Annotated in this window: 41 protein-coding genes and 1 pseudogene; 9 read left to right on the forward strand and 33 right to left on the reverse strand. The window is 69.6% G+C overall.

Annotated elements, in window-relative coordinates; translation table 11 throughout:
* Window positions 1–119 precede the first annotated feature (119 nt).
* The 9 genes from V7E05_RS03915 to mftA all read right to left on the reverse strand — a co-directional run bounded on the left by V7E05_RS03915 (window position 120) and on the right by mftA (window position 8,886).
* Complete coding sequence (locus tag V7E05_RS03915) at window positions 120–1,034, reverse strand: alpha/beta fold hydrolase (RefSeq protein ID WP_333618368.1); 915 nt, start codon at window positions 1,032–1,034, stop codon at window positions 120–122.
* Between the two features lie 84 nt (window positions 1,035–1,118).
* Window positions 1,119–2,618 carry a GMC family oxidoreductase N-terminal domain-containing protein gene (locus V7E05_RS03920; protein ID WP_333618369.1) on the reverse strand — a complete coding sequence of 500 codons (1,500 nt, stop codon included), beginning with the start codon at window positions 2,616–2,618 and terminating at the stop codon, window positions 1,119–1,121.
* 26 nt (window positions 2,619–2,644) lie between these two features.
* Window positions 2,645–4,195, reverse strand: coding sequence for a mycofactocin biosynthesis glycosyltransferase MftF (gene mftF, locus V7E05_RS03925; RefSeq protein ID WP_333618370.1), 1,551 nt, complete (start codon window positions 4,193–4,195; stop codon window positions 2,645–2,647).
* A 70-nt stretch (window positions 4,196–4,265) separates the two neighbouring features.
* On the reverse strand, window positions 4,266–5,018 hold the full coding sequence (mftE, locus tag V7E05_RS03930; protein ID WP_333618371.1) for a mycofactocin biosynthesis peptidyl-dipeptidase MftE: 753 nt from the start codon (window positions 5,016–5,018) through the stop codon (window positions 4,266–4,268).
* Window positions 5,019–5,020: 2 nt separating this feature from the next.
* The gene (locus V7E05_RS03935; protein WP_333618372.1) at window positions 5,021–5,848 is read right to left on the reverse strand and encodes a mycofactocin-coupled SDR family oxidoreductase; all 828 of its coding nucleotides are present in this window, start codon (window positions 5,846–5,848) and stop codon (window positions 5,021–5,023) included.
* A gap of 48 nt (window positions 5,849–5,896) precedes the next feature.
* Window positions 5,897–7,120: a pre-mycofactocin synthase MftD gene (gene mftD, locus V7E05_RS03940; protein WP_333618373.1), complete on the reverse strand. Its 1,224-nt coding sequence runs from the start codon at window positions 7,118–7,120 to the stop codon at window positions 5,897–5,899.
* A 41-nt stretch (window positions 7,121–7,161) separates the two neighbouring features.
* A complete protein-coding gene (gene mftC / locus V7E05_RS03945) occupies window positions 7,162–8,388 on the reverse strand; it encodes a mycofactocin radical SAM maturase (RefSeq protein ID WP_333618374.1) in 1,227 nt (408 codons plus the stop codon).
* 70 nt (window positions 8,389–8,458) lie between these two features.
* The gene (mftB, locus tag V7E05_RS03950) at window positions 8,459–8,797 is read right to left on the reverse strand and encodes a mycofactocin biosynthesis chaperone MftB (RefSeq protein WP_333618375.1); all 339 of its coding nucleotides are present in this window, start codon (window positions 8,795–8,797) and stop codon (window positions 8,459–8,461) included.
* 2 nt (window positions 8,798–8,799) lie between these two features.
* Window positions 8,800–8,886: a mycofactocin precursor MftA gene (gene mftA, locus V7E05_RS03955; protein ID WP_333618407.1), complete on the reverse strand. Its 87-nt coding sequence runs from the start codon at window positions 8,884–8,886 to the stop codon at window positions 8,800–8,802.
* Window positions 8,887–9,137: 251 nt separating this feature from the next.
* Here mftA and mftR point away from each other — a divergent pair, with 251 nt between their 5' ends.
* Both mftR and V7E05_RS03965 read left to right on the forward strand, forming a co-directional pair.
* A complete protein-coding gene (mftR, locus tag V7E05_RS03960) occupies window positions 9,138–9,803 on the forward strand; it encodes a mycofactocin system transcriptional regulator (RefSeq protein ID WP_333618376.1) in 666 nt (221 codons plus the stop codon).
* A gap of 62 nt (window positions 9,804–9,865) precedes the next feature.
* On the forward strand, window positions 9,866–10,426 hold the full coding sequence (locus V7E05_RS03965) for a dihydrofolate reductase family protein (RefSeq protein WP_333618377.1): 561 nt from the start codon (window positions 9,866–9,868) through the stop codon (window positions 10,424–10,426).
* Here V7E05_RS03965 and V7E05_RS03970 read toward each other — a convergent pair.
* The 5 genes from V7E05_RS03970 to cobF all read right to left on the reverse strand — a co-directional run bounded on the left by V7E05_RS03970 (window position 10,408) and on the right by cobF (window position 14,254).
* Complete coding sequence (locus V7E05_RS03970; protein ID WP_333618378.1) at window positions 10,408–10,929, reverse strand: VOC family protein; 522 nt, start codon at window positions 10,927–10,929, stop codon at window positions 10,408–10,410. The two genes, V7E05_RS03965 and V7E05_RS03970, sit on opposite strands and share 19 nt — an antisense overlap.
* A gap of 8 nt (window positions 10,930–10,937) precedes the next feature.
* Window positions 10,938–11,417, reverse strand: a complete 480-nt coding sequence (locus V7E05_RS03975; RefSeq protein WP_333618379.1) for a DUF1992 domain-containing protein — start codon at window positions 11,415–11,417, stop codon at window positions 10,938–10,940.
* Between the two features lie 10 nt (window positions 11,418–11,427).
* Entirely contained in the window at window positions 11,428–12,273 is an 846-nt protein-coding gene (locus V7E05_RS03980; protein WP_333618380.1) for an ABC transporter permease, read from the reverse strand.
* Window positions 12,270–13,295 carry an ATP-binding cassette domain-containing protein gene (locus V7E05_RS03985; protein ID WP_333618381.1) on the reverse strand — a complete coding sequence of 342 codons (1,026 nt, stop codon included), beginning with the start codon at window positions 13,293–13,295 and terminating at the stop codon, window positions 12,270–12,272. The genes V7E05_RS03980 and V7E05_RS03985 overlap by 4 nt, the downstream gene beginning before the upstream one ends.
* Window positions 13,296–13,450: 155 nt before the next feature.
* Window positions 13,451–14,254, reverse strand: a complete 804-nt coding sequence (gene cobF, locus V7E05_RS03990) for a precorrin-6A synthase (deacetylating) (RefSeq protein ID WP_333618382.1) — start codon at window positions 14,252–14,254, stop codon at window positions 13,451–13,453.
* A gap of 236 nt (window positions 14,255–14,490) precedes the next feature.
* Here cobF and V7E05_RS03995 point away from each other — a divergent pair, with 236 nt between their 5' ends.
* Together V7E05_RS03995 and V7E05_RS04000 are read left to right on the forward strand one after the other, a co-directional pair.
* Entirely contained in the window at window positions 14,491–15,321 is an 831-nt protein-coding gene (locus V7E05_RS03995; protein WP_333618383.1) for an HpcH/HpaI aldolase/citrate lyase family protein, read from the forward strand.
* A 40-nt stretch (window positions 15,322–15,361) separates the two neighbouring features.
* Window positions 15,362–15,847, forward strand: a complete 486-nt coding sequence (locus tag V7E05_RS04000; RefSeq protein ID WP_333618384.1) for a hypothetical protein — start codon at window positions 15,362–15,364, stop codon at window positions 15,845–15,847.
* Between the two features lie 20 nt (window positions 15,848–15,867).
* Here V7E05_RS04000 and V7E05_RS04005 read toward each other — a convergent pair whose 3' ends face one another.
* The 4 genes from V7E05_RS04005 to eccCa all read right to left on the reverse strand — a co-directional run bounded on the left by V7E05_RS04005 (window position 15,868) and on the right by eccCa (window position 21,689).
* Window positions 15,868–16,158 (reverse strand): WXG100 family type VII secretion target, encoded by a 291-nt coding sequence (locus V7E05_RS04005; RefSeq protein ID WP_333618385.1) that lies wholly within the window; start codon window positions 16,156–16,158, stop codon window positions 15,868–15,870.
* A gap of 68 nt (window positions 16,159–16,226) precedes the next feature.
* On the reverse strand, window positions 16,227–16,583 hold the full coding sequence (locus V7E05_RS04010; RefSeq protein ID WP_333618386.1) for a WXG100 family type VII secretion target: 357 nt from the start codon (window positions 16,581–16,583) through the stop codon (window positions 16,227–16,229).
* Between the two features lie 133 nt (window positions 16,584–16,716).
* Window positions 16,717–17,625, reverse strand: coding sequence for a hypothetical protein (locus V7E05_RS04015; protein WP_333618387.1), 909 nt, complete (start codon window positions 17,623–17,625; stop codon window positions 16,717–16,719).
* An 8-nt stretch (window positions 17,626–17,633) separates the two neighbouring features.
* On the reverse strand, window positions 17,634–21,689 hold the full coding sequence (eccCa, locus tag V7E05_RS04020; RefSeq protein ID WP_333618388.1) for a type VII secretion protein EccCa: 4,056 nt from the start codon (window positions 21,687–21,689) through the stop codon (window positions 17,634–17,636).
* A gap of 268 nt (window positions 21,690–21,957) precedes the next feature.
* On the opposite strand from eccCa, the gene eccD reads away from it, so the two are divergent.
* Both eccD and mycP read left to right on the forward strand, forming a co-directional pair.
* Window positions 21,958–23,445 (forward strand): type VII secretion integral membrane protein EccD, encoded by a 1,488-nt coding sequence (gene eccD / locus V7E05_RS04025; RefSeq protein ID WP_333618389.1) that lies wholly within the window; start codon window positions 21,958–21,960, stop codon window positions 23,443–23,445.
* Window positions 23,445–24,857: a type VII secretion-associated serine protease mycosin gene (gene mycP / locus V7E05_RS04030; protein WP_333618390.1), complete on the forward strand. Its 1,413-nt coding sequence runs from the start codon at window positions 23,445–23,447 to the stop codon at window positions 24,855–24,857. The genes eccD and mycP overlap by 1 nt, the downstream gene beginning before the upstream one ends.
* Window positions 24,858–24,930: 73 nt before the next feature.
* Here the strand turns inward: mycP and eccB are convergent, their stop codons facing one another.
* Window positions 24,931–26,361, reverse strand: a complete 1,431-nt coding sequence (gene eccB / locus V7E05_RS04035; RefSeq protein WP_333618391.1) for a type VII secretion protein EccB — start codon at window positions 26,359–26,361, stop codon at window positions 24,931–24,933.
* A 56-nt stretch (window positions 26,362–26,417) separates the two neighbouring features.
* Between eccB and V7E05_RS04040 the strand changes: the two genes are divergently transcribed.
* Window positions 26,418–27,887, forward strand: a complete 1,470-nt coding sequence (locus V7E05_RS04040) for a hypothetical protein (protein ID WP_333618392.1) — start codon at window positions 26,418–26,420, stop codon at window positions 27,885–27,887.
* A 22-nt stretch (window positions 27,888–27,909) separates the two neighbouring features.
* Here the strand turns inward: V7E05_RS04040 and V7E05_RS04045 are convergent, their stop codons facing one another.
* The 5 genes and pseudogenes from V7E05_RS04045 to asnB form a co-directional block, all read right to left on the reverse strand.
* Window positions 27,910–28,995, reverse strand: coding sequence for a DUF695 domain-containing protein (locus tag V7E05_RS04045; protein ID WP_333618393.1), 1,086 nt, complete (start codon window positions 28,993–28,995; stop codon window positions 27,910–27,912).
* 240 nt (window positions 28,996–29,235) lie between these two features.
* Window positions 29,236–30,159, reverse strand: coding sequence for a tRNA pseudouridine(38-40) synthase TruA (gene truA / locus V7E05_RS04050; RefSeq protein ID WP_333618394.1), 924 nt, complete (start codon window positions 30,157–30,159; stop codon window positions 29,236–29,238).
* Between the two features lie 127 nt (window positions 30,160–30,286).
* Window positions 30,287–30,880: a hypothetical protein gene (locus tag V7E05_RS04055; RefSeq protein ID WP_333618395.1), complete on the reverse strand. Its 594-nt coding sequence runs from the start codon at window positions 30,878–30,880 to the stop codon at window positions 30,287–30,289.
* A gap of 166 nt (window positions 30,881–31,046) precedes the next feature.
* Window positions 31,047–31,862: a dienelactone hydrolase family protein gene (locus V7E05_RS04060; protein ID WP_333618396.1), complete on the reverse strand. Its 816-nt coding sequence runs from the start codon at window positions 31,860–31,862 to the stop codon at window positions 31,047–31,049.
* Window positions 31,863–31,913: 51 nt separating this feature from the next.
* Window positions 31,914–33,578 (reverse strand): annotated as a pseudogene (gene asnB, locus V7E05_RS04065) (asparagine synthase (glutamine-hydrolyzing)).
* Between the two features lie 618 nt (window positions 33,579–34,196).
* On the opposite strand from asnB, the gene V7E05_RS04070 reads away from it, so the two are divergent.
* On the forward strand, window positions 34,197–35,537 hold the full coding sequence (locus V7E05_RS04070) for a sodium:proton exchanger (protein WP_442891589.1): 1,341 nt from the start codon (window positions 34,197–34,199) through the stop codon (window positions 35,535–35,537).
* Window positions 35,538–35,542: 5 nt separating this feature from the next.
* Complete coding sequence (locus V7E05_RS04075) at window positions 35,543–36,235, forward strand: metal-dependent transcriptional regulator (protein WP_333618398.1); 693 nt, start codon at window positions 35,543–35,545, stop codon at window positions 36,233–36,235.
* Window positions 36,236–36,457: 222 nt separating this feature from the next.
* On the opposite strand, the gene rplQ is transcribed toward V7E05_RS04075, so the two are convergent.
* The 9 genes from rplQ to secY all read right to left on the reverse strand — a co-directional run.
* The gene (gene rplQ, locus V7E05_RS04080; RefSeq protein WP_333618399.1) at window positions 36,458–36,985 is read right to left on the reverse strand and encodes a 50S ribosomal protein L17; all 528 of its coding nucleotides are present in this window, start codon (window positions 36,983–36,985) and stop codon (window positions 36,458–36,460) included.
* Between the two features lie 88 nt (window positions 36,986–37,073).
* On the reverse strand, window positions 37,074–38,108 hold the full coding sequence (locus tag V7E05_RS04085) for a DNA-directed RNA polymerase subunit alpha (protein ID WP_333618400.1): 1,035 nt from the start codon (window positions 38,106–38,108) through the stop codon (window positions 37,074–37,076).
* Between the two features lie 111 nt (window positions 38,109–38,219).
* Entirely contained in the window at window positions 38,220–38,825 is a 606-nt protein-coding gene (rpsD, locus tag V7E05_RS04090; RefSeq protein ID WP_333618401.1) for a 30S ribosomal protein S4, read from the reverse strand.
* 23 nt (window positions 38,826–38,848) lie between these two features.
* Window positions 38,849–39,256 (reverse strand): 30S ribosomal protein S11, encoded by a 408-nt coding sequence (gene rpsK, locus V7E05_RS04095; protein WP_333618402.1) that lies wholly within the window; start codon window positions 39,254–39,256, stop codon window positions 38,849–38,851.
* Window positions 39,256–39,624: a 30S ribosomal protein S13 gene (gene rpsM / locus V7E05_RS04100; protein WP_333618403.1), complete on the reverse strand. Its 369-nt coding sequence runs from the start codon at window positions 39,622–39,624 to the stop codon at window positions 39,256–39,258. Before rpsM ends, rpsK begins: the two co-directional genes overlap by 1 nt.
* Window positions 39,625–39,798: 174 nt before the next feature.
* A complete protein-coding gene (infA, locus tag V7E05_RS04105; protein ID WP_003886926.1) occupies window positions 39,799–40,020 on the reverse strand; it encodes a translation initiation factor IF-1 in 222 nt (73 codons plus the stop codon).
* A gap of 202 nt (window positions 40,021–40,222) precedes the next feature.
* The gene (gene map / locus V7E05_RS04110) at window positions 40,223–41,020 is read right to left on the reverse strand and encodes a type I methionyl aminopeptidase (protein WP_333618404.1); all 798 of its coding nucleotides are present in this window, start codon (window positions 41,018–41,020) and stop codon (window positions 40,223–40,225) included.
* Window positions 41,021–41,042: 22 nt separating this feature from the next.
* Complete coding sequence (locus V7E05_RS04115; protein WP_333618405.1) at window positions 41,043–41,588, reverse strand: adenylate kinase; 546 nt, start codon at window positions 41,586–41,588, stop codon at window positions 41,043–41,045.
* A 100-nt stretch (window positions 41,589–41,688) separates the two neighbouring features.
* Window positions 41,689–42,997: preprotein translocase subunit SecY (gene secY, locus V7E05_RS04120; protein ID WP_333618406.1), on the reverse strand; the 1,309-nt coding region annotated here is incomplete at its 5' end.

Consider the following 42,997-nt stretch of genomic DNA (forward strand, 5'->3'; position numbering starts at 1 on the left):
TGCCCCATGATTTCACAAACCCAACCGTAAAACTACTTCACACGCGCGACACTAGGGTGAAGCGAGCGGCTATGGGGAGCATAGAAAGTCGCACCAACCTGCGGTTACTCCCTCGGCCACTATTCTTCCGCCGCGTCCGGGCCCGGCGAGATCTCGTCGAGGAACCACCGTAGGTTGCCGAGAAACACCGCATTGTCGTCTCCGACGATCATGTGCCCCGCCCGCTCCACTTCGTGCGTGTAGACGTGCGGGATCTGCTTGCGCAGCGCATCTCCGGCATCGGCGGCGATGACGTCGGAGTTCTGCCCGCGCAGGAGCATCGTCGGTACCTCGACCCGCCGTGCATAGCCGGACAGGACCTCTTCGCCGATAGCGGCGTTCTCGCCGTTGGCGGTGTCCGCGAATCGCGGGTCCCAGTGCCAGTACCAGCGTCCGTCGTCACGCTGCCGGAGGTTTTTCTTCAGGCCCTCGACGCTCTGCGGCTTCTTCCGGTGGGGCTGGTACGCGGAGACGAGCTCAGCGACCTGTTCGAGCGAGTCGAAGCCCTCGATGCCCGAGCGCATGAAGTCGCCGACGCGCTGCACACCCTCGACCTCGAGTTTCGGCGCGACGTCGACGAGGACGAGCGCGCATGCCACTGCGTCGCCGCGGCCGAGCGCGATGAGGCCCGTGATCCCGCCGAGGGAGGCACCGACGAGCACGGGAAGCCTGCCGGAGGGGAAAAGCTGGGCGGCGGCGCCGGCGAGGTCGTCGGCGAGCGCGAAGATGTCGTAGTCGCCGTCCGGGGCCCAGTCGCTGTCGCCGTGACCGCGGGCGTCGAGGGTGAGCACCTCGATCCCGGACTCCGCGAGCGCTCGCGCGGCGCGGTCCCAGGAGTGCCGTGTCTGCGCGCCACCGTGGAGCATGAGCACGGGCGGGTGGGCGGCGGCCGAGGCTTCGACGCCTACCGGCGTCCATCGGTCGCCTACGAGCGTGCCAACCCGGCCGCGGATCTCGAACTCCTCGGCCTGCGCCGAATTCCCTGCGTGTGCCATAACTCCTGCGTCCCCTGTGGCTTCTCCCATGGGCGCATTGTGCCCCCGCAACGGCGACCGCACGGGCGCTTTCGCCTCGAATCCCTAGCCGGCGAGCTCCCCGGCGAGCTGCGTCGAGAGCTCCTCCGCGACGGCCAGGACGCTTGCGTATGGACCCGCGCCGATGCCCAGTCCGGGGCCGGTGGGGATCACTGAGGCGTCGACGATCCGCAGCCCTTCGAGCCCCGGCACCCGACCCTCGACATCTGTAGTGATGCCCATGGGCGCCGTCCCGTAGAGGTGTTGGGAGTACCCCCTATGACGGCGGAGTTCCCCTCCCCCGGGCCCGCGCCTTTCCATCCCACGGAGTCCGGCGATCTCGACGAGCGCAGCCCCTATGGCCTCGGCCCCGGCCCCGAGGGCCACGGCGTCGGACGCGTCGGGGCGGTCCGAGAGCCGCACGGCGCGCTCGTCGACGACGCTCGCCGAACGCGGGTCGAGGAGCGCGACCCCGACCTGCAGGGGAACGCCCGAATCGGCCAGCGGACCTGCGGGCACGCCAGCCGACAGTCCGGAAGACGCGCCCACCGTCGGGCCGGCAACAGCGACGTCGAAGGGCACCTCGTACGGGCGCACCTCGAGGCGGCGGCCGGCGATGTCCAGCGGGATGCGGCCACAGAGGATCCCCGGCGGGTCCGGCCGGCGCAGTTCGGCGGCTAGCGCGGCCGGCACGTCGACGAGGATCTCGGGGTGCTCGCGCGCATTCGTGCCCGCAGCGGCGAGGAGCTCCGCCGGGCCACCGAGCCGGCGGTCCTCGAGTTCGGCGGCCGCGGCGCGAAGGAGGCGCGCGGTATCGATCGCGCCGGCGGCGAGGACGACCGACTGGGCGATGAGCCGGGAGCCGTCATCCAGCAGGACACCCCCGACCCGGGGCCGCCCGCCACCGGAAAGGAGAAGCGAGCGGACGCGCGCTCCGCAGCGCAGCCGGGCGCCGGCGCTCTCGGGAGCATAGGCGGTCCACGGGTTGCGGCGAGAGCCCTCCGGGCTGGTCCCGAGGCTGGCCTGCGAGCCGCTTTGCTGGCCGGCCTCCGAGGCGATCGTCAGGCGGCCGGGCTCGAGTGGGCGACCGAGTGCGTCGGCCAGAGCGCCGGCGAGCGTCGATGCGGGGACCGCGACGGGCCGCATCGTCGCCTCGGCACGCTCGAGGCCGCGGGCATAGCGCTCAGGCCAACCCTCGCCTTCGGAGCCCGGCCAGCGCTCGAGCGCCCGGGGGTCGGCGGGAGTCCAGGCGGCACCGTTGATCGCCGCGGACCCGCCCGGCCCGCGCCCGCGCCAGACCTGCGCGACCCCCGCGCCTGCGGCACCGTCGTCCGCCGGGATCCTTCGCGCGGGCGACACTGCCCCTCCGTTCTCTTCCTCCCACAGCGGGAGCCGCCAAGCGGGAAGCGGGGCGGCGGGGTGCGCCCGCAGGTCCGGCCCGGCCTCAAGGGCGAGCACATCGAGGCCGGCTTCGGCGAGGCGGCGGGCGGCCACCGCGCCGGCGGGCCCGGCACCGACGACGATGGCGTCGGCGGCGATGGCGTCCCAGGCGGCGGAATCGCCCACGACGCGAGCGGTCCGCCGGCCATGGGTCATCGGCGGATTTCGGGGATCAGCGCGCGCGGGCTGCGAGCGGTGAGCGCAGATTTCCACACACCGATCCCGTATGCGAGGTCGTCGGCGCGATGGAGCGCGATGTGCCCGAGCGGCCCGTCGACGGGGAGCCGCTGGGTGGGCCGCTTGCGCCACCAGTGCCGTAGACCCTCGGCGACCCCGGCGACCGCCAGGATCCGCGCGGCCCGCCGCCCTGTGCGCGTGGGCAGACCAGCGGCGATGACGGCGATCGTCGCCGGCGCATAGGGCCGCAGGAGAGCGGAGGCGAGCTGCCAGAATGCGCCGTCGAGACTCTTCGCGGCGACCCGTGCCACGAGCGCGGTGTCCCCACCGAGCGACCGGCGAAGTGTGCGCACCGACCATGCGGTCGCCGCCGCGGCACCCGCCACGGACCACGGCCGCCACCACCACAGTCCGGCGGCCGCGACAAGTGTAGAGACGCTGAAGATCGCCGGGACGATCTCGTCCTCGTGCGACGCGGCGAGCCGGGCCGCGCCCTCGCCGTAGAAGGAGCGGCGGCGCAGCATGGGCAGCAATTCGAGACGATGCCGGTGAGCCACCCGCGACAGAGGCTCGTAGCGGATCTCCCCTCCGGCGGTGACGATTCGCCAGCACAGGTCGACATCCTCGGCGACGTTCATGTCCTCGGCGAAGAACTCGACCGAATCGCCGAGGAGCGCGCGCAGGCGCGGCAGATGGAGGAGGAGCGCAGCGCTCGGCACGTACGGGACCGAGGTCCGCGATGCGACGCGCGCGGGGCGGTCGCCCATGTCGAGCGCCGATCCGGCCGTCTCGAAACCGCGGATGCCGAGGTGTCCGGGATCGGCGGCGACGATCCGCGGCGCGACGGCGACGACTGATTCCCTCTCGAAGTGGAGTCGCAGCAGCGGGAGCCAATCCCACCCGTCGGCGGACGTATCGGCGTCGAGGAGCAGGACCTCCGTGGCGCCTGACTCCTCGGCGGCTCGGATCCCCGCATTTCGCGCGGCCGCGGGACCACGCGACCCGTCGTGGCGCAGCACGGTGACCCTCGGCGTGCCTCGCCCCGGCACCTCCCCCCCATTACCCGACTCTCCCTGCTCCCCCAGTCCCCCGGCCGAGAGCGTCTCCGCGGACACCGGCACGGCACTGCCGTCGTCGACGATGACGATCCGCGCCCCGCGCGAGGTCACCGGGTCGAGGGAAGCCAGCAGCGCCGCGAGCCCCTCGGGGTCGTCGCGCACGGGAATGACGACGGACAGCGCGTCGATCGGCGCCGGCGGCTCCAGCGCGCCCGGGTCGTTGAACGCGATGGGAGTGGGGTGGGCCAGGCCGCGGCGGTAGAGGTGTTCGGCGACATCGGGCCGCACGTAGAGCGGGCTGACGCCGAAAGGGATTCCCCGGAATGCGTCGCCAGAGAGGCGGAGCATCGCGAGCGGTTCGCCGCCGACGAACCGGTAGCTCCCATCGTCCATCCACGTGACCGAAGTGCATAGGTCGAGGAACGGCGCGAGGGCGGGCACCGACGGTGCCCGTACCGGTGCGGACAAGGTCTACTCCCCTCTTCGTGTGGAGTGTCGCCTCGAGTGCGATCGGCCGTTGCCCCACCTCTGCGGCGGGCTAATCGCGGCCGGCGCCCCGATTCGCCGCCCAGGCTACGCGCGGTGCTGCGAGGCGCCCGTCCGGCGCGGGTTCCCACTGCAGGACCGCCTCTTCGGCGGCAGCGATATTGCGATCGAGGAGCGCGCGGCCCTCCTCGGCATCCGCGCCGCGCGGGTCGCCGAGCACGCCGTTCGGGGACACCGCGGCCACGCCGCCGGCACGGAGCTCCGGCAGTATCTCGCCGATCGGGCGGGTGCAGCCGGCCTCAGCGCGCTCGGGACGCACTCGTCCCGGATCGAGGGCGACCATGATCGACGTCTCGCCCCGACCCGCATGGGTGTCTCCGGCCCCGGCGGCCGTCGCGCAGCCGAACCACGCGACGTCGCGGCCCTCGGCACGCAGCCGAGGGACCGCAGCGGCGAGGGCCTCGAGATTCCCGCCGTGCGCGTTGACGATGAGTAGCCGCTCGGCCCACTCGCACACCGAGCGCCCCAGCTCGAGTAGCACAGCGACGAGGGCCTCGGTGCCGATCGAGGCCAGCCCGGCGAATCCCGCGTGTTCGCCGGAGGCACCGAAGGGCTGGGCGGGCAGGACCTCCGCCGTCATGGGCGGGTGCCCTCCCGGTCCCCCGGCGCGCGAAAGACGCTCGCCGAGCCCCGCCGCCACCGCCGCGGCGATCACCGCATCGGTGTCGGTCGGCAGGTGCGCGCCGTGCTGCTCGGTCGCGCCGAGCGGGAGGACGGCGAGCCGCGGGGGTTGGTCGCGCGGCACCGCTAGACCTTGGTGGCGCCCATGTCGACGGTGAATGTCGTCGCGGTGATGGTCCGCGCCTGCTCCGAGGAGAGGAACAGGACGGTATCGGCGATGTCGTCCGTCTTGGCCATCCCCATGCCGAGGATCGGCTCGAAGTGCGGGAGGAACTCGGGCATGTCGTTGAAGACCTCGTGAGCGCCCTCGTCCTGGCCGCCCATCGGGGTGAGCACGCCGTAGGGGTGGACGGTGTTGACCCGGATGCCGTGGGAACCGAGCTCCTTCGCCGCGGTCTGCGCCAAGCCGACCACGCCGTGCTTCGACGCCGAATACGGCGACTGAACGGGCATCGCCTTGAGCCCGGCCACCGAGCTGAGGAGCGTGATCGAGCCGCCGTTACCGGCCTCGATCATCGCCGGAATGGTGGCCTTGAGGGTCTTCCAGTAGCCCGTGAGATTCACCTCGATCGTGTCGTTCCACTGCTGCTCGTCGATCTCCCACACCTTGCCCCAGTTACAGATGCCGGCGTTGGCGACGACGATGTCGAGCCGCCCGCCGAAATGTGCGACGCCATCGGCGACGAGCTGCTGCTGGAACGCGAGGTCTCGGACGTCACCGACGCGGGCGAAGAGCTCACCGCCGGATTCGCGCCCGGCCTCCGCGACGAGACGCTCGGTCTCGGCCAAGTCGTCCGGGGTGGACGGCGGGTAGCGCGTGTACTCGGAGGCGCGGTCGGCGATATCGCAGCCGATGACCTTGGCACCCTCCGCGGCGAAGCGGATCGCGTACTTCCGCCCCTGTCCACGGGCGATGCCGGTGATGTAGACGACCTTGCCGTCGAACTGCCCCATGGGTGTCCTTCTTGTCGGTGCGGAAGCTGGTGGCCGGTTGCCCGCCGGCTATTCGCCGAGTCGGCGCATGAAGTTCTCTGGGATCACGAGGTCGTCGGGCCCAAGCTCGGCGATCGAGGACTTGCTCAGGCCGATCAGCGCGGAGTCGAGGCCCATGCGCAGCAGGTCGAGGACGTTTTCCACGCCGGCCTGGCCGTTGGCGCCGAGGCCCCAGAGGTAGGCACGGCCGATCATCACGGCGCGGGCGCCGAGCGCTAGGGCCTTCGCGACGTCGCCGCCGCGGCGCACGCCACCGTCGAGGAGGACCTCGACGTCGCCGCCGACCGCCTCCGCGATGGGCGCGAGGCAGCGGATCGACGCAGGCGTGCCGTCGAGGTTGTTGCCGCCGTGGTTGGAGACCGAGATCGCCGTGACCCCGGCGTCGACCGCCCGGCGCGCATCGTCGACGCGGGTGATGCCCTTGAGCATCACCGGGCCGTCGAACTTCTCCACGATCCAAGCGATGTCCTCCCACGTGGCCGGCGGGGTGCCCTGCCACTGCCCGTAGGCGCCGAAGAACGAGGGCCCGGTCTCGCCTGGGGCCACGAGGTTCGGGGTCGACAGGTCGGGCATCGCCTTGTTCTCGATGACAGACTTCGCCCACTGCGTCGCCCAGCGCGGGCGTGCGGCGATCTCCGGCGCGAGCTTGAGCATCGCGCGCGCGTCGAGGTTCTCGGGGATCTCCGGGCTGCCCCAGTCGCGGCCGATGGAGAACGACCAGTCGGTGGTGATGATCACGCCCTTGGCGCCCGCCGCCTTCGCCCGCTCGAGGCGCTCGAGCACCTGCTCCTTCCCTCCCAGCCAGTAGACCTGGAAGAACGTCTGCGGGTTCGCGGCGGCGACCTCCTCGATGGGCTTGGAGGCGAACGAGGAGAGCCCCATCGCGGTGCCGCGCGCCGCGGCGGCGCGGGCAACGTCGACCTCGCCGTCCGGCGTCACGGCCTGGACTCCCGTCGGGGAGATCATCACCGGCATGCTGATGGGCTGCCCCATGACGGAGGTCTCCATCGCGCGCTCGGCCTTCGCGCCCACGACGTGCGGCTCGAATCCGAGCTCGCCGAACGCTGCCGTGTTGTCATCGCGCGTGGTGCCGCGCTCGGAGCCGGCCACGAGTGCCGAGTAGACGCTCTTCGGCAGGCGCTTCTGTGCACGCCGCTGCGCCTCGGCTACGGACTCGAACCACGGGTTCTTGCGCCACGGGTTGAGCTCGGAGAGTTCGGAGAGAGAAGCCACGGGGGTCCTTCGGTCGATGGTGTGCGGTGGGTGTTCGGCGACTAGATCGGGGATTCGTCGCAGAGGTGCGAGGGTTTGCGCGGCGGGGTGGTGAGCAGCGTGAGCGGCACCGGCCCCTGGGGCTGCTTGCGCGCGGCCAGGCCCTTGATCCGGGAATGGTCTTGTGACGCCGCAGGCACGTTTCGCTCGGCCTCGAGGAGACCCTCGCCGAATCCCTGGACACACTCCGGATCCGGGCCGTCCATGGGGAGCCCGGTAAAGAACTTCGCGGCCATGCAGCCGCCGCGGCAGGAGTCGTAGTGCCCACAGGAGCCGCAGGCGCCGGCGGACTGCGGCTCGCGCAGCTCCCGGAACAGCTCGCTCTCCTGCCACACCGTCTCGAAGCCGCCGTCCGTGACGACGTTCCCCGCGAGGAACTGCTCGTGGATCGCGAACGGGCAGGCGTAGACGTCGCCGATGGGGTCGATGAGGCACACCACTCGGCCGGCGCCGCAGAGGTTGAGCCCCGGCAGGGAGCCCTGGCCCTCCTCGAAGGCGGAGAGGTGGAAGAAGGAGTCGCCGGTGAGCACGTTTTCCCCGTGCGCGACGAGCCAGTTGTAGAGCTCGCGCTGCTGCTCGGGCAGCGGGTGGAGATCGTCCCAGACGTCGGCGCCGCGGCCGGAGGGGCGAAGGCGGGTGATCCGGAGGGTCGCGTTGTAGCGGTCGGCGAGGGCCTTGAACTCGTCGAGCTGGCCGACGTTCTCGCGGGTCACCACCACCGAGATCTTCGCGTCGCGGAATCCCGCGTTGTCGAGGTTCTCGAGCGCGCGGCACGCCATGTCGAAGGAGCCGGGGCCGCGGACGGCGTCGTTGACCTCGGCCGTCGCCCCGTCGATACTGATCTGCACGTCGACGTAGTCACTCGCCGCGAGGCGCTCCGCGACCTTCTCGTCGATCCGCACGCCATTGGTGGAGAACTTGACCCCGACCTGGTTGGCCGTCGCGTAGTCGACGAGCTCCCAGAAGTCCGAGCGCACCGTCGGCTCGCCGCCGCCGATGTTGACGTAGAAGACCTGCATCTTGTGCAGCTCGTCGATGATCGCCTTGCATTGTTCGGTCGACAGCTCGCGCGGATCACGCTTGCCGGACGAAGAGAGGCAGTGCACGCACGCGAGGTTGCACGCGTACGTGAGCTCCCACGTGAGGCAGATCGGGGCATCGAGTCCGCTCTCGAACTGGTCGACTAGGCGGCCGACCTTCGCGGGCGGCGCCGTGGGTGTGGCGGTCATGGGCAGGACCTCCGGGGTTGCGGGGCTGGTGGCTGTGTGTGCTTTGGGGCTCGGTGTCGCGCTACGGGGCTCAGCGCGGGACGATCATCTTCGTCTCGGCGAGCCGACCGAGTGCGTGGACGTAGAGGCGCGCGACCTGCGGTTCGTTGATATCGACCCCGGCCTCGAGGCACGCCGCGCGGGCGGTGGGCTGGGTGTCGAGCGCCTTGATGACGGCGACCATCGCGGGACTCTTGAGGAACGAGAGCTTCCGCGTGTGGAAGTGATAGAGGAGCGCGCCGAACGGCTCGGGACGGACTGCGACCTGCGGGTGCAGGCGCCAGCCGGTGTCCAGCGAGAAGGCCGCGGCGGAATCGTTCGCTTCTGCCGGTGCTTCCTCGCCGACACCGGCCGGTGCTGCTGCGGGCATGCTCAGTACACCCCGCACATGCCGTCGATCGAGACCTCTTCGATGAGGGCCTCGTCGAGCATGGCCTCGTCGTTCCGGGTGTTCTCCATTTCGGACCTCCTCCTTGCCGGCCACTGATGCGACCGTGTCGGATACCTCACACCACGAAGGGCCCGCGGTGTGGTCCACATCATATTGACACCCAGTGCCAAATGCAATGGTGTCTTTCGATGACGCCCCTCCCCGGCTCCGCGCTGCGAGAATGAGGCGATCCGCATGCACGGCGGACAAGAGACCGCGGGCAGCCCAAGAGCGGTGTGCGGGAGACAGATGCGGGATCGACGACACGAAGGGGGCGCCGGTGGCGAAGCGCGAGGACCGCGGAGACCCGGGCAGCGCACCCGATGCGGCAAAGAACCCCACTCCGAGCAGGGAGAATCCAGACTCCGCCACCGCGCCGGGCCGCCGCCCCGCGACCAGTCGGCAGCGAATCTTCGTCGCCGCGATGGGCCTGTTCGCCGAGCACGGCTACGCCTATACGAGCGTCGAGGACATCGCCTCCGCCGCGGGCATCTCGCGCCGCACACTCTTCCGCTATTACCCCAACAAGGCGGCAATCCCGTGGGGAGAATTCGCCGATCAGATCGCGGTGATGCGTAAACATCTGGAAGCCATCGGCGACTCCGTCCCGCTCCGGGAGGCGATCGGCGAGGCCCTCGTCTTCTTCAATACCTTCCCCGATTCCGAGTCCGGGGTGCACCGGCGTCGAATGCGGCTCCTCCTCACCGAGCCAGAGCTCCAGGCGCACTCGATGCTCATGTACTCCGACTGGCGCGGGGCGATCGCCGAATTCGTCGCCCGCCGCCGCGGCGAGGAGCTCGGCGATTTGATCCCGTCGGCCGTGGCGCTCACGGCGCAGGGCATCGCCATCTCGGCATACACCGCGTGGCTCGATCTCCCTTCGGAGCGGGGAGTCCCGGCGGAATTACACCGCTACCTGCGGGAAGCGTCGTCGATTCTGGCCTAGCACCTGCGCCGTCAACGCCGGTTTCCCGACACGACCGCGAGCTTGGTGGAACAATCGCCACTATGGGCAAAGTCACATTTTCTGTCGCCTGCTCGCTCGACGGATACCAGACGGACTTCGACGGCAGCTACGCGTGGGCCAAGCCCACGGAAGAGGTGATCGCGGCGATCAACGACGACGCGCGAAACGTGAGCACCTACCTCTACGGTCGGCACGCCTACGCGGAGATGGCGTCGTGGGAGACGGACCCCTCGCTCGCGGAGAAATCGGCGGAGTCCGCCCGTTTCGCCGAGGCGTGGAAGGCGGCGGACAAGATCGTGTTCTCTCGCTCGCTCGGCGAGGTGTGGACCGAGCGGACACGGCTCGAGAAGGAGCTCACCCCCGAGGCCCTCGACGCCGCGAAGACAGAGGCCAGCGGGGACCTCACCCTCGAGGGCCCGCTGCTCGCGCGCTCGGCGCTCAGCCGCGGGCTCATCGACGAGGTCGCGATCCTGCTGTGCCCCGTGGTGGTCGGCGGCGGCGGGCCCGTGTTCCCCACCGGCATGGAGGCGCAGCTCTCGTTGGTCGATGAGAAGCGCTTCGAGAACGGCATGCTGCGACTGCGCTACGCGCTGAAGAAATAGCGGGGCCGGCGGGGCCGGCAGCCCTTATTGCCCCATCTCGGCGAGCGCGGCGGGGCCATCCACATGAGTTCCCAGCCGTGTCCGTCGAGGTCGTCGAAGGCGGCGCAGTACATCGGCCCCTGGGCCTCGGCCTCCCGCGTGACCTTCGCTCCGGCGACGCGCACCCGCGAGAGAAGCTCGTCGACATTCTCCTTCGAAGTGCACTGAAGGCAGTTGAGCACCTCGCGCGGACCGCCCGGGCGGTAGCTGTCGCGGTCCTTGAACTGCGCGAATTTTGACTCTTCGAGGAGCAAAACGATGATCGCGTCGCTCACCTCCATCGAGGACGTGGTCTCGTCGCGGAAGACCTGGTTCTCCTTCCACCCGAGCGCGCGGTAGACGGCGGTCGCCGCCTTGACGTCGGAGACGACGAGATTGGCGAAGATCATCGGGTGCCCGAGCCGGGCGGGCTGCTGTGCTGCGGGCGAATCCGTGGACTCGCGCGAGGTGGTCTCTTCGGACATGGCAGGGCCTACCGCCCTCGGTCACGCCGACCTTCCCGCCAGGTGGCTATGAGCGTACGTGGATCGACGCGGGAGACAGGCAGGTTCGGGCCGTTGCCGACCCCGCGGCGGATGAACTCCGCGACGTCCCGGTTGTACGCGGCGGCGAGCGCCTCGACCTCCCGCTCGGAATGGCAGTCCCGCGCCTTGCCCGGCAGTAGTTCCCGCTCGCGCCGCAGCCGCAGCGCGGGCGGCAGGAACTCGTGGCCGGTGAGTCCCTCGCGCTCCGCGTATTGCCGGATCCACCAGTCATCACCGTCGCCGCCCCGCTTCGGCAGCGGTTTGCCGGCGCCGGGAAGGTTGTCGAAGTCTCCGCGCTCGGTGGCCTGCCGGATCTGCCGTTCGACGAAAGTCTCGAAGGCCACGCCCGGCGGTTTGCGCCGTGGCACCGCCCCGTCGCGCTCGCCGGGGCGAGCGCCGACCCGGCTTTCGGGTTCCTCCGCCGTCATGGGTGGAGAACTATCCGCTGGTCCGACGGTTGAACGCGCGCAGCGACAGCGGCGCGAGGATCACGGTGAGCGCCACGACCCAGAGGATCGTGGTGATCTCTGGGTGTTGGAGCGGCAGCGCGGCGTCGGGGCCGACCGCGGGGGCGTTGCCCCACAACTCGCGCATCCCCTGGACGACGGCGGAGATCGGATTCCACTCTGCGATCACGCGCAGCCACGTGGGCATGGTCTCCGGCGGGGCGAAGGTGTTGGCGAGGAAGGTGATCGGGAAGACCGCGACGAACATCGCGCCGTTGACCGCCTCGACGCTGCCCAGCGCAGAGCCGACGAGGATGCCGATCCAGATCATCGCGAAGCCGAAGAGCAGGAGCAGCAGGTAGCCGGCGATCGCGTCGACGGCCCCTCCGTGGATGCGCCAGCCGACGAACAGACCCGTGATGGACATGACCACGATGCCGATCGAGGAGTGGATGATCGACGAGACCGAACGGCCCACGAGGATCGACGCCCGCGAGATCGGCAGCGAGCGGAATCGGTCGACGATCCCCTTCTCGAGGTCCTGCGACAGGCCGGCCGCGACGATGAACGACGAGAAAGTCATCGTCTGCGCCATGATCCCGGGGAGCAGCCACTCGCGGTACGAGCCGCCTGGGGCCTGGATCGCGCCGCCGAAGACGTAGGCGAAGAGCACGACGAACATGATCGGCTGGATCGTGACGTCCGTGAGGTTCTCCGGCTGGCGCCGGATGTGCATGAGGTTGCGGCGGACCATCGCGCCGACCTGGCGGGCGAAGGTCGGCGCGGCGAGCTCGGCGGGGGCGATGGTCTCGGGGGTGCTCATTGCGGGGGTGCTCATGACGCCTCCTCGGCGGCCTGCTTCTCTCCGGGTGCCTCGCCCGCGCCAGACTGGTGGTTGCTCTCCTCCGCGCGGTGCCCGGTGAGCCCGAGGAACACGTCGTCGAGGCTGGGGCGCTGGAGGCCGATATCGTCGAGCTCGATGCCCTCGGCGGCGAACGCGTTGGCGATGGCGGCAAGCCCGCCGACGCCCTCGCTCGGTGCGCTGAGCCGCCGGGCATCGTGGTCTACGTGGATGTCGGCGACGTGGCTGCGCAGGATCTCTTCCGCGCGCCCGACCTCCTCGATCCGGGACACGGTGACGACGAGCGCCGCGGCGCCCGAGCGGTCCTTGAGCTGCAGCGGCGTGCCCTCGGCGATGACCTTCCCGCGGTTAATGACCACGATGTTGTCGGCGAGCTGATCCGCCTCGTCGAGATACTGCGTGGTGAGCAGGAGCGTCGCGCCCTCGCGGACGAGAGTGCGCAGGACCTCCCACAGCTCGAGGCGCGCTTGCGGGTCGAGTCCCGTGGTCGGCTCGTCTAGGAAGAGGACGGGCGGGGCCGCGACGAGGCTCGCCGCGAGGTCGAGGCGTCGCCGCATGCCGCCCGAATAGCTCTTGGCGATCTTGTTCGCGGCGTCGGTGAGCGAGAACTTCTCGAGCAGCTCGTCGGCGCGCGGACCTGTGGCCTTGCGGGGAAGGCCGTAGAGATCGCCGATCATTCGGAGGTTCTCGCGTCCCGTAAGCAGCTCGTCGACGGTCGCCGACTGCGCGGTGAGCCCCATGGACTGCCGCACTCTTTTCGGGTCTTTGCGCACGTCGTATCCCGCGACGATCGCGGTGCCCGAGGTGGGCGTGAGCAGGGTGGTCATCATCTGCACGGTCGTGGTCTTGCCGGCGCCGTTGGGGCCGAGCACGCCGAGAACGGTGCCCTGCGGCACCTGGAACGAGACGCCATCCACCGCGGTGAAGTCGCCGAATTTCTTGACCAGGTCCTTCGCCTCGAGGGCGATGCCCGATGTCGGGCTGCTGGGTGAATACACGAGCGTGATCTTCCCACGTCCCGCCGGGTCTTGCCTATGGGGAATCTCACCCATATTCCGGCCGCGTCGTTGGTGACGATTCTCGTGTCCTTTGGCGGTACTCGGTTGCTCGCGCCCGAATCCTCTACTTTCGTCGAACGCGGCGCAACGTCCCTCTACGTCTGGGAGGCGGGCTGCGCGGCGCGCAGGAGATAGGTATCCATTATCCACCCGTTTTCGGCGCGGGCTGCGGCGCGGGCTGCGGCGATCTCCTCCCCTACCTCCCCGACTGTTCCGTGGATGAGGATCTGGCGCGGGTCGCCGAGGTACGCGCCCCAGTAGATCTCGGTGTCCGGCTCGGCGACCTTCCGGAACGCGCATCCGCCATCGAGCATGACGAAGCAGTTCCGCAGCAACCCGGGGTCCGTCTCCGGCAGGTTCCTGCCCGTGGTGATGTGGATGGCCTGGCCGATGGCGTTCGCCGGGATGGCGAAGGCCGCGCACAGCGCGCTGGGCGCGGTGATCCCCGCGATCGAGCGGACGGCGAATTCTCCCCCGCCGCTTTCAGGGGAGTCGCCCGCCCCGACCCCACGCAGTCGCTCGAGCATCCGCAGCGTCGAGTCATAGAGCGAGGGGTCCCCCCACACGAGGAAGCCGGCGGTTCCGCCCTCGGGGAGTTCTTCGCGGATGACGGCGGACAGCGCAGCCACTCTGCGGCCATGCCATTCCTCGACCGCCGCCTCGTAGTCACGCGCAGCGAGCTCGGGATCGCGTTTGGTGTCCTCGACGAGCACCGTGCGGGGCTCGCGCCCCGCGCATTGCGTGGCGAGCATGCGCGCCCGCAGGTCCCGCATGTCCGCCGTCTCCGTGCCCTTGTCGAGCACGAGGACCACGTCGAGCGAGCGCATCGCGGCGGTCGCCTCGCCGGTGAGGTGCTCGGGATTCCCCGTGCCGATGCCGATAGCCACGATGCTGCGCATTCCCCGAGCCTATCGCCGCCCCGCTGCGGCGCCCGGTCGCGGCCCGTACGAGCCACGTCCACGGCCCAGGTAACGGTCGGCGGGGGCACTCCACATGTTGGCCTGCGCGGCGAATCTCGCGGCCGGCCAAGCGGCCATCCCGGAACGCTCATGCGCTGGATAGCGGTGCGCCGGGGTATCGTGACTACGTTCGTTTCTCGCTTTCGTGTCCCGCGCCGGAAGGAATCCCAGACTCTATGTCTCCCGTGCACACCATTTCGCCCGCGATCGCGCGTTCGTGGCTGCTCCTGCCTGCAAATAAGCCGGAGCGTTTCGACGCAGCCATCGATTCGGAAATGGATGTAGTACTCCTCGATGTCGAGGATGGGACCCCGGAGGCCGAGAAGGCGCAGTCGCGCGAGTACGTCCGCGATTGGCTCAACGGCGGCGGCAAGGCGTGGATCCGCATCAACGATGTGCGCTCCTCGGAGTGGGAGAAGGACCTCGAGATGCTAGGGCACCTCCCCAACCTCCAGGGGGTCATGCTCGCGAAGACCGAGAACGCCGAGCACGTGGCTCTCACTGCCGCCCGCCTGCGCGAGGGCACGCCCATGGTCGCGCTCGTCGAGTCCGCGGACGGGCTCGCCAACGCCACCGAGATCGCCAAGGCGAAGCCGGTCGTGCGCCTCGCGTTCGGCATCGGCGATTTCCGCCGCGACACCTCCATCGGTTCCTCCCCCCTCGCGCTCGCCTACACGCGCTCGCAGTTCGTCATCTCTTCGCGTGTGGCACGCGTAGCTCCGCCGATCGATGGCCCGACGATCTCGAACGAGGTCACGGTCCTCCGTGAGGCCGCCGAGCACGCGGTGGAGATGGGCATGACCGGAAAGCTCTGCCTCCGCGTCGACCAGGCCCCGTACATCAACGAGGTTCTCTCCCCCTCGGCCGCCGATGTCTCGTGGGCCGAGTCCGTGATCGAGGAGCTCGGCCACGGAGGCGAGCGCGCCAAGGACGGCTCCGATCTCCCGCGCCTCGCCCGCGCGCAGAAGATCGCCCGGCTAGCCCACGCCTTCGCCGCCAACGGGTAGCGGCGCCGCCCCGCCCTTACCTACGGACATGCCCCGCTCGATGGATCGACACACGCCGCCGCCGAGCGGGGCCGCTCGTGTCGAGCAATCGTTCCCCTCGGACATCGGGAAGATCAAGGTCTGCCGCAGGTGGCTGCCGTGGAAGAGCCGGACCCGTAAAGCGGCGAGCACGGCCTGGGACTGGGTGCCGGACTGGGGCAGGAGCTACGCCGCCGACGATCCGGTTTCCTCGACGCTCGCGACCATCGGTTGGATCATCGCGCTGCCGTTTATGATTCCCGCGCTACTCGTCACCCCCTTCTTTCTCCTCGAGTGCCTCCTCCAATGGCTGTGCTTCCCGTTCGCGCTGTTCCTTCGATTCGCCGGGATCATCCCCGTGACGATCGAAACCGCCCGGCGCGGTGAGATCCTCCACACCGAGCGCGTGACCGGCTGGGCGAAGGCCCGCGCGCGCCGCGACGAGTTCCGCGCGTGGAACGCTGCCCAGGCCGCCGCGGCTAAAGCGCAACTGCCTAGGCAGTCTTGAGCGGGGCCACGGCGCTCCCGCTACCAGCCGGCCGCGAGCCTGCGATCCGTGGACTGCATGCCGTCATTGGCCTGCCCCGTGGTGCTCGCGATGGCACCGAGCATAGATGTGAGGTCGGCGGCCGCCGTATCCCACTGGTGCTGGAGCGCCTGGTAGGCAACGGCAGACTCTCCCGTCCAGCTCGCCACGAGCGGCTGGAGGTAGGTTCGCAGCTGATCGAGGGTGCTGTTGAGCGTCCCTGTCGAGGTGGTGATCTCGGCAGCTCCGGCGGCGATGTTCCCGTGGTGGTATTTGATGACCGAATCGTTCATGGGCTCTTCTCTTCCCTATCTGAATGGAATGCAGTTCTGCGGTTCGGTGCCGGCGTAGGCCGGTTGCGTTAGAGGTTGAGCGGACCGGCTGCGGCGACGCGGTTGATCGCGGCGGTGTTGATTTCTTCCTCGTTGCCGAAGTGGGTGGAGTTGAGCCGCAGCTGCTCGGCGATTCCGGCCAGTGCGGTGTTGAGGCGTGCGACGGCGCCGTCCCAATCCGACATGACCCTCCCGAAGGCCAAAGCCGCCGAGCCCTGCCAGGTACCGGTGCCGAGCTGTTGGACGGTGCCACGGACCGAGGACAGGAGCGCGCCGATATCCGAGTTGGTCTGGTCCACGTGGTTCGCGGCCGCGACGAGAACGGGCATCTCCGCGTTGAGCGCGCCTCCGGGGGCGGTCTGGGAAGGCGAAACTGGTGAAGACATGGCCGATTCCTTTCTCTGGTTTTCTATTTCTCGGCTTCTTTTCGTTTCTTTCCACCCCTGACGACGCACCGAGGGCCCGGTTCGGTTCCCCTCCGCGAAGAATCCACGAAATCCCTACGCGAGCTCGCTCTGCCTAGTCGTTTCGAGCCGCGGGCAGCGAGCACGCGGCTTCGGCCACCGCGCCGGAGGGGACGGGAAAGCTCGGCATCGAGGCGATGTCGAACAGGTCGACCAGCGGTCCCGCTCCGCTACCGCGCACGAGGATCTCCGACGATCCGTGGCGTGCGGAGCGGTGGCGCTCGCGAATCGATCGCAATGCCGTGAGCACTCGCAAGCCGAAATCGCCGGGTTCGCCCGCGCTGTCGCGGAGTGCGTCGTCATAGGGGCAGTGGTCGGGATCGACGCGGAGCACGAAAGCGGTGTCGACGAGCGAGAGCGTGCGCCGCTCTCGGTGGACGAGCGAGACCACCGCCCCCTTCGCCGACAGCTCGACCGTGTACGCCCAGCGGACGGACGAGCTCGAAAGCGCGTCGGCCTGGAACAGCGCGGCGCGGAAGGTGGTCGGCGCGAGCCCCACCGCTGCCGCCGCGCGCTCGGCCTTGTCGATGCGCACGTTTCCCCAGTTCGTCGGCACGATGAGGCGCAGTTCCATCGATCCGGTGTCGATGCGCTGCCCGAGCCACCGACGCGCTCGGTGCAGGGTGGCGCCGCCGACCTCGGAAAACGGCAGAGCGACCCCGCCCACCTGAACGCGAGGCGCATCGACGAGCGCCCAGGGCTCGTCCACCACCCCGGTCTCGGCCGCCCGGGCGAGATCGTCGACCTCCGGCGCGCACCACACCCGGTGATCTCCGAATCCCGCGCGACGGGCCTGCTCCCCCGCTTTCCCCGTGGCGGCGGCCACGCACGGGCGCATTCCGACGAGGTCCTCGCCCGTCGCCACGACGAGTCCCCCGCACGAGATGTCCACGGCGGCGACGGCGTTCGCCGGCAATCGCGCCGGAGGTATGACGGCGCTCCTCCCGGATTCCCGAAGCTGCATCGATCTCGTCACTCCTTCTCCAGCAGGGCGAGCTGCCACAGCGCCGTCCCGCCCTCGCGCGTGTGGAACTGTGCGCGCCCAGGCGGGAGCGGGCGCGCGACGACGGGTCCGACGAGCCGGCCCTCTTCCTTGGTGCCGTCGAGGACGAGTCCGGCGGCGCCGAGGTCCCGCATCCGCTGGAGCACCGGGTCGAACGCAGCGCGCGCGGCCCCGGCGACCCGGCGGGTGACGACGAGCGAGAAACCGATCTCTGCGGCGTGCGCGAGGAATGGCACAAGCGGGGCGAGAGGATTTCCGGCGGAGCCCGCAACGAGGTCGAGGTCGTCGACGAGAACGAGCACCGTAGGCCGCGGTGACGCGGATTCGCCGAGCTCGCCGAGCCTTTCCGACAGGACCGAGACGAGATGGGCGACCATGGGAGCGAGTTGTTCGTCGGTGGTCGCGCGCCCGGCGAGCGATGCCGCCGGCACGATGTCGGCGAGCTCGCGGCGGTAGTCCACGAGCAGCATGCGGGCGTCCTCTGCGGGTGCCACAGTCGGAATCAGCGTCGCGAGCACCCGGAGGAATCCGGTCTTCCCGCTTCCGGCGTCGCCGTAGACGAGGACGAGCGGGTGGGTGCGCAGGTCGAGGTATGCCGGGCCGAGTTTGTCCTCCTCGATGCCTACGGGTACGCGTAGCCCTGCGGGGCTCCTCTCCGTGCCCGGCTGCGGGCGAGACAGCACGGCGATCTCGGAGAACGCCACGGCGCCGGGAAGCGTCCGCAGACGGGGAGCCTTCGCGCCGGGGGCTTCCCGGGACCAGGCGTCCGCGATTGCGGAGACGGATGCCGAGACTGCCCCGGCGGCGGCCGTGCCTGCCACCCGAGCGGGTACCACCTCCGGAGCAGGCTCGTGCACGGCCGTCGCCACTAGCTCCGGCGCGAGTACCTGCACCCGGTGTCCGCCTTCGATGATCCCGCTCCCCGGGCTGTCCTTGGGGACGTCCTGGGCGTTCCTCCGGCCGATCATCGAGTCGATGGGGTCGGTGATCCGAAGCTCGATCCGTGTCGCCAACGCGTCGCGGACCGGCGGTCGGATGTCCATCCATCGCGAGGCCGCGATCACCACGGAGATGCCGAGACCCACGCCCTCGGCAGCCAGCGCCGAGATCCGGGCATCGAGGTCCTCGACCGCCGCGCGGGCCGAGTGCCAGCCGTCGACGAGCACGAGGATCCACTGTGGCCCCGACCCCTCTACAATTGTAGGGTTATCGGCGGCGCGGGCGAGACGGAGCCTTTCTTCTCGCTCCCGCTCGAGCTCGATGAGGAGCCTGCGGACGCGGTCCGGCTCTCCGCCGTGCGCGATGCCCACGGTGTGCGGCAACGCCTCGAGCGCGCGGAGCACGCCTCCGCCGAAATCGAGGCCGTAGATGTGCAGGGTCGATGGTCCCGCCCGAAGCGCGCTCGACATAGCGAGGCTCGCGAGCGCCCAGGACTTGCCGCTCCGTGGCGCCCCGATCACGAGCGCATTGGCCTCCCGAGTGCCAGGAGCCGGAGCAAGTACGTCCCGGCGCTGGTGGAACGGCAGATCGACGACGGCCCATGGGATGCCTCCGGTCCGCCCGATGCCGCCCGTCTCCGCACCGCCCGTCTCCGCACCGCCCGTCTCCGCACCGGCCGCTTCCGCCCCCTTCCCGCCGATGAGCTCCACACCGCCGAGACTGCCGAGGGGGATCCGCGGCTCGAGCGTCGGCACCCACACCTCGTGCGCCTCCGGCCCTGCGCCGGCGATCCCGGCCGCGATGAGTTCCCAGTCGCTTGCGCCGGCCGGCCGCTGAGCGCCCCCGGGCCGAGGAACATCGATCGCGCCGAGTGGCACCGGTCCGGCCGGGGTGTAAGCGGCAGAGAACCGGACCACGGCGGGAACCGCGGGGACCATCGCGTACTCGGGTGCCGAGCGCGCCGCGGAGTCCTCCGGAGGGGCGGAGACATAGAAGGAGTCGAAGCGGACGGGCTCAGCCGAGTCGAGTCGTAGATACCCGGCTCCGGGCGTCGAGGGAAGCGTAAATGCATCGGAGTTACCGAGCACGACCCGCGACTCCGTCGCCGAGAAGGTCTTCAAGGCCACGCGGAACGACAAATGACTCTCCAGGCCACGGAGCCTCCCCTCTTCGAGCCGTTGCGAAGCGAGAAGGAGGTGGATGCCCAGGCTCCGTCCGAGCCTGCCGATCTGCACGAAGAGCTCTGCGAATTCCGGTCGAGCGGTGAGTAGCTCGGAGAACTCATCCACCACCACGACAAGTGCGGGTAGCGGCGGCGCCTCGCTCCCCTGCGCGGCGGCGCGAGCTTCTTCGTAGTCGTGCGCCTTGGCGTAGCCCCAGTTCCGCAGAATGTCCTGGCGCCGGACGAGTTCCCCCTCGAGTGCCTCGCGCATCCGGTCGACGAGCACGTGTTCCTCGGCGAGATTGGTGATCGACGCGGCCACGTGATTGACGCCTTCGAGCCCCGCGAATGTCGCACCGCCCTTGAAGTCGACGAGCACGAGATTGAGCTGGTCCGGGCTGTGCGTGGCGACGAGTCCGAGCACGAAACTGCGCAGAAACTCGGACTTGCCCGAGCCGGTGGCGCCGACGCAGAGTCCGTGCGGTCCGTGCCCGGCGAGCGCGGCTTCCTTGAGGTCGAGGTAGACGGGGCGACGATCCCCGTCCAGTCCGACCGGAACTCGAAGTCGATCCGGCCCTGCACGCCGCTTCCAGATCTCGCCCGAGCCGGCAGCGACCTCGACACCGCCGAGTATCGCCGCCATCGCCGGACCCGCGCCGTCGCGGACGAGGTCGGCGAAGGTGGTGGGACCTCGGACGTCATCGGCGGGGGAACCGCGACCGACCATTCCGCGCCTCGCCGAGCCCACAGACCCGCGAGCCCTAGCCACGGCCGCGAACAGGGTCGACGCCTCCGCGGCCGACATCGCGTCTGCGCGAAGTAGCTCCGTCTCCCCGGCCTCGGTCCTGGAAACCAGTGTCGGCCGTCCGTCCGCGACTGCATCATCGCGCTCCACGAGGTCCACCGCGATCCCGTCGCGCTCGGCCCGCGCCCAGGCCGCCCCCTGCCGCTGCGTGCACACCTCAACGAGCGTGACCCGATCCGGCACGAGCAACGGATCGAGCCAGGTCGCCCCACCCGAGGCCGCCCCATCGCGGATGACGACGATCCGCGGCGCCCCCTCGGCGGGCGGGCCGCCGAGCAGCTGCTCCATTCGCTCGAACGAGCTCTCCCGCATCCGCGCGGCTCCCGCCCCGTCGGCGAACACCGGGTGCGCGTGGTGCGGCAGCCACTTGAGCCCATCCCAAGCCGCCTCCGCCTCGGCATCCCCTGCGATGACGGCGATCCCCACCTCCTCCTCCGTGTACGCGAGCGCGAGCTGCGCCAGCGCGGCGCGCACCACGGCTCGAACGGCGGCCGGCTCGCCGTAGATGCTGAGCACGGGGCAGCTGGCGATGTCCACGGCGATCGGTGCGTCATGGACGAGCGAATGCGTGCGAACGAGGCGGCGCAAAGCGGCGACGGAGACGGGCTCGAGATCGTCGACCGGGCCGGAATCCGGGGCGATGAGCGGGTGGGAAAGCGGCACCGTGCCGAGGCCGAAGCGGACCTCGATTCCTTCCCCGGGGCCCCGCTCTCGCTGGTCGGCTGCAGCGCGCAACGGATCGAGTACGGCGGGTGCCGGGTGGCGCGCGAGGAGCGCCTCGCGCTGGTCTGCGGCGTGTTCGAGGAGGTCCTGCCTGGTGAGGTCGAGGTAACGGAGGTAGTCCCTCCGCTTCTCCGCGAGCTCGCGAGAGCGGTTGCCGCCCTGCATGTTCCCCACGAGCATCGCGACGGTGGACATCGCCATCATCGCCGGGAACATGAGGCTCAGTGGATTGCGCGCCGCCCCCGACGACAGCATGACCGCGACGATCCCGCCGGTGGCCAACAGCATGACCAGCGGCATGATACGAACGAGGATCCCCTGCGGGATGGGCCTGGTGAGCTGCGGTGGGGACTGAAGGGTCAGCCCCGCCGGGCCGTGCTCTTTCGTCCGCTCCACCGCGCCTCTACCTCTCTTCGACCCCGGCGAAAAGTAGCGCCCCCATGGGGCTCGCCATGCGTTGTTAGATGTTCCCGGGTCGGAGAACGGCACTCCCCGGCTTCCGGGAAGGATGCTAGGCCCGCTCCGGCCGCGTGTGGGGGCGCTACTTTTCGCCCGGACGCTCGGCTCACGCCAAACGGCAGACGTCCAACGGCAGACCGAGTGGAACACCGAACCGACCCACCACACAGAACAGATCGAAAGCCCCGAACGAGGAGTCGAGCGCATGGCAGTCCTTCCCGATATCGAGGAACCAGTACTGCCGGCGCCAGACGCCCCTGATCCCTCCGCCTTCGGCGTCGCGCCCGGGCACGCGCTGCGGCTGTCGCTCCTCTGTGGCCGCTTCCGCGTCGACCTCTCGCTCCCGGCGCACGAGCCCGTCGCGGCGCTCATCCCCGAGGTCGCCGAGATGTTCGCCGAGCATGCGCGCTCCCGCTCCGCACTGGACACCTCGATCCTCGAGGTGCTGTGCGGGCCCGGGCCGCACGGAGCATGGCAGCTCGCCAGGCTCGGCGGGGCCGTACTCGATTCCACGAGCTCGCTCTCGGAGTCCCGCGTCGCCGAGGGATCGACGTTGGTGCTCGATGCGCCCCCGATCCCCTCGCCGGAGCCGCTGTGGGACGACTCTCTCGCCGGGGTTTCCGCCGCGGCACGCTCTTCCGTATGGAGCGCCGGGGACGCTCGCCGCTTCGCCTCCGCGGCGGTCGGTCTCCTGTCCGCCGGCCTGCTCGCACTCGCCTTTACTGCCCTGTTCTCCGGGGCCCCGATGGCGTCGGCCGGGATCGGCGCGGGCACGGCCGTGGCGGCGCTCGTCTACATGGCGGCCACGCGGGCGAACGGCGCGTCCCCGTGGACGGCTCTCACGGGCGTCGCGTGCGCGAACCTCGCCGTAGGAGTGGCCGCCGCGGCGCTGGTCCCGGGCCTGCCGGGCGCGCCGCATGTCCTCGCGGGTGCGGGCACCGCCGTCATTCTCTGTGTTCTCGGTTCACTGCTCGCGAGCCGCGAGGGCCAGCGCGCGGAGCTCGCCGCGTTCGCCACTGCGGGTTGCCTCGCCTCGCTCTACGCGGCAAGCGGTGCGGCGGCATTATGGGGATCGATCCCGGGCGCCTCACTCGCCGTCGCTGCGGGGACGGCCGGCTGGCTAGTGATGCTCGCGGCGCCCACCCTCGCCCTCGCGCTGTCGCGGTTCCCGCTGCCCGAGTCCACCGCAGAGAGGGATGCGACCGCGGATCCGTTCGGCATGGACGAGGTGCGTACGTACGAGGACCGCATCGCGCTCGTCCTCGTCGCGGGCACTGCGGGCGCGGCGGTGGCGATCGCCGGCGGTGCGTTCGTGCTCGCGATTTCTCCCGCCGGCCCGGGCCCATGGGGCGGGGCGTGGATACTCGCCGCAGCCGCGTGGCTGCTCCTCCGAGTCCGGACGGTGCCCTCCCGCCTGTGCGGGTTGTGCTGCCTGACGGCGGGCATCGTCACCGCCTTGGCCCTTCCCTTCGCCGCCTTTCTCCGCCCCGAATCGCCGGAGTGGACCGTCGCGGCCGCCGGCTTCGTCGTTGTACTCGTGGCCGTCGTCGCCGCCTGCGGGTGGTGGGTCCCCGCGACGGGCTTCTCGCCCTCGGTCCGCCGCGTCGTCGACGTGCTCGACGTGCTCATCACGTGTGCGATCCCGCCGCTCGCGCTGTGCGCCGCCGGAGTGGTCGAGGCGGTCCGCAGCTGATGCGACGTTCGATCCTCCCGGACCGCAGCGGCTTCTTCGCAATGTGCGCGTGCGTCGCTGTCGCGGCCCTTGCCGCTGCTCCGGTACCGGCGGACGCACAGAGCCAGGGGCGGTCGCCGGCGCCGGCCCGCGGCCTCGAGCAGCGCGAGGCGTGCTCGGTGACGTGGGCTTCCGGCTCCGCGGGCCCGCCTGGCGCTCACCTCGACCGGCTCGGCATCCGGGATGCGTGGAGGTTCGCAGACGGCGCGGGACAAACGATTGCCGTAATCGACACGGGCGTGAGCCCATCGTCGCGGCTGCCGCAGCTCTCCGGCGGCGGTGATCTCGTCGCCGGTGGGGACGGGCTCTCGGACTGCGACGCCCACGGCACGCTCATCGCCGGGCTCATCGCGGCGGTGCCAGGCGCGGACGGCTTCGCGGGCGTCGCGCCCGGCGCCTCGCTCGTATCGATCCGCCAGTCGAGCGCGAAATTTTCTCGGCCCCGGGACGCCACGAACCCGACCACGGTTGAGACGCCGCTCGGCTCAGGGAGCGAGGCGGGCGCCGGCACGCTGCGCACCTTGGCCACCGCGATCGACCTGGCCGTGGATTCCGGAGCGCGGATCATCAACATCTCGGAAATCGCGTGCGTCCCTGCAGGCACCCCGCTCGACGACGGCCCGCTGCACGCGTCAATCGAGACGGCGGTGCTCGAGCGGGATGTGGCGATCGTCGCCGCCGCGGGCAATATCGAGGGGGCGTGCGCCACGGGAAACCCTGCGTTCCCCGGGCGCGGCGGCCCGTCGAGCCGAGACTCCCTGGATGCCGTGCAGACCCTCGCCGTTCCCGCCTGGTACGACGAGCTCGTGCTCACTGTCGGCGCGGTGGGGCGCGAGGGAGAAGCCGCCGAGTTCAGCCTGCCGGGGCCCTGGGTCGACGTCGCCGCGCCTGGAGAGGGGCTCACCTCACTCGGTATCCGCGATCCGGGTGCCGATGCGGTCGGCGGCGAGCTCGCCGATGCCGTGGTCCAGCCGAGCGGTGCAGCCGCCCCGTTGGAGGGCACGAGCTTCGCCGCTCCTCTTGTCGCCGGCCTCGTGGCCTTGATCCGCGAGCGCTTCCCGGCGCTTACCGCCCCGCAGGTCTACGAGCGGATCACGGACACCGCCGTCGGCCGCGGAGACGACCTGCGTATCGGCGCCGGCATCGTCGATCCGCTCGCCGCGCTCACCGCTCCGCCCGGTAGGCTCCGCGCTGCGGATCCTGCCCCTGTCGCGGCCTCGATCCCCACTGGCGCAGCGGCGCAGCCCGCCGGAACCTCGACGGCGGCCGCGATCGGGGCGGCCGCCGCAATCGCCGTACTCGGCGCCGGTCTCTTCGCGCTGCTTTCGCGGGCAAGGCTCGGGAGTCAGACATCGAAAAACGGCGCCGCCTGACACCGCCGATCGCCCTCTCGAGCTCGATCTCCGCCAATCCAACCCTCCGTCGCCCCGCCCAGACCGGGATCGCTTAGCCTGGGGATTCGAGAGCTTTGGGATCGGCCAGCGCCGGCTCCACGCTGTCGAATGCAACTCGGGCGGCCTCGGAGCGAAGCGCGGGGCCCGAGGGAAGCCGATCCGCCAGGCGCGAGGGAATGGTGCCGCTCGCTTCGGGAAGCCCGAGCGCCGCAAATGACTCCGCATCCGGGACGTCGTGCACGACCCCTCCATCGGTGATCACCACAGCCGATTCCTCCCCCGCAACCCCGGAACTCCCTGCCCGCCAAGCCACGATGCCGCCGGGCGGAAGCGAGACGGCGTCGACGCGTAGCCCGGGCCCGTCCGCCGAGGATGGATACGTGAGCGGCGTGGCCGCAACCTCGGCAATCGACCCGGCCGACACCACGCCTCCGCTGCGCGCGATACCGTCCTCGCCGCCGCTCCACCACGTGCACGTCAACGGCTTCGCCGCCGGCGCCTGCCGCGGCCTGGCCACCGGCAGATGATCGAGCGCAAGTACATCGACCACCGGGGCCCCGACCTGCGAAGGCGCGAGCGTCCGCAGGACCGGAGAGGCCGCGCTCGGCCCCGTGGCCCACAGGAGGTCCGCGGCGACGGCGCCCAGCCTCTGCACTCCCTCGGAGAGCACCACGTAGTACTCGCTCCCGGACGCTGCGGGCATGTCGAACACTTCGCCGATCCGCATCCCCGAGGGCCCGAGCGGAGCAGGCTCCCCCGCCCTCGGCACCGAAATACGCTCGAGAGGAGGATTCTCCGGAAGCAGTTCGAGCGCCGCTGCGGACATCACCCGCCGCGGGAAACCCGAGAGCCCGAGCACGTCGAGCAGCGAGGAATCTCCGAGATCGACCCGCGACCTGCGCCCGTCCGCGACGAGCCAGCCCTGTCCCGAGTCGCTCACGAGCGCCGCGGCATCGCGCGGCCACGATTCCGGTGCCCCGCCCTCGAGGGCCACCACCGAGGTCGCCAGCCCGCCGGTTTCGGCGATCTCGGTGTCGCACACCATCCACGTACTCTGGCCGCCGTGGCTGGGAAGCAGCGCCGGTGCACCGAGCATCCCGAGGTTCGGACCGCGCCGCGTCCCCTCCACCGCTCTCCCCGGCACCCGCTCCGGCTCGACAGGCTGCCCGAGAATAAGGCGCGCCGAGGCGAGGTTCGGGACCGGATGCCACGTGCCCTCGACGGAGACGAGCAACGCACCAGACTCTTTGACCTGCACAGCGGCCACGCCCGTGAGATCCGGCGCAGGCCGGACAAACGCGAGAACTCCCGCCCCCGCGAGGAGCACCGCGCCGAACGCGACTCCTCCCCACGCAGCCCGCGCGTGCGTGCGCAGCCGATCCGCTCTCTCCGAGATGTCCGCGCCCACCGCCGCGTTCCGCGCGCGCTGCACTACGAAACGGTGCCCGTCGACCTGCTCAGAAGACGTCGGCCGTAGCGGCATGCCCACCTCCATGTAGCGCACCCAACAACGCGATTCCGGGCGGTAACTTACCGGCCATGTCCTCCTTCGTGGGGGCGCTACATCGCGCCCCGATTGCCACCCTCGCCGCGCTTCTCGCGCTCTCAGGCGTAGCGGCCTTGGCTCTGTCTCTGACGGCGCACGCCCCCATTTCTGCGACCGCGCCGCTCGCCACCTGGGGGTCGTTCGCTGCTGCCGCGCTCCTCTATCGCCGTCGTCTCGCGCATGCCCAACCGACCCCGGATCAGATCGTCGCCGGCGGAGCCCCTCTTGCCCCGGAGGACCCACGCTCACCTCTGCGACGCATCGCCTTCGAGCTCCGATCCTCCCGCTACCGGATCACCCGCGTCGCTGCGGATGGCATCGAGGTCGAGGGAGGCGGAGACATCGCACCATTCGATGTCCGTTGCGTCGCGGAGCTTCCCGAGCTCGGCACGGCGGGCGCAACGGCCGGCGTCGCCGACCGTGCGGCGCTATGGGGCTTTGCTCGGCGCAGCGCACTGGATTCTGGGGCGCAAGCGGCGCAAGCGGCCGCGGCCTACGAGGAAATCATCGGCGCCCTCGATTACACCGGCAGGTGGGTCCACGTCCTCGAAGTCACCGTCGACGTCCGCGCGCTCGGCGCGGGAAGCGGCACGGTGGACGAGGCCGTCAAGCTGTTCGGGCTCAGGATCGCCGGCTCGCTCCGGCACCGTGGCCTCGCCGCCAGAGAACTACGCTCCGGAGAGACCGAGAAGGTCCGCGCAGAGTGGGGCGATACCGCGTCCGATCGCCGCCACGCGCGGCTGCTAACGGACCCGCGGGAGCCGGCAATCGCCCCTCCGTCTCAGGGCGCCGGGCCGATCCTCGGCGCCGACTCCGCCGGACGCGCCGTGTGCCTCGACCTCTGCGGCCCACACATTTCGCGCGTCGTTATCGCAGCCTCGATCGACGCAACGCACCGGCTCGTGCTCCGCGTTGCCGCACTCGGCTGGCGGGTCACCGTCGTCACTGACACCCCGGATCGCTGGCGGGGGCCGGAGCACGTCGCAGGCGTCGAGGTGCTCTATTCCGGCGATTCCGGGACTACGGCCTTCGGGCCGGGATTCGGCCCAGGTTTCGGACCGGGAATCAGCCCGGCAATCGGCACAGGATTCGGCCCTGCCCTCGGCCTGTCCAGCTCGTGGCATGTCCCAGGGCGCCGGTCGCCCGACTGCGATCTCCTGCTCTGGGACACCGCCGAGCCCCCACCGGGCCTGCTCCACTCCGAAAAACACTGCCCCACCTTGGGCATCGTGCTCGCCGGGGAGCCAGAAGACGTCGAGCGCCGCTTCGCCGCGGAGCTCGCCGAGCATCCGGACCTCATTGTCGACGGGCGCGTCGAGGGGTGGCTATCGCTGGCGGTCCGCACGTCGGGGGCGCTGCCCAGCGACGCCGTCACCGTCCAAATGGTCGACCACCCAGCGGAGACCGACATTCTCGCCAAGGGCAGGGAAGCACCCACAGCGCAACGCACTCTACTTCTGTAGCAATGCAGTAAAGCGCCCGCAGCTACGCCCGCAGGTGCGCGACGTCCTGCCACGTGGGATCGAGCTCCGTACTCACCGAGACCTCGCCCTGGCCCCAGCCGTGCGCGGCGTCGACGAGCGCGGCGGCGGCCGGCGAGAGCGAATCGGTGTAGAAGTGCAGCCGCCGCATCCCGGGAACGGTCTCCGAGGCCACGCACTCGCCGTTCGCGGAGACGAGCTCGGCGAGGGAATCCTCGAAATCCTGGAGCTGCGGAAGCGAATCGGGGCCCGGGTAGCCGCCGGCAGAATCATCGGAATAGGGCACGTCGAGCTGCACGTGCCTGTCGCATTCGGGCCGGACGAGCGGCACGAGCGGCACCCGCGCCATCGCCACCATCTGCTTACCGTCGAGGCGCCCCTGCAGCACCCGCCACGAGGGCTCGAGCTCGGCGGACATGTTCTCGATGGACAGCTCGACGAGCGCCACGGCGACCTCGTGGAGCTGCACCGCGTCCTCGGACACCACCTCGGTGACAGTGACCTGCGCGATCCAGTGCTCCACCGCGGCCTCTCCGCACGCGGCTTCAAGGAGGGCACGCGCGAGGCGCGGACGGTCCGCGGGCTCGAACCCGGCCATGAGCGGATGCGAGACTGCCGCGCGGAACGCGGTACCGAAACCGAAGAGGCTCACCCACGTGTCCTCGAGCTCGACATCGACCCCCTCGAAAGAGATCGTGCGCTCGTCCCTGGGGCCGAGGAGATCGGCGAAACGCCAGTTCGGGTCGTTTTCCGGGGCGGCGAGGAGCCATCGGCGGGCGACGCAGCGGGCTTCGGGATGCCCCTGTGCCGTAACGGTGAGGCGATGCAGCCCGGCGAGGGTGGGATCGACTCGCCAGGACAGCCGCGGATCAATGCCGGCGATCAGGGAATTCAGCGCGCTGTCGACGTCCCGGCGCTTTCCGCGGCCGAGGAATTTCGCGATCCGCTGCCCGCCGCCCGAGCACCACCATGCCCAGAAATCGGCGATCTTCTTCGGCGTCCCGGAGGCACCGCCGTCGAGATCCACGGGAGCATCCGCACGCGACGTGGCAGCCCATGCACCCGGAGCGTCGCGCTTCGGTTGATCCATGGATTCCCACCCCCTGCGGCATCGTCCTGGGAGTCGCGCTACGTGCCTCTCTCGCACGCGCCGGCTGGCCCGGACATCGTCGTGGACTCGCCTCGCGGGACCCCTCAAACGAAGCGGATCAACCGGTCGGCCTTACGCCGTCCACTGTAGGGATTTGGCCACAGGCACGCCGCGAGGACGAAAGCGGGCACCCACCCTTGGCCCACATACGCGCAGGTCAGATCCGCACTTGGAGTAAACCTAAGAATCATCCCCCGCCGCGCTGCCGGGCGCGTCGACGACCCGATCCGGCGGCGGAATGGGGCCGCGCACCTCGCGGGTCGTGGCGTTGCGGGCGGCGAGTTCGGAATCTGCGGGGTAGTCCACGCCGACAAGTGACAGCCCCTTCGCCGGCGCCACGGGCACTGCGGAGGACCGCCGGCGCTCCGCCAGCAAACCGAGGAGCCACGCGTGCGTTCGCCGCCCCTCACCCACGCTCATCACGCCGCCGATCAGCGAGCGCACCATCGACCAACAGAACGCGTCGGCGACCACGATCGCAGTCCACACGCCGTCCGCCTCGACCCGCCACGAGAATTCCTCGAGTGAGCGGACCGTGGTCGCACCCTCGCGGTACTTGCAGAACGCCGCGAAATCATTGAGCCCCACGAGTCCCGCCGAGGCATCGCGCACCGTCTCGAGTTCCGCGCGCCGCGACCACGCTGCGGTGTCGCGCGCCCGCACGGGGTCCGCTCCCCATTCCGCGGTGCTCAACCGATACTCGTAATGACGGCGCAGCGCCGAGAATCTCGCGTCGAACTCGGGCGGCGCCCAGCGCGCATCGGTGACCCGCACGTCTTCGGGGAGAAGCCGCGCCAGCCGGCGCACGAGGTTCCGGGGTTCGCCGTCTATTCCGCGCTGGTCGAGCCACGCCGGGTCCACGTCGAGGTGCGCCACCTGTCCCTTGGCGTGCACGCCCGCGTCCGTCCTCCCGGCCACCGTCAACAGGACAGGGTGGCGCAGCACGAGGGCGAGCTGCTGCTCGAGGATCCCGCATACTGTGCGCTGCTGCGGCTGCCGGGCCCACCCGGAGAAATCAGTGCCGTCGTACGCGATATCGAGACGTATCCGCCGCAGGGCGCCCGGTTCGGGCGGCGAGCTCGGGGCTGGGGTGGTGGCAGTCATGGCACGGGTGAACTTACACCACCGCCGTCATGCCCGACGTCCTGCCTGAGCTGGGCCGAACGGGTCCGTGACCATGCCGACGCGGGCCGGCCCGAACCAGGCCGGGCCGCCCCACGGGCCGGACGGGCTATCCGAAGAACTCGGCGGCGCAGCGCTCGGTGTAGCCGGTGGTGCCGTCGGTGAACCACGTCATCCCACGCGCCTCGAGTCCGTCCTCGGCGGTCGCACAGTGATCGATGGTCTTGTCGAGGACCTTCGGTGCGCACCCGACCGAGCCCGGTACGCAGTCGACCGCACCGATCACGGGCTCGTCGGGGCGTGCCGGGGTGATCCGCTCGGGCGCGGGCGTACCTTCCCACACGTATGGAAGCGGGAGCGTCGGCAGGTCCGCAGCGACGAATCCCGGAGGAACGGGAACGAGGACCGTGTCTTCGGAGGCGGGATCGGACATGCCTGGGAGGGCGGGCAGCGCCGGAATCTCCGGGAGATCGGCGACGCGGATGCCCGTCGAGCCGAGCTTCGGGTCACTCGACCCCATCCCGGCGGTGCCGTCTGCGGAACCCGTACCGGCGTCCCCGAGCGAGCCGGTGTCTGCGGCTTGCTCCGGCACTTGTGCCGGTACTTGTGCCTGTTCCTGGGCCTGGGCGATCACGGGCAAGGAGACGACACCGACGGCGAGGAAACCTGCGGCGAGTGTTGTGACGATCTTGGCGGAGCGCATAGCGGACCATGTCCTTTCCGGTGAGCGCCGGCCCTCCGGTATGACTTCCGTGCGGTCCGGCGCAATGCTGGAACTGCTCGATCGATCACAGCCGATTCTAAGAGTGCGAGGTACAGGAACAGACGCGTTCCGATATCACTTGCGCAACAACTGTTACCGCCTACGCCTAGCCGAGCAGCCGCTCGCGCAGGTGCTCGAGGACCGTGTCGAGAGCATTACGCGTCGGCTCCCCCGGATCGTCCACGAGGTGCTCGGTGAGCACGGAATGCGGAGGAATCAGCGCGTTCGGATTCGCCGCCCAATCGTCGAGCTCCACGGCCACGAACGCGTCGCCGAGCTTCCGCCGCAGGAACGCGAACCGCTCGTCGGGCACGAAACGGTCGCTGGAAAAGCGCAGGCCCAGCACTTCGAGACCGGCGGCGCAGCGCCACTGCACCACCTCGAGGTCGTCGTCCGAGATGTCGATACTCGCCCGTCGCTTCGGGGTCACCGCGACCGGCAGCGAAGGCTGCGACAACACCGGTGCGAGCACGCGATCGTCCACCGCCATCGACAGCGCGAACCCGCCCGTCACACACATCCCCACGACCCCGATCCCCGGGCCGCCGCACTGCGCGTGCTCGTACGCGCCGAGCTCACGCAGCCACGACACCACCGGCGAACTGCGCCCGGTGGCGAGGAGTGTGAACTCCCGGCTCACGCACAATTGCACCGCGGTGCGCGCCTCGTACCACGCCGTACCGAGCGCGCCGTGGGCCGGCGGATTGGGATCCCGCCCGGCCAGACCGAACAGATCCGGCATGACGACGGACAGGCCCACGTCCCGGAGCCGCCGCGCGAATCCGGCAACAGCGGGAGTGATCCCGGGGACCTCCGAGAGCACGAGAACCGCCGGCCCATCGCCCGAGCGGAACACCTGGTGCGTCCTGCCGGAGAACTCGAGCTTTTCCGCCGTGAAATCGCGGAGGTCGTCGTCAGCCATGGACAGAGACGCTACCGGGTGCGGCGCCCGGCCGGACGGGCATTACGCGGTCTAGCCGAGCACGAGCTCCGGGGAGTACATGTCGAACCAGTGGTAGAGGTCGAGAGCCCTGTCCATCTGGTTGCGCGCCTCGCCGCTGATCTCGCCGGGCGCGGCCTTGGCGAGGCGGGCCACGGCGTCGCGGTCGACGATCTCGAGCATCGGGCCGTCCCCGGAGAGGACCTCGGAGAGTTGGGCCTGAAAGGCCTGTGCGTAGGCAACGTCCTGGGTCGAGGGGTATGGGCTCTTCGTCCGGTCGAGGAGCATCCGCACGCAGCGGGCGAGGTGGTGATTGCAGATCACTCGCATCCGGTGGTCCGATTCGGTCTCGCCGGCGATGGTGGGGACGGCTGCGACGGCGGTCGCGTACTCGTCGGCGATGTAGGTGTCGATGTCGAGCGAGCTCGCGAACTCTGGGCGGAGGATCCCTGCTCGGTCCTGCATTTCCGTCCCGGCGAACGCCGTCCACGGGAAAGTGTCGGAGCTGCGGGCGCCCTCGTCGAAAAACCACCGGTAGCCGCCGAAGACCTCGTCTGCGGACTCGCCGGAGAGCGCAACGGTCGACTTCTCGCGGATCGAACGGAACAGGAGGTACAGCGAGGTGTCCATGTCGCCGAGCCCCGCGGGGATGTCGCGCGCGGCAATCACGGCGCGGCGCACAGCGGGGTCGGTGAGCTGCGCGGAGTCGAGGACCACGTCGGTGTGGGCGGAGCCCACGAACTGCGAGACCTCGCGGATAAACGGCGAATCCGGGGTGTCGCGCATGCCGTCGGGCCGGAAGGCATCCACCTGGCCCACCAAGTCCACGAAGTAGCTGTTGAGCGCCTCCCCTTCCCTTCCGAGGTCCTTCGCGGCGAGCCCGGTGAACGCGCTCGAATCGAGCCCGCCGGAGAGAAGCTCGCAGCGCGGCACGTCGGCGATGAGATGGCGGTCGCCGATGTCCTCCATGAGCTCGCCGACCCGCGACACCGTGGTGTCGAGGTCGTCGGCGTGCCTGTGGGAGGGCAGCGACCAGTACGTCCGCGTGCGGACGCCCTCGCGCCCGACGGTGACGACATTGCCCGGCTCGACCTCGCGGATGTGCTTCCACAGAGCCCGGCCCGGAGCCTTGGCCATGGCTAAGAGCTCGCGCAGCCCGGCGATGTCGACCTCGCGCGGGACGAGCGGGTTGGCGAGGATCGCCTTGGGCTCGGAGCCGAAGATCACGCCGTCGCGGGTCTCGGCGAAGTAGAACGGCTTGATCCCGGGCCGGTCGCGGACCATGACCAGCTCCTCGGAGCGGCCGTCCTACACGGCGAAGGCGTACATGCCGTTGAGCCGCTCGGCCACCGCGGCGCCCCACTGGAGGTAGCCGTGGAGAACGACCTCTGTGCCGCTGTCCGTGTCGAACGAGTGGCCGAGCCCCGCGAGCTCCGCGCGCAGCTCGCGGAAGTTGTAGGACTCGCCGCTGTAGACGATGGCGACGTCGCCGGACGGCGTCGGGACCGACATCGGCTGACGCCCGCCCGACAGGTCGATGAGCGCGAGCCGCCGGTGGCCGAACCCGACGTGGGCGTCGACGTACGTTCCCGAATCATCGGGGCCGCGGTAGCGCATCGTCGCGGTCATCTCCTCGACCAGCGCGCGCTTCTCCCTGATGTCGTGCTCGAACCCGACCCATCCGACGATTCCGAACATGGGCAAACCTCCTCCGCGGGCGGCGGAGCGCCTCGCCCGAGCCGCCCGCAATCAATACATATTTAGGTGCTCTATCTAGATTCCCGTACGGTCTACCACTCCGTTTTGGCCTGACGGGGGACGTCCTTTTGGCAAGGGAAGATAGGCCGCGCACTTAGCAAAAGCCCTGCAAGCTGCATGCTTCGTAGCCACATCCGAGAATGTGGACGCTCCAACAATTCGTTGCCCGTAGACACACCCGATCAGCGCGGCGAACAATCGTCGGCGACGAAGGGGAGTAGCTCCCAATGCACCTCGGTTCGGTGCGCCCGCGCGGAAGCGTGGTCGTGCAGAACCCCGAAGCCGTCGCGTCGACACACTGGAGGACCTCCGACGTCCTCCCGGCGCCCGGACCTCCGCCGTCAGGCCCCATGGCCGGCGGAGGCGAGCGAGACCTTCTGCCAGGCCCGAAGTGCGGGCACGACAGGAAGGCCGACCGTGATCGACACCAACACATCGCGTCCCTCTCCCCCGACGGCGAAGGCCGGCACAGCCTCGGCGACCGAGTCCGCCGCGAGTACCAAGAGCGGCACGCAGTCCGCAGCCTCGCCGCTGCCCGCGCCCGCGCCCGCGCAGCCTATGCGCCTCGTCCGCGGCCTCGCGATCTGCCTCGCCGTCGCTATCCCCGCGCTGGTGCTCCGCATCTCCGGCGCCGAGGTGCCCGCCCCGGTGGCGCTCCTCGCCTATGGCGCAGCCGTGGTCGCCGCATCATTCGCGCTCGCGTGGGCCGCCGATGCGGCGCGCAAGGACATCTCCGGCCCCCTCGCGGTGTCGCTCCTCGCGCTCGTCGCCGTGCTCCCCGAGTACGCCGTCGACCTCTACTACGCGTTCCGCTCCGGCTCCGACGCCGCCTACCTGCCATTCGCCGCCGCGAATATGAACGGTTCCAACCGACTCCTCCTCGGCCTCGGCTGGCCGCTCGTCGTGCTCCTCTCGCTGTGGGCCGCGCGCCGATTCCTCCTGACAGCGAAGGCCGGGGACACCTCCGCCACCGCCCCCACCGGCCAGGGGCCGGCCGACGGTGCCGAACGACCCGAGAAGCTCCGCGCACCCAAGGCGCTCCACCTGCCCGCCTCCGTGCGCAAGGACGTCGCCGTCCTCGCCGTGCTCACCATCATCGCGCTGCTCATCCCCATAACCGGCGCGATCCCGCTGTGGTTCGGCATCGTGCTCATCGCCGCGTTTATTGCGTACCTGTGGTCGAGCTCCCGCTCGGAAGCCGACGAGGAGGAGGACTTCGTCTCCCTTGCAGCCGAGATCGCCCTGCTGCCCCGCCGCGCTCGGCGCTGGCTCGTCGGCGTTCTCTTCGTCGTCGCCGCCGGCGTGATCCTCGCCTCCGCCGAACCCTTCGCCGAATCTCTCGTCGCCACGGGCACGAGCACCGGAATCGACCCGTACTTCCTCGTACAGTGGCTCGCGCCCCTGGCGTCGGAATCCCCAGAGTTCATCGTCGCCGCGCTGTTCGCGCTGAGCGGCCGCGGTGCGCTCGCCATCGGCACGCTCATCGCCTCGAAGATCAACCAGTGGAGCCTGCTCGTCGGATCGCTCCCCGTGGCGCACCTCCTCGGCGGCGGAGACACGGAACTCCCCCTCGACGGGCGGCAGATCGAGGAGTTCTCGCTCACCGCCTCGCAGGCGCTGCTCGGCGTGGCGATTCTCATCTCACTGCGTTTCCACCGATATGCAGCAATCGCGCTCGCGGCCCTGTTCGCCCTGCAGTTCGTCGTCACGGGCACGGAGGGTCGCTGGGTGCTCACCGTGATCCACGCGGCGATCGCAGTCGGCCTGCTCGTGTGGCATCGCGCCGATATCCGGCCGACCTTCGCCGCGCTCGGCGAGATGGGCCGGGACATGCTCCCAAGTAGGTCTCCTGCCAAGCCCCGGGGCGAGCTCCGGGCTCCTGCCTCCGTGGAAGAATGAGGCGCATGCTCTCCAGCGTTTCCAGCATCTCCAGCGTCACCGAGGACTATCTCACTGCCGTCTACAAGGACGAGGAATGGAACGACGCGGCGAGCACGGGGGACCTCGCGGCCGTCCTCGGGGTCACGGCGTCCACCGTCTCCTCGACGCTCAAGCGGCTCGCGCACGAGGGCTACCTGGATTACCAGCCGTACGGTCGCATCACGCTCACCGCGGCGGGCCGCAAGATCGCACTCGGGGTGCTGCGCCGGCGCCGGATCATCGAAACCTATTTGTTCGAGAAGCTGGGTCTGAGCCAGGACGTTGTGCACGGCGAGGCCGACGTGCTCGAGCACGCGGTCTCGCCGCTCGTCCTCGACGCGATGTACGCCGCGGTCGGCCGCCCCACCCACGACCCGCACGGGGACCCCATCCCGTCCGAGAACGGGGAGATCCCGGGCGAGCAGGGCGCGGCCGTGCCCGAGCTCGCCGCGGGGACCGCCGGTACCGTGGCCCGCGTCCGCGACGGCAATCCCGCGGTCGTGCGCTACCTCTCGAGCCTCGGCGTCCACGTCGGCGCGCAGGTGGAGATCGTCGCGCACCTCCCGGAGGTGGGAACGGTGTCCATCCGGGTTGACGGCACAGGCCGCGATATCCCCGTCGCCGTGGCCTCGGCTATCCGGATCAGTCCGGACGAGCAGGCCGACGCAGGCGGCTGAGCGTCCGCGGGCCCGGCCACCGACGGGTTTCCCGGGCCTCCGCCGTCACAGACGCTCCTTTGACCCTTCCCCTGCGCGAACCGCTCTGGCGGGCCCACCTTCTCCCCTCGTGCTACCGAGAAATAGACTGCGGGCGCCTCGCCCTCCTCATGGGAGGGGCGAGGCGCCCGCAGTCGGTGTGCCTCGTGGGGTGAGCTCAGCGCTCGGTCCCGCGTGGCGGTACTACTTGGCGTCGTCCTCGGTGGCCTCGGCATCGGCCTCGACAACCGTGGCGTCCGTCGCGTCGACCTGCTCCGCGGCGGTCTCGGCGGCCTTCTCCTCGGTCGACTTCTCCTCGGCGGCCTTCTTCGACGCCGCGGCGCGGGTGGCGCGCGAGGCCTCGGTGGAGGCGGTCTCCTCGGTGACGAGCGCGATGATCGCCATCGGCGCGTTGTCGCCCTTGCGGTTCTCGATCTTGACGATGCGGGTGTACCCGCCGTCGCGGTTCGCGGCGCGCGGACCGATCTCGGCGAACAGCTTGTGTAGCACGTCCTTGTCGCGAACGATCTTCGCGGCGTTGCGGCGGTCCGCGAGGGTGCCGCGCTTCGCCTTCGTGATCAGCTTCTCCGCGACCGGGCGAAGGAGCTTCGCCTTGGTCTCGGTGGTGCGGATCTTGTCGTGCTCGAACAGCTGGGTCGCGAGGTTCGAGATAATCAGCTTCTGGTGCGAAGCCGACCCGCCGAGGCGTGCGCCCTTCTTCGGCTTGGGCATGTCGTTTTCTCCTTAGTGGAACCCCGGACCGTCTTGTGGCCGAGTTACGGCCTACGACCCGGGGTGAGCGGGGTGCTTGTGCAGTGAGTTAGAGCTGCTCGGTCTCTGCGTAGTCTTCTCCGCCCTCGTCCGTCCAGGTGCCGGTCTCCGGGTCGTAGCCCTGCACCGAGGCGGGGTCGAATCCGGGAGGAGCGTCCTTGAGGGACAGGCCGAGCTCGGAGAGCTTGATCTTGACCTCGTCGATCGACTTCTGACCGAAGTTGCGGATGTCGAGCAGGTCCGACTCGCTGCGAGCAACGAGCTCGCCGACGGTGTGGACGCCCTCGCGCTTGAGGCAGTTGAAGGACCGGACCGAGAGGTCCAGCTCGTCGATGGCCATGCTGTAGGAGGCGATGTGGTCGGCCTCGGCCGGGCTGGGCCCGATCTCGATGCCCTCGGCCTCCTCGTTGAGCTCCTGAGCGAGGCCGAAGAGCTCGACGAGCGTCTTGCCGGCCGACGCCAAAGCGTCGCGCGCCGCCATGGAGTTCTTGGTCTCCACGTCGAGCACGAGACGGTCGAAGTCGGTGCGCTGGTTGACGCGCGTCGCCTCGACCTTGTAGCTGACCTTGAGCACGGGCGAGTAGATGGAGTCGACCGGGATCCGGCCAATCTCCTGGTCCCCGCCCGCGTTCATCCCCGCCGGGACGTAGCCGCGGCCACGCTCCACGACGAGCTCGATCTCCAGGTGGCCCTTGTCATTGAGGGTCGCGATGTGGAGATCCGGGTTGTGGACCTCGACACCGGTCGGCGGGACGATATCGGCGGCCGTGATGGCGCCGGGGCCCTGCTTCTTGACGTACATCGTGACGGGCTCGTCCTCGGTCGAGGAGACCACGAGGCCCTTGAGGTTGAGGATGATGTCGGTGACATCCTCCTTGACGCCCGGGACCGTGGTGAACTCGTGGAGAACGCCCTCGATACGGATGCTCGTGACCGCCGCGCCCGGGATGGACGACAGCAGCGTACGGCGCAGCGAGTTGCCGATGGTGTACCCGAAGCCCGGCTCGAGCGGCTCGATGGTGAACTTCGAGCGATTCTCGGCGATGACCTCTTCGGAGAGGGTCGGTCGCTGGGAGATGAGCATGTGCTACCTCTTTCGGTATACGGCGTCCGCTATTTGACGCCGGTGGACTGCCGACGAGCGGCGGTGACGGCACCGGATAAGGTGCCGCTGACCGCCGTCGACAAGGGGGTACTACTTCGAGTAGAGCTCGACGATGAGCTGCTCGGAGAGCGGCACATCGATCTGAGCGCGCTCGGGCAGCTGGTGCACGAGGACTCGGAGGTTGGTCGGGACGACCTGGAGCCAGGCCGGGACCGGACGCTCGCCGAGAGCATCCTTGGCGACCTCGAACGGCAGCATGTCGAGCGACTTCTCGCGCACGTCGATGATGTCGTACTGCGAGACGCGGTAGCTCGGGATGGTCACCTTCTGGTTGTTGACCAGGAAGTGGCCGTGCGCGACGAGCTGGCGGGCCTGGCGGCGGGTGCGCGCGAGGCCGGCGCGGTAGACGACGTTGTCGAGACGCGACTCGAGGATCTGGAGCAGGACCTCACCGGTCTTACCCTGGCGGCGGTTCGCCTCCTGGTAGTAACGGCGGAACTGCTTCTCCATGACGCCGTAGGTGAAGCGAGCCTTCTGCTTCTCCTGGAGCTGGAGCAGGTACTCGGACTCCTTGACCCGGGCGCGGCCGTGGTGGCCGGGCGGGTAGGGACGACGCTCGAACGCCTGATCCTCACCGATGAGGTCGACGCGCAGACGACGCGACTTACGAGTAGCGGGGCCGGTATAACGTGCCATGTGTTCTTACCTCTCCTTCCCGCTTAGACGCGACGCCGCTTGGGCGGACGGGTTCCGTTGTGGGGCTGCGGGGTGACGTCAGAGATGGACCCGACCTCGAGGCCGGCGGCCTGGAGCGAACGGATCGCGGTCTCGCGGCCCGAACCCGGACCCTTGACGAAGACGTCGACCTTCTTCATCCCGTGCTCCTGCGCCTTGCGCGCGGCATTCTCGGCGGCGAGCTGCGCGGCGAACGGGGTGGACTTACGCGATCCCTTGAAGCCGACGTTGCCCGAGGAAGCCCAGGCGATGACGGCACCGTGCGGATCGGTGATCGAGACGATGGTGTTGTTGAACGTGCTCTTGATGTGGGCCTGGCCCTGAGCGATGTTCTTCTTTTCCCTGCGGCGACCCGTCTTCTTCGGGCCCGCAGCGCGTGACTTAGGAGGCATTACTTCTTCTTTCCGGCGACGGTCTTCTTCGGTCCCTTACGACCACGGGCGTTGGTCTTGGTGCGCTGACCACGGACGGGGAGTCCGCGGCGGTGGCGCAGGCCCTGGTAGCTGCCGATCTCGATCTTGCGGCGGATATCGCCCTGGATCTCGCGGCGGAGGTCACCCTCGACCTTGTAGTTGCCCTCGATGTAGTCGCGAAGCGTCGTGATGTGCTCGTCAGTGAGATCCTTGGTACGCAGGTCCGGACTGATGCCGGTTTCCGCGAGGATCGCCTTGGCGCGAGTACGACCGATGCCGAAAATGTAGGTGAGCGCGATCTCCATCCGCTTTTCGCGGGGGAGGTCTACGCCGGCAAGGCGTGCCATGTGGTGCGGTCCTTTACATGTTCTGCGGTAGGTTTGTTCCCCGCCCGTCCCGACGAGCAATGGACATCTCTCGATGTGCACGGCCCTCGGGCCCCGGCCTCCGCGTCCGGGGGTGGCCCGCAGGTCTCCTGGGAGCCCTGCGGTTGGTGCTGGGAATATCTCTTCTCGCGGTGCTTACTTGTACCGGTAGACGATGCGACCACGCGAGAGGTCGTAGGGGCTGAGCTCCACGACGACGCGGTCCTCCGGCAGGATGCGGATGTAGTGCTGCCGCATCTTGCCGCTGATGTGTGCGAGAACCTTGTGCCCGTTCTCGAGCTCGATCCGGAACATTGCGTTCGGCAGCGGCTCGATGACACGGCCCTCGACCTCGATGGCTCCGTCCTTCTTGGCCATATCCTCCGCTTTTCCCCGGCAGCCCGAGGCCACCGTGGTTGTAGGTTGATAGGTTGTGCAGCTCGCGCGAACCCGCAAAAGAATAAAAGAGCAGGTAAAGCACCGTTTTCGAGCTGCAACCGGTCCGACATGCCCGAGGACGGGCATACCGACGTTCTATGTTAACCCAGGCAGGCGGGGCGGGCCAATTCGCCCGTGGAGGTCAGCGCTCCGGGCGGGGGGTGAGGATGCGAGGTCCGGAGGCCGTCGCCACGACAGTGTGCTCCCAGTGGGAGGCTCGAGAGCCGTCCGCGGTGCGGACAGTCCAATCGTCGGAATCCACCGTGCTCGCGGCCGTGCCGGCGGCGAGCATCGGCTCAATCGCGAGGCAGGAGCCCTCCGCGATCTGCGGGCCGCGACCGGGGCGACCCTCATTGGGCAGGTACGGATCCTCGTGCATCGAGCGGCCGATGCCGTGTCCGCCGTATCCGTCGACGATGAAAAGCTCGATGCCGAAATCGTCCGCGGCCTTCTGGGTCGCGGCCTCGAGGGCCGCCGAGACGTCCGTGAGCCGGTTGCCGGGCAGCATCGCCTCGAGCCCCTCGGAGAGGACCTGCGCCGTCGCGTCGTTGAGCGCCGCGTCTGCAGCGGACAGCTCCCCCACGCCGAACGTCCACGCGGAATCGCCGTGCCAGCCGTCGAGGATGGCGCCGCAGTCGATCGAGACCAGGTCGCCCTCTCCCAGGATGACGGCGGAGGACGGGATCCCGTGGACGATCACGTCGTTGACGGACGCGCAGATGGATCCCGGGAAACCCTCGAATCCCTTGAAGGACGGGATGGCGCCGGCCGCCCGGATGGTCTCTTCGGCGAGGGCGTCGAGCTCCGCGGTGCTCACGCCCGCGCGGGCGGCCGCGCGCACCGCGACGAGCGCGTCGCCGACGATGCGGCCGGCGGCCTCCATCGCGTCGAGCTCACCTGCGGTGCGCGCCGGGATCGGCTTGCGGCTCCGTCCGAACATGCGGGTTCCCTGCCGGCCTTCGCTAGCGGCCGAGCGCCGCGACGGCGCGCTTGGAGATCTCGTCGACCTCGCCGGCGGCGTCGATCTTGACGACCTTGCCGTCGTAGTAGTCGAGCAGCGGGGCGGTCTCCGAGCGGTAGACCTCCATGCGGTTGCGGATGACGTCCTCGGTGTCGTCCTCGCGGCCGCGGGCGAGCATGCGCTCGACGACCGTGTCGTCGTCGATGTCGAACTCGAGGACGGCGTCGAGCTCGAGGCCCTTCTCCGCGAGGACCTCCTTGAGCGCGTCGGCCTGGTCCACGCTCCGCGGGTAGCCGTCGAGGAGGAAGCCCTCGGCCGCGTCGCCCTCAGAGATGCGCTCGGACACCATGCGGTTGGTGACTTCCGACGGAACGAGGTTGCCGGCGTCCATGTAGCTCTTGGCGAGCTTGCCGAGCTCGGTGTTCTCCGAGATGTTGGCGCGGAAGAGATCGCCGGTGGAGATGTGCGGGATGCCGAGCTTCTCCGAGAGGAGGGCGGCCTGCGTGCCCTTGCCGGCGCCGGGGGGACCCACGAGAACGATGCGCATGGTGGTGGACCTTTCGTTGTTCGATGCCGGGTCGCGGCCGGGCCGCGGCTGCCGGAGGCTTGGGTGGATCGGCTGGCCGGCGGCCAGCTCGGTGCGCTGCCTAGCGCAGGATGCCGTCGTAGTTGCGCTGCATGAGCTGCGCCTCGATCTGCTTCACGGTATCGAGGCCGACGGAGACCATGATGAGCACCGCGGTGCCACCGAACGGCATGTTCTGCATCCCGGAACCGCCGTTGCCCATGTCGAGGAACAGGTTCGGGAGAACCGCGATGATGCCGAGGTAGAGCGAACCGAAGAGGAGGATGCGGTTGAGCACGAAGCCCAGGTATTCCGCCGTCGGGCGGCCGGGCCTGATGCCGGGGATGAAGCCGCCGTATTTCTTCATGTTGTCGGCCTGCTCCATCGGATCGAACTGGATCGCGACGTAGAAGTAGGCGAAGAAGATGATCAGCGCGAAGTACAGGATGATGTACGCGGCGCTCGACGTGTCGTTGAGGCGCGACATGACCTGCGTCTGCCAGAAGCCGTCGCCGGGGTTGTTCGGATCCTGCACGAGCTGCGTGATGAGCACGGGGATGTACATGAGCGACGAGGCGAAGATGACCGGGATGACGCCGGCCTGGTTGACCTTGAGCGGCAGGTAGGTCGTGGTGCCGCCGTACTGGCGGCGGCCGACCATGCGCTTGGCGTACTGCACCGGGATGCGCCGCTGCCCCTGCTCGACGAATACGACGGCGATGACGATGATGATCACCGCGACGATGACGGCGGCGAACTTGACCGACGAGGCGTTCTGGTAGATCTGCACGCCCTCGGCCGGGATACGGGCGGCGATGCCCGCGAAGATGAGGAGCGACATGCCGTTGCCGACACCACGGTCGGTGATGAGCTCGCCGAACCACATGACGAGGGCTGCGCCAGCGGTCATGACGATGACGATCGTGATCATCGTGAAGACGTTGTTGTCGACGAGCACCGACTGGCCGTTGCCGAGGAGCTGACCGCGATCGGCGAGCGCGACGATGCCCGAGGACTGCAGCACCGCCAGGCCGATGGTGAGGTAGCGGGTGTGCTGGGTCATCTTCGCCTGACCCGACTGCCCCTCCTTCTTGAGCTGCTCGTAGTACGGGATGACGACCGTGAGCAGCTGCACGATGATCGACGCGGTGATGTACGGCATGATGCCGATCGCGAAGACCGAGAGCTGCAGCAGAGCGCCACCCGAGAACAGGTTGACGAGGTAGTAGAGCTGCGATTGGCCGCTGTCCATCGCCGAGTCGAGCGCCGTGCGCAGCGTGGGGTAGTCCACGCCGGGCGATGGGATCTGCGCGCCGATCCGGTAAAGGATCACCAGACCGAGGGTGAAGAGGATCTTTTTCCTCAGGTCCCGGTCTTTGAACGCGGACGCC

It is taken from the genome of Dietzia sp. (genome assembly GCF_036741115.1).
Taxonomy (GTDB): Bacteria; Actinomycetota; Actinomycetes; order Mycobacteriales; family Mycobacteriaceae; genus Dietzia.

Excerpts from the sequence above, each read along its gene's own strand:
- cobF (WP_333618382.1), bottom strand. The coding sequence starts at position 14,254 with ATGCGCAGCATCGTGGCTATCGGCATCGGCACGGGGAATCCCGAGCAC.
- V7E05_RS04075 (WP_333618398.1), top strand. The coding sequence starts at position 35,543 with ATGCTCTCCAGCGTTTCCAGCATCTCCAGCGTCACCGAGGACTATCTC.
- V7E05_RS03980 (WP_333618380.1), bottom strand. The coding sequence starts at position 12,273 with ATGAGCACCCCCGCAATGAGCACCCCCGAGACCATCGCCCCCGCCGAG.
- mftB (WP_333618375.1), bottom strand. The coding sequence starts at position 8,797 with ATGCCCGCAGCAGCACCGGCCGGTGTCGGCGAGGAAGCACCGGCAGAA.
- eccD (WP_333618389.1), top strand. The coding sequence starts at position 21,958 with ATGGCAGTCCTTCCCGATATCGAGGAACCAGTACTGCCGGCGCCAGAC.
- rpsM (WP_333618403.1), bottom strand. The coding sequence starts at position 39,624 with ATGGCACGCCTTGCCGGCGTAGACCTCCCCCGCGAAAAGCGGATGGAG.
- V7E05_RS04040 (WP_333618392.1), top strand. The coding sequence starts at position 26,418 with ATGTCCTCCTTCGTGGGGGCGCTACATCGCGCCCCGATTGCCACCCTC.
- V7E05_RS04055 (WP_333618395.1), bottom strand. The coding sequence starts at position 30,880 with ATGCGCTCCGCCAAGATCGTCACAACACTCGCCGCAGGTTTCCTCGCC.
- mftA (WP_333618407.1), bottom strand. The coding sequence starts at position 8,886 with ATGGAGAACACCCGGAACGACGAGGCCATGCTCGACGAGGCCCTCATC.
- V7E05_RS03935 (WP_333618372.1), bottom strand. The coding sequence starts at position 5,848 with ATGGGGCAGTTCGACGGCAAGGTCGTCTACATCACCGGCATCGCCCGT.
- V7E05_RS03915 (WP_333618368.1), bottom strand. The coding sequence starts at position 1,034 with ATGGCACACGCAGGGAATTCGGCGCAGGCCGAGGAGTTCGAGATCCGC.
- map (WP_333618404.1), bottom strand. The coding sequence starts at position 41,020 with ATGTTCGGACGGAGCCGCAAGCCGATCCCGGCGCGCACCGCAGGTGAG.
- V7E05_RS04085 (WP_333618400.1), bottom strand. The coding sequence starts at position 38,108 with ATGCTCATCTCCCAGCGACCGACCCTCTCCGAAGAGGTCATCGCCGAG.
- V7E05_RS04005 (WP_333618385.1), bottom strand. The coding sequence starts at position 16,158 with ATGAACGATTCGGTCATCAAATACCACCACGGGAACATCGCCGCCGGA.
- truA (WP_333618394.1), bottom strand. The coding sequence starts at position 30,159 with ATGACTGCCACCACCCCAGCCCCGAGCTCGCCGCCCGAACCGGGCGCC.
- V7E05_RS03995 (WP_333618383.1), top strand. The coding sequence starts at position 14,491 with ATGTCTCCCGTGCACACCATTTCGCCCGCGATCGCGCGTTCGTGGCTG.
- V7E05_RS04000 (WP_333618384.1), top strand. The coding sequence starts at position 15,362 with ATGGATCGACACACGCCGCCGCCGAGCGGGGCCGCTCGTGTCGAGCAA.
- rplQ (WP_333618399.1), bottom strand. The coding sequence starts at position 36,985 with ATGCCCAAGCCGAAGAAGGGCGCACGCCTCGGCGGGTCGGCTTCGCAC.
- V7E05_RS03965 (WP_333618377.1), top strand. The coding sequence starts at position 9,866 with ATGGGCAAAGTCACATTTTCTGTCGCCTGCTCGCTCGACGGATACCAG.
- mftC (WP_333618374.1), bottom strand. The coding sequence starts at position 8,388 with ATGACCGCCACACCCACGGCGCCGCCCGCGAAGGTCGGCCGCCTAGTC.
- V7E05_RS03970 (WP_333618378.1), bottom strand. The coding sequence starts at position 10,929 with ATGTCCGAAGAGACCACCTCGCGCGAGTCCACGGATTCGCCCGCAGCA.
- V7E05_RS04115 (WP_333618405.1), bottom strand. The coding sequence starts at position 41,588 with ATGCGCATCGTTCTCGTGGGTCCCCCCGGCGCCGGCAAGGGCACGCAG.
- V7E05_RS04070 (WP_442891589.1), top strand. The coding sequence starts at position 34,197 with ATGCGCCTCGTCCGCGGCCTCGCGATCTGCCTCGCCGTCGCTATCCCC.
- eccB (WP_333618391.1), bottom strand. The coding sequence starts at position 26,361 with ATGCCGCTACGGCCGACGTCTTCTGAGCAGGTCGACGGGCACCGTTTC.
- mycP (WP_333618390.1), top strand. The coding sequence starts at position 23,445 with ATGCGACGTTCGATCCTCCCGGACCGCAGCGGCTTCTTCGCAATGTGC.
- infA (WP_003886926.1), bottom strand. The coding sequence starts at position 40,020 with ATGGCCAAGAAGGACGGAGCCATCGAGGTCGAGGGCCGTGTCATCGAG.
- V7E05_RS04015 (WP_333618387.1), bottom strand. The coding sequence starts at position 17,625 with ATGCAGCTTCGGGAATCCGGGAGGAGCGCCGTCATACCTCCGGCGCGA.
- V7E05_RS04060 (WP_333618396.1), bottom strand. The coding sequence starts at position 31,862 with ATGGCTGACGACGACCTCCGCGATTTCACGGCGGAAAAGCTCGAGTTC.
- V7E05_RS03975 (WP_333618379.1), bottom strand. The coding sequence starts at position 11,417 with ATGACGGCGGAGGAACCCGAAAGCCGGGTCGGCGCTCGCCCCGGCGAG.
- V7E05_RS04010 (WP_333618386.1), bottom strand. The coding sequence starts at position 16,583 with ATGTCTTCACCAGTTTCGCCTTCCCAGACCGCCCCCGGAGGCGCGCTC.
- V7E05_RS04045 (WP_333618393.1), bottom strand. The coding sequence starts at position 28,995 with ATGGATCAACCGAAGCGCGACGCTCCGGGTGCATGGGCTGCCACGTCG.
- rpsK (WP_333618402.1), bottom strand. The coding sequence starts at position 39,256 with ATGCCTCCTAAGTCACGCGCTGCGGGCCCGAAGAAGACGGGTCGCCGC.
- rpsD (WP_333618401.1), bottom strand. The coding sequence starts at position 38,825 with ATGGCACGTTATACCGGCCCCGCTACTCGTAAGTCGCGTCGTCTGCGC.